The sequence below is a fragment of the Mangrovicoccus algicola genome (assembly GCF_014903745.1).
GTDB lineage: Bacteria > Pseudomonadota > Alphaproteobacteria > Rhodobacterales > Rhodobacteraceae > Mangrovicoccus > Mangrovicoccus algicola.
The window spans coordinates 56,006-113,676 of sequence record NZ_JACVXA010000003.1 but is presented as its reverse complement, the minus strand read 5'-3'; the positions used below and the strand labels follow the sequence as shown (position 1 = coordinate 113,676).

General features: G+C 69.5%; 46 protein-coding genes (2 of these 46 running past the window's edge). 17 read left to right on the top strand and 29 right to left on the bottom strand.

Annotated features, from left to right (window positions below; all coding sequences use genetic code 11):
* On the top strand, positions 1-537 hold the 3' portion of the coding sequence (locus tag ICN82_RS01300; protein WP_193179019.1) for a metallophosphoesterase family protein. The gene continues 264 nt to the left of window position 1, outside the view; the window shows 537 of its 801 coding nt (coding positions 265-801); its start codon lies off the left edge, out of view; the stop codon is at positions 535-537.
* 83 nt (positions 538-620) lie between these two features.
* Here ICN82_RS01300 and ICN82_RS01295 read toward each other — a convergent pair whose 3' ends face one another.
* Complete coding sequence (locus ICN82_RS01295) at positions 621-2,123, bottom strand: CoA-acylating methylmalonate-semialdehyde dehydrogenase (protein ID WP_193179018.1); 1,503 nt, start codon at positions 2,121-2,123, stop codon at positions 621-623.
* A gap of 119 nt (positions 2,124-2,242) precedes the next feature.
* On the opposite strand from ICN82_RS01295, the gene ICN82_RS01290 reads away from it, so the two are divergent.
* Positions 2,243-3,130, top strand: a complete 888-nt coding sequence (locus ICN82_RS01290; protein WP_193179017.1) for a LysR family transcriptional regulator — start codon at positions 2,243-2,245, stop codon at positions 3,128-3,130.
* A 67-nt stretch (positions 3,131-3,197) separates the two neighbouring features.
* Here ICN82_RS01290 and ICN82_RS01285 read toward each other — a convergent pair whose 3' ends face one another.
* From ICN82_RS01285 to iolG, 7 genes are all read right to left on the bottom strand, one after another.
* The gene (locus tag ICN82_RS01285) at positions 3,198-3,977 is read right to left on the bottom strand and encodes a TIM barrel protein (RefSeq protein ID WP_193179016.1); all 780 of its coding nucleotides are present in this window, start codon (positions 3,975-3,977) and stop codon (positions 3,198-3,200) included.
* Between the two features lie 2 nt (positions 3,978-3,979).
* Positions 3,980-4,897, bottom strand: a complete 918-nt coding sequence (gene iolE / locus ICN82_RS01280) for a myo-inosose-2 dehydratase (protein ID WP_193179015.1) — start codon at positions 4,895-4,897, stop codon at positions 3,980-3,982.
* Between the two features lie 12 nt (positions 4,898-4,909).
* A complete protein-coding gene (locus ICN82_RS01275) occupies positions 4,910-6,025 on the bottom strand; it encodes a Gfo/Idh/MocA family protein (protein ID WP_193179014.1) in 1,116 nt (371 codons plus the stop codon).
* A 57-nt stretch (positions 6,026-6,082) separates the two neighbouring features.
* Positions 6,083-6,901: an ATP-binding cassette domain-containing protein gene (locus ICN82_RS01270; protein WP_193179013.1), complete on the bottom strand. Its 819-nt coding sequence runs from the start codon at positions 6,899-6,901 to the stop codon at positions 6,083-6,085.
* Positions 6,901-8,007: an ABC transporter permease gene (locus tag ICN82_RS01265; protein WP_193179012.1), complete on the bottom strand. Its 1,107-nt coding sequence runs from the start codon at positions 8,005-8,007 to the stop codon at positions 6,901-6,903. The genes ICN82_RS01270 and ICN82_RS01265 overlap by 1 nt, the downstream gene beginning before the upstream one ends.
* 58 nt (positions 8,008-8,065) lie before the next feature.
* Positions 8,066-8,989 (bottom strand): sugar ABC transporter substrate-binding protein, encoded by a 924-nt coding sequence (locus ICN82_RS01260; protein ID WP_193179011.1) that lies wholly within the window; start codon positions 8,987-8,989, stop codon positions 8,066-8,068.
* Between the two features lie 132 nt (positions 8,990-9,121).
* Positions 9,122-10,147, bottom strand: a complete 1,026-nt coding sequence (gene iolG / locus ICN82_RS01255; RefSeq protein WP_193179010.1) for an inositol 2-dehydrogenase — start codon at positions 10,145-10,147, stop codon at positions 9,122-9,124.
* A 160-nt stretch (positions 10,148-10,307) separates the two neighbouring features.
* Here iolG and ICN82_RS01250 point away from each other — a divergent pair, with 160 nt between their 5' ends.
* A complete protein-coding gene (locus ICN82_RS01250) occupies positions 10,308-11,312 on the top strand; it encodes a LacI family DNA-binding transcriptional regulator (RefSeq protein ID WP_193179009.1) in 1,005 nt (334 codons plus the stop codon).
* A 6-nt stretch (positions 11,313-11,318) separates the two neighbouring features.
* Here ICN82_RS01250 and ICN82_RS01245 read toward each other — a convergent pair whose 3' ends face one another.
* From ICN82_RS01245 to ICN82_RS01235, 3 genes are read right to left on the bottom strand one after another with little or no spacing between them, the layout of a single operon-like run.
* Positions 11,319-12,833 (bottom strand): PhnE/PtxC family ABC transporter permease, encoded by a 1,515-nt coding sequence (locus tag ICN82_RS01245; RefSeq protein WP_226898196.1) that lies wholly within the window; start codon positions 12,831-12,833, stop codon positions 11,319-11,321.
* Positions 12,802-13,464: an ATP-binding cassette domain-containing protein gene (locus ICN82_RS01240; protein WP_193179008.1), complete on the bottom strand. Its 663-nt coding sequence runs from the start codon at positions 13,462-13,464 to the stop codon at positions 12,802-12,804. Before ICN82_RS01240 ends, ICN82_RS01245 begins: the two co-directional genes overlap by 32 nt.
* Positions 13,461-14,315 carry a putative selenate ABC transporter substrate-binding protein gene (locus ICN82_RS01235; protein ID WP_193179007.1) on the bottom strand — a complete coding sequence of 285 codons (855 nt, stop codon included), beginning with the start codon at positions 14,313-14,315 and terminating at the stop codon, positions 13,461-13,463. Before ICN82_RS01235 ends, ICN82_RS01240 begins: the two co-directional genes overlap by 4 nt.
* Before the next feature lie 157 nt (positions 14,316-14,472).
* Here ICN82_RS01235 and ICN82_RS01230 point away from each other — a divergent pair, with 157 nt between their 5' ends.
* Positions 14,473-15,399, top strand: a complete 927-nt coding sequence (locus ICN82_RS01230) for an alpha/beta fold hydrolase (protein ID WP_193179006.1) — start codon at positions 14,473-14,475, stop codon at positions 15,397-15,399.
* Here the strand turns inward: ICN82_RS01230 and ICN82_RS01225 are convergent.
* The 9 genes from ICN82_RS01225 to glgB all read right to left on the bottom strand — a co-directional run bounded on the left by ICN82_RS01225 (position 15,396) and on the right by glgB (position 29,356).
* Positions 15,396-16,322, bottom strand: a complete 927-nt coding sequence (locus tag ICN82_RS01225; protein WP_193179005.1) for an aminotransferase class IV — start codon at positions 16,320-16,322, stop codon at positions 15,396-15,398. The two genes, ICN82_RS01230 and ICN82_RS01225, sit on opposite strands and share 4 nt — an antisense overlap.
* A 1-nt stretch (position 16,323) precedes the next feature.
* Positions 16,324-17,055: a sulfotransferase-like domain-containing protein gene (locus tag ICN82_RS01220; protein WP_193179004.1), complete on the bottom strand. Its 732-nt coding sequence runs from the start codon at positions 17,053-17,055 to the stop codon at positions 16,324-16,326.
* Positions 17,056-17,182: 127 nt separating this feature from the next.
* Positions 17,183-18,625, bottom strand: a complete 1,443-nt coding sequence (locus ICN82_RS01215; protein WP_193179003.1) for a trehalase family glycosidase — start codon at positions 18,623-18,625, stop codon at positions 17,183-17,185.
* Positions 18,626-18,733: 108 nt separating this feature from the next.
* Positions 18,734-20,818: a glycogen debranching protein GlgX gene (gene glgX / locus ICN82_RS01210; protein WP_193179002.1), complete on the bottom strand. Its 2,085-nt coding sequence runs from the start codon at positions 20,816-20,818 to the stop codon at positions 18,734-18,736.
* 6 nt (positions 20,819-20,824) lie between these two features.
* The gene (locus tag ICN82_RS01205; RefSeq protein ID WP_193179001.1) at positions 20,825-22,045 is read right to left on the bottom strand and encodes a sugar phosphate nucleotidyltransferase; all 1,221 of its coding nucleotides are present in this window, start codon (positions 22,043-22,045) and stop codon (positions 20,825-20,827) included.
* 83 nt (positions 22,046-22,128) lie between these two features.
* Positions 22,129-24,279, bottom strand: a complete 2,151-nt coding sequence (gene glgX, locus ICN82_RS01200; RefSeq protein ID WP_226898209.1) for a glycogen debranching protein GlgX — start codon at positions 24,277-24,279, stop codon at positions 22,129-22,131.
* Between the two features lie 77 nt (positions 24,280-24,356).
* Entirely contained in the window at positions 24,357-25,841 is a 1,485-nt protein-coding gene (glgA, locus tag ICN82_RS01195) for a glycogen synthase GlgA (RefSeq protein ID WP_226898195.1), read from the bottom strand.
* 1 nt (position 25,842) lies between these two features.
* Positions 25,843-27,114: a glucose-1-phosphate adenylyltransferase gene (gene glgC / locus ICN82_RS01190; protein ID WP_193179000.1), complete on the bottom strand. Its 1,272-nt coding sequence runs from the start codon at positions 27,112-27,114 to the stop codon at positions 25,843-25,845.
* 55 nt (positions 27,115-27,169) lie between these two features.
* Positions 27,170-29,356: a 1,4-alpha-glucan branching protein GlgB gene (gene glgB / locus ICN82_RS01185; protein ID WP_407943735.1), complete on the bottom strand. Its 2,187-nt coding sequence runs from the start codon at positions 29,354-29,356 to the stop codon at positions 27,170-27,172.
* Positions 29,357-29,617: 261 nt separating this feature from the next.
* Between glgB and ICN82_RS01180 the strand changes: the two genes are divergently transcribed.
* From ICN82_RS01180 to ICN82_RS01160, 5 genes are all read left to right on the top strand, one after another.
* Positions 29,618-31,237, top strand: a complete 1,620-nt coding sequence (locus tag ICN82_RS01180) for an alpha-amylase family glycosyl hydrolase (protein ID WP_193179054.1) — start codon at positions 29,618-29,620, stop codon at positions 31,235-31,237.
* Between the two features lie 94 nt (positions 31,238-31,331).
* Positions 31,332-33,113: a malto-oligosyltrehalose trehalohydrolase gene (gene treZ / locus ICN82_RS01175; protein WP_226898194.1), complete on the top strand. Its 1,782-nt coding sequence runs from the start codon at positions 31,332-31,334 to the stop codon at positions 33,111-33,113.
* Positions 33,110-35,428, top strand: a complete 2,319-nt coding sequence (gene treY / locus ICN82_RS01170; protein WP_193178998.1) for a malto-oligosyltrehalose synthase — start codon at positions 33,110-33,112, stop codon at positions 35,426-35,428. Before treZ ends, treY begins: the two co-directional genes overlap by 4 nt.
* Before the next feature lie 157 nt (positions 35,429-35,585).
* Positions 35,586-36,791, top strand: a complete 1,206-nt coding sequence (gene metZ, locus ICN82_RS01165) for an O-succinylhomoserine sulfhydrylase (RefSeq protein WP_193178997.1) — start codon at positions 35,586-35,588, stop codon at positions 36,789-36,791.
* Complete coding sequence (locus ICN82_RS01160) at positions 36,788-37,318, top strand: GNAT family N-acetyltransferase (RefSeq protein WP_193178996.1); 531 nt, start codon at positions 36,788-36,790, stop codon at positions 37,316-37,318. The genes metZ and ICN82_RS01160 overlap by 4 nt, the downstream gene beginning before the upstream one ends.
* Here ICN82_RS01160 and ICN82_RS01155 read toward each other — a convergent pair.
* A complete protein-coding gene (locus ICN82_RS01155; RefSeq protein ID WP_193178995.1) occupies positions 37,261-38,031 on the bottom strand; it encodes a sulfotransferase family protein in 771 nt (256 codons plus the stop codon). The genes ICN82_RS01160 and ICN82_RS01155 overlap by 58 nt on opposite strands.
* 196 nt (positions 38,032-38,227) lie before the next feature.
* On the opposite strand from ICN82_RS01155, the gene folE2 reads away from it, so the two are divergent.
* From folE2 to pheT, 3 genes are all read left to right on the top strand, one after another.
* A complete protein-coding gene (gene folE2 / locus ICN82_RS01150) occupies positions 38,228-39,328 on the top strand; it encodes a GTP cyclohydrolase FolE2 (protein WP_193178994.1) in 1,101 nt (366 codons plus the stop codon).
* Positions 39,329-39,445: 117 nt separating this feature from the next.
* The gene (locus ICN82_RS01145; protein ID WP_193178993.1) at positions 39,446-40,891 is read left to right on the top strand and encodes a TrkH family potassium uptake protein; all 1,446 of its coding nucleotides are present in this window, start codon (positions 39,446-39,448) and stop codon (positions 40,889-40,891) included.
* A 68-nt stretch (positions 40,892-40,959) separates the two neighbouring features.
* On the top strand, positions 40,960-43,374 hold the full coding sequence (gene pheT / locus ICN82_RS01140; protein WP_193178992.1) for a phenylalanine--tRNA ligase subunit beta: 2,415 nt from the start codon (positions 40,960-40,962) through the stop codon (positions 43,372-43,374).
* 362 nt (positions 43,375-43,736) lie between these two features.
* On the opposite strand, the gene ICN82_RS01135 is transcribed toward pheT, so the two are convergent.
* The 3 genes from ICN82_RS01135 to ICN82_RS01125 all read right to left on the bottom strand — a co-directional run bounded on the left by ICN82_RS01135 (position 43,737) and on the right by ICN82_RS01125 (position 47,713).
* On the bottom strand, positions 43,737-45,008 hold the full coding sequence (locus ICN82_RS01135; RefSeq protein ID WP_193178991.1) for an aminotransferase class III-fold pyridoxal phosphate-dependent enzyme: 1,272 nt from the start codon (positions 45,006-45,008) through the stop codon (positions 43,737-43,739).
* Between the two features lie 32 nt (positions 45,009-45,040).
* On the bottom strand, positions 45,041-46,258 hold the full coding sequence (locus ICN82_RS01130; RefSeq protein ID WP_193178990.1) for an NAD(P)/FAD-dependent oxidoreductase: 1,218 nt from the start codon (positions 46,256-46,258) through the stop codon (positions 45,041-45,043).
* 240 nt (positions 46,259-46,498) lie between these two features.
* Positions 46,499-47,713, bottom strand: coding sequence for a multidrug effflux MFS transporter (locus ICN82_RS01125; RefSeq protein ID WP_226898193.1), 1,215 nt, complete (start codon positions 47,711-47,713; stop codon positions 46,499-46,501).
* A 113-nt stretch (positions 47,714-47,826) separates the two neighbouring features.
* Between ICN82_RS01125 and ICN82_RS01120 the strand changes: the two genes are divergently transcribed.
* Positions 47,827-48,414: a TetR/AcrR family transcriptional regulator gene (locus ICN82_RS01120; protein WP_193178988.1), complete on the top strand. Its 588-nt coding sequence runs from the start codon at positions 47,827-47,829 to the stop codon at positions 48,412-48,414.
* A gap of 9 nt (positions 48,415-48,423) precedes the next feature.
* Here ICN82_RS01120 and ICN82_RS01115 read toward each other — a convergent pair whose 3' ends face one another.
* From ICN82_RS01115 to ICN82_RS01095, 5 genes are all read right to left on the bottom strand, one after another.
* Complete coding sequence (locus tag ICN82_RS01115; protein WP_193178987.1) at positions 48,424-49,767, bottom strand: MATE family efflux transporter; 1,344 nt, start codon at positions 49,765-49,767, stop codon at positions 48,424-48,426.
* A gap of 4 nt (positions 49,768-49,771) precedes the next feature.
* Positions 49,772-51,052, bottom strand: a complete 1,281-nt coding sequence (locus ICN82_RS01110; RefSeq protein WP_193178986.1) for a TRAP transporter large permease — start codon at positions 51,050-51,052, stop codon at positions 49,772-49,774.
* Positions 51,052-51,579 carry a TRAP transporter small permease gene (locus ICN82_RS01105; protein WP_193178985.1) on the bottom strand — a complete coding sequence of 176 codons (528 nt, stop codon included), beginning with the start codon at positions 51,577-51,579 and terminating at the stop codon, positions 51,052-51,054. The genes ICN82_RS01110 and ICN82_RS01105 overlap by 1 nt, the downstream gene beginning before the upstream one ends.
* A gap of 54 nt (positions 51,580-51,633) precedes the next feature.
* Entirely contained in the window at positions 51,634-52,605 is a 972-nt protein-coding gene (locus tag ICN82_RS01100) for a TRAP transporter substrate-binding protein (RefSeq protein WP_193178984.1), read from the bottom strand.
* A 111-nt stretch (positions 52,606-52,716) separates the two neighbouring features.
* Entirely contained in the window at positions 52,717-53,418 is a 702-nt protein-coding gene (locus tag ICN82_RS01095; protein WP_193178983.1) for a GntR family transcriptional regulator, read from the bottom strand.
* Between the two features lie 147 nt (positions 53,419-53,565).
* Here ICN82_RS01095 and ICN82_RS01090 point away from each other — a divergent pair, with 147 nt between their 5' ends.
* The 4 genes in view from ICN82_RS01090 to ICN82_RS01075 are tightly spaced (at most 29 nt apart) and all read left to right on the top strand, a layout consistent with a single transcriptional unit that may run on beyond the window.
* Positions 53,566-54,750 carry an ABC transporter ATP-binding protein gene (locus ICN82_RS01090; protein ID WP_330998942.1) on the top strand — a complete coding sequence of 395 codons (1,185 nt, stop codon included), beginning with the start codon at positions 53,566-53,568 and terminating at the stop codon, positions 54,748-54,750.
* Positions 54,747-55,742 (top strand): ABC transporter permease, encoded by a 996-nt coding sequence (locus ICN82_RS01085; RefSeq protein WP_193178981.1) that lies wholly within the window; start codon positions 54,747-54,749, stop codon positions 55,740-55,742. The genes ICN82_RS01090 and ICN82_RS01085 overlap by 4 nt, the downstream gene beginning before the upstream one ends.
* A 7-nt stretch (positions 55,743-55,749) precedes the next feature.
* Positions 55,750-56,631 (top strand): carbohydrate ABC transporter permease, encoded by an 882-nt coding sequence (locus ICN82_RS01080; protein ID WP_193178980.1) that lies wholly within the window; start codon positions 55,750-55,752, stop codon positions 56,629-56,631.
* Positions 56,632-56,660: 29 nt separating this feature from the next.
* Positions 56,661-57,671 carry the 5' portion of a type 2 periplasmic-binding domain-containing protein gene (locus tag ICN82_RS01075; RefSeq protein WP_193178979.1) on the top strand. 552 nt of this gene lie beyond the right edge of the window, so only the first 1,011 of its 1,563 coding nucleotides appear in the window; it begins with the start codon at positions 56,661-56,663; the stop codon falls past the right edge of the window.

Below are 57,671 nucleotides of genomic sequence, written 5' to 3'. Positions count from 1 at the left end.
TATCGCCATCATATCTGCGCCGATCTCGAACCCGTCCATGCCGACGAGGAAATGGTCGTGGCCGGGGTCAACACGGTCAACCGCTTCTCCTGGCAGAGGGGGCGGATCGGGCGGGGCCGGCTGGCGCGGCTGTCGGCGCGGATGGAGGAGGCGGGCGACCGGCTGCGCGTCGCCGTGCTGCATCACCCGCTGGAACATGGGCCCGAGACGCCCAAGCGGCTGATGCGCGGGGCCCGCGAGACGCTGGAGCAGCTGTCGGGCTGCGGCGCCGACCTGGTCCTGTCGGGGCATCTTCACATGGCCTCGGCCGAGCCGTTCCGCGCGGTGCCGGGACTTCTGTTCGTCCAGGCGGGCACGGTCCTGTCGACCCGGCTGCGCCATGACGAACCCAACACCTTCAACCAGATCGACCACGAGGCCGGGCGGCTGCGCATCGTCACCTGGGCGGCGGGGCCCCGGGGCTTCGCGCCGGTCGCCGAAAGCATCTGGCAGCGCGGCAATGGCGGCTGGCACCGCGAGGCGGCGGCAGCGGAATGAAAAGGGCGCCATCCGCGGGGGATGGCGCCAGGGGGTCCGCGGGGGGCGGGGGGAGGAGGCCCCGCCCGCGGGGAGGGACCGGATCAGCCCAGCGTCGGCATGGTGAATTCCGCATCCGTGCGCAGCCCGGTCGGCCAGCGCTGGGTCGTGGTCTTGATGCGGGTGTAGAACCGGATGCCTTCCATGCCGTGCATCGCGTGATCGCCGAAGATCGACGCCTTCCAGCCGCCGAAGCTGTGGAAGGCCATCGGCACCGGGATCGGCACGTTGACGCCCACCATGCCCACCTCGATGTCCTGGGCGAAGTTGCGCGCGGTGTCGCCGTCACGGGTGAAGATCGCGGTGCCGTTGGCGAATTCGCACTCCCCGATCAGGTCCACCGCCTCCTGGTAGGAGTTGCGGCGCACCACCGACAGGACCGGTCCGAAGATCTCTTCCTTCCAGACCTTCATGTCGGTCGTGACATCGTCGATCAGCGAGCCGCCCACGTAGAATCCGTTCTCGTAGCCCTGCTTCTGCTGCTTGAAATCGCGCCCGTCGACGACGATCTTCGCGCCTTCGGCCTCGGCGCTGTCGACATAGCCCTTGATCCGCTCCATCGCCGCCTGGGTGACGATCGGGCCCATCTCCGACTCGGCGTCTGCGGCCGGACCGATCTTCAGCGCCTCGATCTTCGGCACCAGCTTGGCGATCAGCGCATCCGCCACCGCATCCGTGACCGGCACCGCGACCGAAATGGCCATGCAGCGTTCGCCCGCCGAGCCGTAGGCCGCCCCCATCAGCGCGTTGACCGCCATGTCCAGGTCGGCATCGGGCATGATCACCGCGTGGTTCTTGGCCCCGCCAAGCGCCTGCACGCGCTTGCCCGCCGCCGTGCCGGTGGCGTGGATGTACCGGGCGATCGGCGTCGAGCCGACGAAGGAGATCGCCTTGACATCGGGATGCTCCAGCAGCGTGTCCACGGCCAGCTTGTCGCCCTGGACCACGTTGAACACGCCGTCGGGCAGTCCGGCCTCGGTCAGCCATTCGGCGATCAGGAGCGAGGCGGAGGGGTCCCGCTCCGAGGGTTTCAGGATGAAGGTGTTGCCGCAGGCCAGCGCGACCGGGAACATCCACATCGGCACCATGGCGGGGAAGTTGAACGGCGTGATCCCCGCCACGACCCCCAGCGACTGGCGGATGTTGTAGCTATCGACGCCCGATCCGACGTTTTCGGAGAAATCGCCCTTCAGGTGGGTCGGCGCGCCGATGGCGAATTCGACGACTTCCAGCCCGCGGGTCACTTCGCCCAGGGCATCGTCATGGGTCTTGCCATGCTCGGCGGAAATGGCGCGGGCCAGGTCGTCGGCGCGGTCCCACAGGATGGTCTTGAACCGGTCCAGCACCCGCGCACGGCGCAGGGCGGGGGTTTTCGACCAGGCAGGCCAGGCGGCCTTGGCGGAGGCCACGGCGGCGTTGACCTCCTCGGCGGAGGCCAGCGCGACGGTGTTTTCCGCCTCGCCGGTCGCGGGGTTGAAGACGGGCTGGCTGCGGCCCGAGGCCGAGGCGATGCGCGCGCCGTCGATGTAATGGGCAATCTCGGTCATGGATGCTCTCCCTGGTCTGCCCTTGTGGCAAGGTTGCGCCAAGGTTTAGCTTTGCAATTCCGCATGGGGAACGGCAAAGATCTGAAAGTAATTATGCAGATATGCATAACGGAGGGGTGATGGACTGGGAAGATGCCCGGATGTTCCTGGCCGTGGCGCGCGAGGGCCAGCTGCTCGGCGCGGCGCGCAGGCTGGGGGTGAACCAGGCGACGCTGTCGCGGCGGCTGACGCAGCTGGAGCGCGCGCTGCAGGTCACGCTGGTGCTGCGCGGGCCGCAGGGCTGCGCGCTGACCGGCGAGGGCCAGGCGCTGATGGCGCGGATCGAGCGGGCCGAGGCGGCGATGCAGGAGGCGGAGGCGCTGTTCCGCGGCCAGGCGGCGCGGCTGTCGGGCACGGTGCGCATCGGCGCGCCGGACGGGTTCGGGCTGCAATTCCTGGCGCCACGGCTGGGGGCGCTGGCGCGGCGTCACCCGGAATTGCGGCTGGAGCTGGTGCCGGTGCCGCGCGCCTTCTCGCTGTCCCAGCGCGAGGCCGATGTGGCGATCCTGGTGGGCCGGCCAGAGCGCGGCCGCGCGGTGGCCTCGCGGCTGACCGATTACACGCTGGGCCTCTATGCCTCGCATCGCTACCTGGCGGCGGCAGGGATGCCCGCGCGGCCCGAGGATCTGCGCCGCCACCGGCTGGTCGGCAATGTCGAGGACCTGGTTTCGGCGCCGGGGCTCGATTACGTGACCGAGTTCTTCGGCGAGACCCGGCCCGGCGTGGCGATCTCCACCGCCTTCGGACAGCTCGGCGCGGTGCGCGGCGGGGCCGGGATCGGGGTGCTGCATGATTTCATCGCCGCGGGCGATCCGGGGCTGGTGCCGGTGCTGCCGCAGATGCGCGCCACCCGCGCCTACTGGCTGGCCTATCATGAAAGCCAGCGCGCCATTCACCGGGTGCAGGCGGTGGCGGAATTCATCCGCGCCGAGGTCTCGGCCGCCGGAGGCTGGCAGCGCGCGGACTGACGGATGCGGCGGGGGAGGGAGGGGGAGGGGGGATCTGCCCGCTCCCGGCTTGTCCGGCGAAATCCGCTCAGAGGGTGAAGGCCGCGCGGAACGCCTCCAGCGCCGCCTCCGGATCGCCCGCGGCAAAGGCCTCCATCCCCACCGGCCCGGCATAGCCCATCTCGTGCAGCGCGCGGGCCACGCCCCGGTAATTGATCTCGCCCGTGCCGGGCTCGCAGCGCCCCGGCACGTCTGCCACCTGCACCTCGCCGATCCAGGGCAGGGCGCGGCGGCAGGTCTCGATCAGGTTCCCCTCGCCGATCTGCACATGGTACAGATCCAGGTTCAGCCTGAGCCGCGGGTGATCCACCGCCGCGACCAGCGCGATCGTGTCCTCCGCCCGTCCGAACGGCACGCCCGGGTGATCCACCGGCAGGTTGAGGTTCTCGAGCGTAAACACCACGCCTTCCTCCTCGGCCATCTCGGCGATCCGGGCCAGCGTGTCGCGCGCCTTCAGCCACATCGCGCCGGTCACGATCTCGCAGGGCACCACCGGCAGCCCGCCCTCGCCCAGCCCGGTGCCATGCAGGTTCAGCCGCTGAACGCCCAGACGCTTGCCCACCTGCGCGGTCTCCCGCGCCGAGCGCAGCAGCTCCGCGGCGCCCTCATCATCGGCCAGCCGTCCGGTCAGGTAGCCGTTCATGATGGTGAATTCGGCGCCCGTCGCCTCCAGTTCCGCCAGGTCGTGATCGGGCCAGTTCCACAGCCCGACGCCGAAGCCCATCTCCTTCAGCCGCGCACAGCGCCACGCGACGGGGCGGTCGCGCCACAGCATCTCGGCGCAGGCGGCAAGCGCAAACCCCGTCATCTTCAGGCCGCCTTGCCGCTCTGGCGGGTCAGGCCGGTCTCGGCGGCGATGCGTTTCAGCGTGTGCAGCCCCAGCGTCTGGTAGAGCAGGGGGTTGCGGATGGCCGGGTCCTGTTCCGCCTCGATCACGATCCAGCCGTCATAGCCGTGATCGGCCAGGATCCGCAGCAGCGGCGCGAAGTCGATCGCGCCCTCCTGGTCGCCCGGCACGGTGAAGGCCCCGGCCAGAACCCCCTGAAGGAAGCTCAGCTCCTCGGCGCGGACCCGCGCGGTGATCTCCGGGCGGATGTTCTTGGCATGGAAATGCGCGACGCGGCCGATATGGCGCGCCAGCACCGCCGCCGGATCGCCGCCGCCGAAGGTGCAGTGCCCGGCATCGAAGAGAAGATGCGTCGCCGGGCCGGTCGCCGCCATGAAGGCGTCGATTTCCTCGGGCGTCTCGACCACGGTGCCCATGTGATGATGATAGGCCAGCGTCACGCCCTCGGAGGCCAGATAGGCGGCGAAGGCCTCGATCCTCGCGCCGAATTCCGCCATCTCCGCCGCGCTCAGCACCGGCTTGTCATTGACCGGCGTCGCGGCATCGCCATGGATCGCGTTCGAGGTCTCGCAGACGATGCAGACGGCGCAGCCATTATGCTTGAGCTTTGCCAGATGCGGCTGGACGGCGGCGATCTCGGCCTCGAGCGGCCGGGTCAGCAGCTCCGTCGAGTACCAGCCCGAGATGAAGGCCAGGCCATGCCCGGCCAGCAGCGCCCGCAGCGCCTCGGGATCCTCGGGCCAGCGATGACCGTTCTCGATCCCGTCGAAGCCGATCAGGTGGCCGGCCTCCTCCAGGATGCGCGCGGTGGGAACGTCCGCGCCGATGCTGTGGTCGTCGTCATTGGCCCAGGCGATGGGATTGGTGCCGAAGCGGATCATGGGAGATGTCCTTCAGGTGAGCGCCACGGGACGGCCCCCGGAGGCGGCCATGGCGTGGATGATGCGTTCGATGGAAAGCCCGGCGGCGAAATCCGGGCCCGGGTTCGGCCCGCCCGCGATGGCGCAGGAGAGGTCGCGCGCCTCGATGACCTTCTGTTCGTTGAAGCCGAAATTATGGCCCGGCGCCGGACAGAAGGCGGCGAAATCGGGCTGTTCGGGACCGGAGAGGAGCCGGGTCAGGCCCGGCGCGCCCCTGCGATGGAGCCACAGCTCGTTCATGTTTTCCTGGTCGAAAAGGATCGTGCCTTCCGAGCCGTGGATTTCCCATTGCAGCCGGCATTTGCGTCCCGGCGCGATGCGCGATGTGGCGAAGCTGCCGGTGGCGCCGGAGGCAAAGCGCAGGATGGCATGGGCGGTGTCGTCGTTTTCCACGGGTTTCACGCCCTCGGGCGACGGACGGGCGGCGATGGGCGTCGCGGTGATCGCCGTCACCTCCGCCACCGGCCCCATCAGCCCGGTCATCTGGCTGACCAGGTGGCAGCCCAGATCGCCGAGCGCGCCCAGCCCGCCGCCCTCGCGCGTCATCCGCCAGGACCAGGGCAGGTCCGGATCGGCGGAGTAATCCTCGTCATAGACCCCGCGGAAGCTGTGCGGCACGCCGATGGCGCCCGAGCTCACCAGCCGCCGCGCCTCCTGATAGGCCGGGGAACGGGTGTAGTTGTAGCCCAGGATCGTCACCTGCGCGGGATGCCGGGCGGCCAGCGCCGCCATGGCCTCGGCATCCGCGAGGCTCAGCGCCATCGGCTTTTCCAGCCAGACATGCTTGCCCGCCTCCAGCGCCGCCTCGGCCATGGGACGGTGCAGGGCGTTCGGCGTGGTGATGGAGACCACGTCCACTGCCGGATCGGCAATGGCCGCCTGCCAGTCGGCCATGCCGCGGGCAAAGCCGAATTGCGCGGCGAAGGCCTCCGCCCGGTCCGCGGGCGTGTCGCAGAGTATCTCCAGCCGCGGATGGGCGCCGCCGAAGACCGTGGCGACATTGCGCCAGGCCATCGCGTGGCACTTGCCCATGAAGCCGGTGCCGATCAGGCAGACCCCCAGCGGGCGGTCGGGCATCGGATAAGCCATCGGGAAACCTCGGGAAAAAGGGCGGCGGGCCGGGGAGAGCGGCCCGCCGGGGGAGGATCAGATCGTGCCTTCCAGCGAGCCTTCGAGCTGCGCCAGCTCCTGCCCGCCGGCCATCAGGTCCTGCAGCGCCTCGGGCGTGATCTCGCCGCGGGTGGCGGTGCCCAGGGTCTTGCCGCGGTTCAGCACGGTGAAGCGGTCGCCCACGGCCAGCGCGTGTCGCACATTGTGGCTGATGAAGACCACGCCGACGCCCTGTTTGCGCACCCGGTCGATGGTGGCCAGCACGTTCGAGGTCTGGCGCACGCCGAGCGCCGAGGTCGGCTCGTCGAGGATCAGCACCTTGGCGCCGAAATAGACCGCCCGCGCGATGGCCACCGTCTGGCGTTCGCCGCCCGAGAGCGTGCCCACCGCCTGGTCGGGGCCGCGCAGGTTGATGCCCATCTTGCGCATCTCCTCCACGCAGATCTCGTTGGCCGCGCCCAGATCCATCCGCGCGAACAGGCCCTTCCCCTTCTTCGGCTCGCGCCCCATGAAGAAGTTGCGGGTGACGCTCATCAGCGGGATCATCGCGAGGTCCTGGAACACCGTGGCGATCCCGGCCTCCATGGCGTCGCGTGGGCTGGCGAAGGACATGGGCCTGCCCTCGAACAGGATCTCGCCCTTGGTCGGCTTGTGCACGCCCGACATGGTCTTGATGAAGGTCGATTTCCCCGCGCCATTGTCGCCCAGAAGGCAGTGGCATTCGCCGGGGCGGATGTCGAAGCTGACCCCGGCCAGCGCGATGACATTGCCGAAATGCTTCTCGATGTTGCGCATCTCGACGATCGGGACGCCGGTGGCGGGATCGCCGTGGTGGAAGGTGGTGTCGGCGGTCATCAGCGTTCCCCCGTCACGCGCTTGCGGATGGCGTTGTTGAACAGCACGGCGATCAAAAGCATCCCGCCGAGGAAGACCTGGAACCAGTCCTGGTCGAAGCTGGTATAGGTCAGCCCGATCGTGACCATGCCGAAGATGATCGCGCCGAAGAAGGCGCCGATGGCCGAGCCGTAGCCGCCGGTCAGCAGGCAGCCGCCGATCACGGCCGTGATGATCGCCTCGAATTCCTTCATGAAGCCGCGGCGCGCATCGGTCGATCCGCTGTCGATCACGGTGATGATGGCGACCAGCGCCGCGGCGCAGGCGGTGGCCATGAAGAGCGCGATCTTGACCTTGTCCACCGGCACGCCGGAATTGGACGCGGCGTTGCGGTCGCCGCCCGCGGCGAAGATCCAGTTGCCGCGCGCCGTGCGCAGCAGCACATAGGTGGCCACCAGCGCGACAAGCACGAACCACAGGATCTCGACCGGGATGCCGGGCACTTTGGGCGTGCCGGAGCGGAATTTCTCGATCAGGCCGATATCGGCGAGCCAGGTGAAGAAGAACCCGAAGGCGTCACCGGAGAAAAGCGGGGTCAGCATGTCGCCCTCGACCGCCTCGCGCACGCCGCGCAGCTGGGTGGAGCCGCCGGTGAACAGCTTCAGCCCCACCAGCGAGGCGCCGCGCAGGATGAAGAGCCCGGCCAGCGTCACGATGAAGGAGGGCAGCCCCGAGCGGATCACGATCAGCCCGTTGACGGCGCCCACGAGCGCGGCAAAGACGAATGTGGCGGGGATGGACAGGATCAGCGGCAGGCCCAGATTCACCGTCAGCACGCCGAAGATCATGCCGGCGAAGGCCACCATCGATCCGATGGACAGGTCGAATTCGCCCCCGATCATCAGCATGGCGGCGGCGATGCCGAGGATGCCCAGCTGGGCTGCGGGGGTCAGGAAGTTCATGATGCCCGACAGCGTGAACATCGAGCTGTCGGCGGTGGCGAGAAAGAAGATCGTGACGAGGATGACGCCGCCGATGGCGCCAAGCTCGGGTCGTTTCATCAGGCGGGCGAGGAACGGCTCGGTCTTGACCCGTTCGTCCATCGCCATGGCTGCATCTGCGGGCATGTCGGTATCCTCTCGATGGGGTCCCGGCGCGGCGCCTGGCGCGCGCCGGGACGGGCGCTCAGCGGATGCCCTGGGCGGAAAGGTCGATGACCTGCGCGGCCATGTCCTGGGTCACCAGGTTGGGGCCCGAGGGCACGTCGCCGCCCGGGATCAGCCCGTATTCGGCATTCATCGCCAGGAAGACGACCGGCAGATAGCCCTGCAGGAACTGCTGCTGGTCGATGGCGAAGGCGGCCTTGCCGTCGGCCACGTCCTGCAGGAAGCCCGCCGAGAGGTCGAAGGAGGCGACCAGCACCTCGCCGGTGAGACCCATCGCCTCGACCGCGGCCACGGCCGGTTCGCCCACCAGCGAGGCGCCCAGGCCCAGGACGGTATCGACATCCTCGTCGCTGTCCAGCGCGGCGCGGACCTTGGCCTGGACCTCGGCGGGATCGTTCATGGTCGGGATCACCTGCACCGGCCCGCCGAAGCCCTCGGCGAAGCCTTCGCAACGTTGGTCCAGCGAGACGTTGCCGACCTCCTGGTTGACGCAGATGCCCTTGGTGCCGCCCATCTCGGCCAGCTTCTGCCCGGCCGCGACGCCCGCATCGTATTCCGACTGGCCGACATGCAGCTTCGCGCCCAGCTCATGGGCGACATCGGCGCCGGAATTCATCGAGATGACCGGGATGCCGGCCTCGACGGCGCGCTTGATCGACGGGCTCAGCGCGTCGGCATCGGGGATCGAGACCACCAGCCCGTCGGGTTCCTGGTTCACGGCGGCATCGATCATCTGGCTCATCTGGACCATGTCGAAGGTCTCGGGCGAGCGGAAATCGACATTGGCGCCGGTCTGTTCGGCGGCCTCCTGGGCGCCGTTCTTGACCACCGACCAGAACGGGTCATTGGCCTGGCCATGGGCGACGACGATGATGTCGGCCGCCAGCGCGGGCATGGCGGCAAGCGTCGCGGCCGTGGCCACGGATGCAAGAAGCGTCTTCATTGGGTTCCTCCCTTATGGACGTCATGGCGGGCCGGGCCCGCCTGATCCGCAGGGCGCGATGCCCTGCGGCCTCGCCGTGCCGCGCCCGCCCCCTCCGGCAGCCGCGTCACGGGATTCTGCGTGCCCGCGGCCTTAGGCGACGGGCTCGGGGCTGACCGCGGCGGGCAGGTCCGGCGCGACCGGGCGACCGCCCTGGCGCGCGGAGTCGGTCGCCGCCTCGGCCAGGGCCAGCGCGGCGATGCCGTCCTGCAGCGTCACGGGCATCGGCGTGCCCTCCAGCGCGGCGGTGACGAAGGCGTCCCATTCGCGCAGATAGGCCGGCATGTAGCGTTCGAGGAAGAAATAGGTGGGCTTGGCGCTGGCCACCCCCGCCGCGGTCGCTCTGGACACGGTATTCTCCAGCATGTTGGCCGCCGAGAGAAGCCCCTGGGATCCCAGCAGCTCGACCCGCTGGTCATAGCCGTAGACGGCGCGGCGGCTGTTCTTGATGACGGCGATCCGGCCGTCGGCATAGCGCAGCGTGACCACCGCGGTATCGACATCGCCGGCCTCGCCGATGGCCGGGTCGACGATCGCGCTGCCCACCGCCTGGACCGAGACCGGCGCCGCGCCCATCAGGAATCCCGCCATGTCGAAATCATGGATCATCATGTCGCGGAACAGCCCGCCGGAGACCTTGATGTAGCTGACGGGCGGCGGCGCGGGATCGAAGGAGGTCACGGAAAGCAGCTCGGCCCGGCCGATCTCGCCGGCCTCCAGCGACGCCTTGAGCGCGCCGAAATTCGGATCGAAGCGGCGGTTGAAGCCGATCATCACCGGCCGTCCGGTCGCCGCCGCCTTCGCCTGGCAGGCCTGCGCGCGGGCGAGGGACAGATCGACGGGTTTCTCGCACAGCACCGCCTTGCCCGCCGCGGTGGCGCGTTCGATCAGGTCGGAATGCGTGTCCGTGGACGTGGCGATCAGCACCGCGTCGATGCCGTCATCGGCGAGGATCTCGTCGGAGGTGGCGGCACGCGCGCCATATCGGGCGGCCAGCGTCTCGGCGGCGGATGTGAAGACATCCGAGACCGCCGCAAGTTCGCTTTTCGCATGTCCGGCAATATTTACCGCGTGCACCTGCCCGATACGGCCGGCGCCGAGCAACCCAACTCTGAGCATTCTATCCTCCCGACTCGCGGCTCCCCGCCGCGTCGATCCAAGTCGTCGCAAATTTTGCACGCGCGTGCAAATGGATTCTGCACGCGCGTGCAAAAATTGGTGCATGGCCCGCAACCGCGCTATAGTGCAGGAAGATGCAGGCGCAGGACGAGGGCAGCAGATGGCAACCGGAGCGAACATCACCGCGGATGACGTGGCGGCCGAGGCGGGCGTGTCGCGCTGGACGGTGACGCGCGCCTTCCGCAAGGATGCCTCCATCTCGGCCAAGAGCCGCGCCAAGGTGATGCAGGCGGCCGAAAGGCTGGGCTATGTGCCCGACCTGCGCGCCGCCAGCCTGGCCTCGGACCGCTCCAACCTGGTGGCGCTTCTGGTCGATGATTTCGCCAACCCGCACAAGCTGGTGATGATGGAACGGCTGACCCGGGTGATGCGGCGCAAGGGCTGGGACACGCTCTTGGTCAACACGCTGGACAAGGCCGATACCGGGCCTGCGCTCTTGAATGCCAGCCAGAGGCGGGTCGATGCGGTGATCCTGATCGGGCTGCAATTCGACGATGACGTCCTGGCCGCCGCCCAGCATGCGCGGCGCTTCTCCAAGCTGATCGTCTTCGCCCGGTCCTCGCAGAAGCCCGACACGATCTCCATCGCCGTGGATGACGTGCAGGCGATGCGCGACATCGCCGCCTATGTCGATGCGCAAGGCTATCGCCGCCCGTTCTTCGTCGCCGGTCCGCGCACCTCCTCGGCGCATCTGCTGCGCAAGGAGACCTTCATCGACTACTGGCAGCAGACCCACGGGCTGCGCCCCGATTGCGTGAATGTCGCCGCCTATGATCCGGCCCTGTCCGGCGCGGTGGTGGAGACGGCGCTGAAGGACCGGGCGCGGGCGGACCTGCCCGATGTGCTGGTCTGCGAGAATGACGCCCTGGCCATCGGCGCGATCGACACGCTGCGCCACCGGCTGGGACTGCGCGTGCCCGGAGACATCGCGGTGACCGGCTTCGACGACATCCCGCAGGCCGACAGCCTGAACTACCAGCTGACCACCTATCGCCAGCCGCTGGACGAGATGGCGGATTACCTGGTCGAGGTTCTGGACAGCCGCGAGGATCGCGACATGAACCGGCTGTTCCGGGGGGCCATCGTGCGCCGCGACAGCGCCTGAGCGCGGCTAGCAGGTATCGGGCTTGATGTCATGGCGCGCGGGGCTGCGCAGCCGGGCGCGGATCGCGCGGGAGAGCGCGTCGACCCCGGCCGTCATCAGCCCGCAGGCGATCAAGAGGACCAGCGCCCGGTCGAGCCGCAGCTGCTGCATCGCCGTGTCCACATAGAAGCCCAGCGTCGCGACGCCCAAGAGCCCCATCACCGCGGTTTCGCGCAGGATGATTTCCCAGCGATAGAGGCACAGCGCCAGGAACGGCCCGAACAGGCGCGGCACCAGTTCCCATCCCCAGAGGGTAAGGCCGCGCGGCGCATCGGCGCGCAGCCCGCGGGTGACGCCGGCCGCCTCGCGCCCGGTCAGATGGGCGATGATCGCGCCGTTATGCAGCGCCAGCGCCAGCACCGCGGGCAGCATCGAGGGACCGAAGACCTGCAGGAACAGGTAGGCCAGCATGTATTCGGGAAAGCTGCGCAGCAGGATCAGCACCAGGTCGGCGCCTGCGCGCCCCGCGCGTCCCGCCACCTCGCGCACCACCAGGCCGAAGGCGAGGAAGGCGATCAGCCCGGTCAGCGCCAGCGCGATCTGCCCCGCGACCAGCGTGGAGGCCAGGCCCGGCAGGATCTCGTCCCCCAGCCTGTCGCCCAGCCAGGGGATCAGCCCGGCCCAGTCGCCGCCCCGGATCGGGGCGGGGGTCATGTCGTTCAGCGCCCGCAGGATCGCCCCCTGTCCCATCGGCGGCACCGGGATCGTGGCCAGCAGCGCGAAGGCGGCGGCGATCCACAGCGGCACGAGCCGCGGCCGCATCCACAGCCGGATGGTGGCGATTAGGATCACGTAGACCATCATCACCGCGCTGACCGCGCCGTAATTGCCGACCTTGAAGAAGGCGTCCAGCTGGAATCCCAGCGTCGGCAGACCGACGAAGCCCAGCACGGCCGAGGCGCGCATCCCGCATTCGAACCGGTAGAGCCAGTAGCTCCACATCGGGCGCAGGGCCAGCGGCGCGCGGGTCCACAGGAACCGGGTCAGCGCATCGGCCCTGGGCCCCAGCCATGCGGCGGGGCGCGGATCGGCTTCCTCGATCTGCTCGGCAAAGACCTTGGCGAAGATGCCCGCATAGGGCAGGGCGATGGCCAGGACGCCCGCCATGGGGCCCAGCCCGATCGCGGCGATCAGGAACAGCGCCCAGAAAAGCTCGTGAACGGAGCGCAGCGCGATGGCCGGAATGCGCACCGCGCGCAGGTGGTAGAAGGGCGCCAGGACCAGCCCGGCCATGCCGCCGATGGTGACGCCCGCCAGCGCGAAGCCTACGGTCAGCGCGGTGGCGCGGAAGATGTCCTCCACCGCGGAGAAATCGGGGCGCAGCAATCCCGCGCCCATCCGCGCCAGCGCGTCCCACGGGTCGACCCCGGCAAGCCCCAGATCCGCGAAGGGCAGGCAGGCCAGCGCGGCCAGGCAGAAGCCCCCCGCGACATGGAGACGGGAGAGCCGCTCAGCCGCCATAGAGCGCCGCGATCGCCGCATTGTCGATCCTGCCGGGCGCGGCATCCAGCACGATGCGCCCGCGCGCCAGCCCGATGATCCGGGTGGCGAAGGCCCGCGCCTGCGCCACGTCATGCAGCGCCACCAGCGCGGTCGGAAACCGCTCGGCGATCCGGTCCAGCACCTGCGCGCCCTGCGTCTCGTCCAGCGCCGAGACCGGCTCATCCGCGATCAGCACCGCGCCGCCGCGCCAGAAGGCCCGCGCCAGCGCGACGCGCTGCTTCTGCCCGCCGGACAGCGTCTCGACCCGTTGCCCGGCCTGCGCGGCGAGCCCCAGCTCATCCAGCACCGCCGCGGCTCCGGCGCGGTCCTGCGCGCGCGGATGGATCAGCGTCCGGAGGTTGTGCATCGCCCCGTGATCGTCGAGCCGCCCCATCAGCGCATTGCGTTCCGCCGAAAGCTGCGGCACCAGCCCGTGTTCCTGCGGCACCAGGGCCACCCGCATTTCCGCCCGCAGCCGGTCATGCATCGCGGCCAGCAATGTCGATTTCCCCGCCCCGGACCGGCCCAGCAGCACCACGCGTTCCCCCGGGGACAGCGTCAGGCTGACCCCGGACAGGACCGCGCGGCCGCCATGGCCCAGCGTCTCGTCCCGGAAGCGGAGCAGGCTCATTCGATCAGGTCGAGCGCCCGGGCGGTGGTCTCGATCGGGCCGTAATCGTCATTGGCCGCCGGGATGAAGCCCTCGCGCGGGAAGCTGGCCAGAAGGTCGGGATCGTCCATCGCGATCAGCGCGGCCTGCACCTTGTCGGCGAAGCCTTCGCCGAACCGGTCATCGACATCGCCGCGGATGGTCCAGTTGTAATCCGGATAGGGCGGGGTCTGCCAGATCACCCTGGCGGTCTCGACCTCGGGCGCGCCCTCGGTGACGGCCTTGTCATAGACGGCGTAGTTCAGCGCGCCGACATCCCAGGCCCCCGAGGCCACGAGCCGCAGCGTCTGCGAATGATCGCCCGAGAAGCCCACGCGCGAGAAGAAGTCTTCCGGCGCCCCGCCGGTCTCTTCGCGGATCCAGTAATCGGGCATCAGCCGGCCCGAGGTGGAGGTCTGCGCGCCGAAGGTGAAGCTGAGCCCCTGCGCGGCCTCGGGGAAGGCGTCGGACGGCTCCAGCCCGGTCGCGGTATTGGCGATGAAATAGGTGATGAAGGTCGGGTCCTCGACCCCCTGCGCGATGGCGCGCGCGCCCGGCGTCATCAGCCGCGCCTGCACGCCGGTCAGCCCGCCGAACCAGGCCAGCTGGATCTGGTCGTTGCGGAAGGCGGTGACCGAGGCGGCATAGGATTTCACCGGCACGAATTCGACATCGACGCCCAGTTCCTGCTCCAGGTACTCGGCGACCTTGGAGAAGCGCGCGACCAGCGCGGTCTCGTCCTCGTCGGGGATGGCCGAGAAATACAGCGTGTCGGCGGAGGCGCCGGTGGCAAGAAGGGCGGCCAGGACGGGCAGGAGGCGGAAGGTGGACATCGGAACTCTCCGGTGAGGGCTGGGGCGGCCCGGGGCCGCGTTGCGCGCCTTCTACGTCCAAGCCGCCATGCCGCACAACCCGGCGCGGCAGGGGAATTGACGCGGCGGCCCCCGGGCGGTCTAGCTGGGCGCGGCAGACGCAAGGAGGGCGGCGCGGATGGACAGGCAGGCAGCGCTGGCAGCGGCGGCGGAGGCCCCGGATTTCTTCCCGGGCTTCGACGCGGCGCTGCATGATCTGGGCGGCGGGGTCCGGGTCTTTGCCCGGCGCAGGGGATCGGGCGCGCCCCTGCTGCTGCTTCACGGCTATCCGCAGACATCGGCGATGTGGCACCGGGTGGCGCCGGTCCTGGCCGAACGCCATGCCGTCATCTGCCCCGACCTGCGCGGCTATGGCCGGTCGTGGAAACCCGAGCCGGGCCCGGGGGTCTATGCCAAGCGGGCGATGGCCTGTGACCTGCTGCGGCTGATGGACCGGCTGGGCCATGAGCGGTTCGTGATCCTCGCCCATGACCGCGGCGCGCGGGTGGCGCACCGGATGGCCGCCGATCATCCCGACCGGGTCGCCGCCTTCGTCGCCCTCGACATCGCGCCGACGCGGGAAATGTACCGCGAGGCGCGCTCGGGCTTCGCGCATGACTACTGGCACTGGTACTGGCTGACCCGGCCCGCGCCCTTCCCCGAAAGGCTGATCGGGGCGGATCCGGATTTCTTCTGGCTGTCCAAGGCGTCCGGCGGCTCGGCGGGGCTGGCGCCCTTCGCGCGGCCCGCGCTGCAGGAATATCTCGACGCGTTCCGCGATCCGGCGGCGATCCGCGCTGCCTGCGAGGATTACCGCGCGGCCGCAGGCGAGGACATCGCGCATGACGATGCCGAGACCGGGAAATGCCGGGTTCCCATGCTGGCGCTCTGGGGCAGCGACGGCGCGATAGAGAAGCATTTCGACTGCCTCGCGCTCTGGCGCGAGCGGGTGAGCGACGTCGCGGGCCGCGCGATCCCCGGCGGGCATTACCTGGCCGAGGAAAACCCGCAGGCGGTGCTGGCGGAGGCCGGGCCGTTCCTGGCCCGGCATGGCGAAGGGCTCTAGCGGGCGGCCTTCTGCGCGGCGACGGTGCGGGCGACGAGGTCCTTGTAGAGGGCGCGGATGCGTTCGGTGACCGGGCGCGCGCCGTCGCCGATCGCGCGGCCGTCGATTTCCGCCACCGGGGTCTGGGCGCCGAATGTGCCGGTCAGGAAGGCCTCGTCGGCCGAATAGGCCTCGTAGAGCGAGAAATTCTTCTCGAAGACGGGGATCCCCGCCTCGCGGCAGACCCTGATGACATTGGCGCGGGTGACGCCGTTCATGCAGTAGTCGCCGGTGGAGGTCCAAACCTCGCCCTTCCTGACGATGAAGAAGTTGCAGGCATTGGTGGTGTTCACGAAGCCATGCGGGTCCAGCATCAGCGCCTCGTCGGCGCCGGCCTCCTCGGCCTGCAGGCAGGCGATGATGCAGTTCAGCTTGGAATGGCTGTTGAATTTCGGGTCCTGGCTATGCGGCAGGCCGCGCACCTGCGGCACCGAGGCCAGGCGCAGCCCCCTGGACAGCGCGGCGGCGGGCACCGAATGCTCGATGATCGCGACGATGGTCGGGCCCCATTTCGACAGGCCCGGATGCTGGAACGGCTTGGCCTTGCGGCCGCGGGTGATCATCAGCCGGCAATGCGCGTCGCCGGTCATGCCGTTCGCGGCCGCGGTCTCGTCGAGGATGGCGCGCAGCTCCTCGCGGGTCTTGCCGATCTCCAGCCGCACCGCCTTGCAGCTGTCGTAAAGCCGGTCCATATGCGCGTCGAAGAAGGCCCATTCGCCGTCATAAAGCCGCATGCCCTCCCACATGCCGTCCCCCAGCATGAAGCCTGAATCGTAGACCGAGACCACGGCCTCGGCCTTGGGCACCAGCTTGCCGTCGACATGGATCAGCAGGCGGTCATTGCGGTCGTCGGCCTCGGCGGTATGGGTGGTGGTGTCTGTCATCTCAGGCCTTCAGGGCAAAGGGTTTCAGCGCCTCGTAATGGGGCAGGGCGGCGTCGCAGACGGATTGCAGATCCGCAGGCAGGCCGGGCAGCGGCCCCTCGGCCCCGGCAAAGCCGGTGGAGCCATGCACCGCGTCGTACCAGTGGCTGGCCCAGACCCCGTCATCGGCATGTCCGCCCGCGGGCCAGCGGATCATTCCGGGATCGCGCGCGATGCCCAGCCGGTCGCAGAGCGCGTCCATCATGCCCGCCGGATCGTCGCGGATGTCATGGGAATCGACGACCACCGGATCCTGGCCCCCGGCGCGGATCGCCGCGAAGATCTCCGCCTGCTGGGCAAAGCCGATATCGGCCAGGTCGGGGTTCTCGCGCTTCTGCGCATAGCTGGCCAGCACGCGCGCCGGGTGGCGGATCAGGAACAGGTGGGTGACGGCGCCGAACCAGCCCCGCGGCATGGCGGGCACCATGTGATGGGTCATGTGCTTCTGGTAGAAGACCGGCCGTCCCGAGGGATGCGGCGCGGCGCAGCGCGCGGCGACCTCTCCGGCATCGCGCGGCCCGGCGGCGATGATCTCCTCGCGCATCGGGTGGTCGAGCCCGGTCGCCTCCAGATAGGCGGCATAGAAGGGTTCGTCCCAGACCGCCGCATCGGTGCGGGCGCCGAAGGCGTACATCATCGCGGTCGACAGGTTGCGCGGGCCGGACCAGGCGGCGATGTTGAGCGGGGCGGACATGGGGGCTCTCCCTCGGCAATCGGATGCGCCACCCTAGGCGCGCCCGGCCTCCGGACGGAAGACCTGCCGTCCGGTGACATGCGCTTTGTCGCAGTTCCGCGATCCGGGGAGGGCGAAACGGCCGCGCTCAGTCCTGCAGCAGGTCGAGATAGACGCCGTTGGTCCAGCCGAACCCGTCCTGCAGCGCATATTCGCCGCCGCCGCCGGGCTGGTTGCGGTCGAGGACGTTGTATTTCTCGACGAATTTTCCGGTCTCGCGGAACACCGCCTCGCAGGTGGCCAGCCAGCGGCGGCGGATTTCCCCGGCCAGCGCGTGATGGCCATAGCGGCGCAGCCCCTGCACCGCCACCCATTGCAGCGGCGCCCAGCCATTGGGACTGTCCCATTGCTGCCCGCTGCGCAGATCGGTGCTCAGCAGCCCGTCCGGCGCCAGCAGGCGCGCCTCCGCCACCGCCGCCGCCGATGCCGCCTGTTCGGGGCTGGCCGCCCCGGTCCAGAGCGGAAACAGCCCGGCCGCGGAGACCACCGGGGTCAGCGCATCCGCGCCGATCAGCCGGTCGTGGAAAAAGCCCGTCTGCGCGTTCCAGAACCTGTCGCGGATCGCGGCGGCCCGCGCCTGCGCCGCGGCGGCATAGCCTTCGGCACGCTCCGGCGCATGCAGGGCCGCCGCCCGGGCCAGCAGGGTCTCGTGCCCCAGAAGCAGCGCGTTGAGGTCGACCGGCCAGATGTCGGTTGTGCGGATCGTGCCCAGGTCGGACGGGTCGGCCAGCCAGCGCGAGGAGAAGTCCCAGCCGCTTTCGCAGGCTGCGCGCAGGTCGCGGTAGAAACCGGGGCGCGCCGCGGCGTGGTCGTGCCATTCCAGGTCGGTGGCATACATCTCGATGCGCGGGCCGTCCGACGCATCCCAGTAGCGCGCCAGCCCCAGATGGTGGCGCGGCGGGCTGGCGAAGAAGGCGTGCTCGGCCTCCAGGGCGGGCAGGTAATGGGCCAGAACGGCCGCTTCCTCGCCGCTGGCGGCCGCATAGTCCTGCACCATCGCCCAGAAGAAGGGCGGTTGCGACCGGGTCAGGTAATAGCTGCGGAACCCGTTGGGCACGAAGCCGAAGCGGCCGATCGCATGGGCGAAATTGTCCAGCATGTCGCGCGCCGCCTGCAGCCGCCCCGAGCGCAGCAGCCCCAGCTGCGTGAAATAGCTGTCCCAGTAATACGCCTCCTGGAACCGGCCGCCGACCACGACATAGGGAAAGGGCATCGGCACGCGGGTCGAGCGGATCGACGGATCGTCGGCAGGACGCATCAGCCAGGGCCACAGCGCCTCCAGGTGGTCGCGGGGGCCATGGGCGGGATCGGTGTGGTAGCCCGGGGCGTCGGCCTCGAGGGGGCGGAAATGCGCCCGGTGGAAGGCCTCCAGATCGACCGGCCCCCGTGCCTTCTGCGCGGCGTAGCTGGCCATGATGTATTCCGCGGGGAACAGCATCTCGGCATCCGAGATCGCCTTGCCGTCCGGCCACAGGCCCGAGAGGTGGAGATCGACGAACAGATCGGACAGGCTCTGGTCGATGAATTCCATCGTGGCTGCGGCTCCCGGCACTGGCAGGGGCCGCGCATCGCGGCCCCCTGGCTGTCAGGCTAGGCGCCCGTGCGCCTGCGTCAACGGGGCCCGGACCGGGCAGGGGGGTCAGGAGGGCGCGACATCTTGGTCCAGCACCAGCACGCTCTGCCAGGGCAGCTCGATCGCCTCCTGCGCCACCGGGCCGGTTTCCAGCGTGCCGCTGCTGTCCCATTCCAGCCGCCAGCGTCCCGCGGGAAGCACGAAGCGCGCGTCATCCCCGGCATTCAGGATCAGCAGCATCCGCGCCGGTTCGCTGGCATGGCGCAGTTCCAGCCCCAGGCAGCGCGCCTGCGGATCCTGCCAGTCGCCCTGGCCCATCGCGCGTCCCTCCGGATGCAGCCAGCGCACCAGCGGGCGTTCCTCCTCGGTCGCCGGGGCCGCCGCGCCGCGCGCGAAGAATTGCGGGGCCAGAAGCCCGATGCGCTCGCGCCGCAGCCGGGTCAGGGTCGCCACCGCCTCCGTGAGGTCCGGGCGCGCGGCCTCCCAGTCGATCCAGCCGGTCTCGTTGTCCTGGGCATAGACATTGTTGTTGCCCCCCTGGCTGTTGCCCAGCTCGTCCCCGCCCAGGATCATCGGCACCCCCTGGCTGAGCATCAGCGTCGAGAGCATCGCCGTCGCCCGCCGCTTGCGCGCCTCGGCGATGCCGGGATCGTCGCAGGGGCCTTCATGGCCGAGATTGTCGCTGATATTGTGGTCGTGGCCGTCGCGGTTCTCCTCGCCATTGGCCTCGTTGTGCTTCTCGCAATAGCTGACCGTATCCCACAGCGTGAACCCGTCATGGGCGGCGATGAAATTGACCGAGGAGGTCGCCGGGCGGCGGGAATGGTCGAATTGCACCGGGCTGCCCAGCAGCCGCTGGGAGATGCGCCCGATCTGCCCGCCGTCGCGCCGCCAGAACCCGCGCGTGTCGTCGCGGAACTTGTCGTTCCATTCGCGGAAGGGCCAGGGAAAGCCGCCGACCTGGTAGCCGCCCGCGCCGATATCCCAGGGCTCGGCGATCAGCTTCACCCGGCTCAGCACCGGGTCCTGGCGGATGGCGGCGAAGAAGGCGCCCTCGCGCTCGAATCCCTGCGGCTCGCGCCCGAGGGTGGAGGCCAGGTCGAAGCGGAATCCATCCACATGCATGACCTGCACCCAGTAGCGCAGACTGTCCATCACCATGCGCAATACCATCGGATGCGCCACGTTCAGCGTATTGCCGCAGCCGGTCGTGTCGAAGCAATGGCGCCGGTCCTCGGCCAGAAGGTAATAGCTGGCATTGTCGATGCCGCGGAAGCTGAGCGTCGGGCCCAGCTCGCTGCCCTCGGCGGTGTGGTTGTAGACGACATCGAGGATCACCTCGATCCCGGCCGAGTGCAGGCGCCGCACCGCGTCCTTGACCTCGCGCACGCTTTCGCCCGCCAGGTAGGACCGGTTCGGGGCGAAGAAGGCCAGCGTGTTGTAGCCCCAGTAATTCGACAGCCCCTTCTCGACCAGGTGGCGGTCCTGGACCATCGCCTGCACCGGCAGCAGCTCGATCGCGGTGACGCCGAGTTTCTGCAGATGCTCGATCACCGGCGGCGATCCCAGCGCGGCGAAGGTTCCGCGGATCTCCTCCGGCACCAGCCTGTGGCGCATGGTCAGCCCCTTCACATGGGCCTCGTAGATCACGGTATCCTGCCAGCGGGTCCACAGCGCGCGGTCGGCATCCCAGTCGAAATCGGGATCGGCCACGACCGCCTTGGGCATGAAGGGGGCGGAATCGCGGGTGTCGATCTCGCGGTCGTCGCCGCCGACCGGATAGCCGAACAGCGCGTCGTCCCATTGCAGGTATCCCCGCATCTCGCGGGCATAGGGATCCAGCAGCAGCTTGGCCGGGTTGAACCGGTGGCCCGCCTCGGGATCATGCGGGCCGTGCACGCGATAGCCATAGGCTTGGCCCGGTCCGATGCCGGGAAGATAGCCGTGCCAGATGCCGCCCTCCATCTGCGGCAGTTCCAGCCGGGCGGTCTCGGCGCGGCCGGAAGCATCGAACAGGCACAGCTCGACCGCCGTGGCGTGGTCCGAGAAGATCGCGAAATTGGTGCCCTCGCCGTCCCAGTCGGCGCCCAGCAGGTCGGGGCGCCCCAGCGAAAGGTCGAAGGCAGGCAGGGCCGCGGGATTGTCGCGCATGCGGGGTCAGGCCTCCATAGCCCGGGGGGCGCGCCGGCCCAGCCAGTCCGCGGCGAGTGCGGGGGTGGCGGGATCGGCGGGTGCGGCGGTTTCGATGCGGGCGGTGCGCGGCAGCTCCTCGGCGCGGCGTGCCAGCATCCCCGCGGTAATCAGCACGGTGCCTTCGGGCGTGACCCGGAACCAGCGCGCATCCTCGTCGCGATCCTCGCCCGCGACCAGGCCCGGGGGCAGGCTGGCGCCGGGGGCGACGATGCAGCGGGTCAGCCGGCAGCTTGTCGGCACGGTCGCGCCGGGCAGGATGACGCTGTCGCGCGATCCGGCCAGCGCATGGCTCCAGGGGGCGGCGGGCGGCGTCATCAGCCCGCGCGGCACGCGCCCGGCGCGCAGGTCCAGCTGGGCCAGGCGATAGGCATCCAGCGATCCGACATCCCGCCAGTAGGCCGGGCGCCCGTCCCGCCCGGCGGGCAGGTCGTGGATCGCCAGCTCGCCCTCGGCCAGCGCCCGCGGCAGCAGGTCATGGCCGAAATCATGCCGGGTTCCGGGGCGGGCCGCCTCCTCGGCCAAGGCCGCGCGCAGCCAGTCCCAGCGGAAGACATAGATCCCCATCGAGGCCAGCGCCCGGCCCGGATCGCCCGGGATCGGGGCGGGGCGGCGCGGCTTCTCGGCGAAGGCGGTGACCCGGCCGACCGCGTCGCTGCGCAGGATCCCGAAGGCCTGCCCCTGGCTGAGCGGCACGCGGGTCGCGGCAACCGTCGCCGCGCATCCGGCGGCGCGATGGCGCATCAGCATCGCCCCCAGATCCATACGGCAGACATGATCGGCGGCCAGAACGACGACATCGCGCGGGGCGGCGGCGTCGATCTCGGCGAGGTTCGCCAGCACCGCATCCGCCGTGCCGCGATAGCCTTCGGGATCGCCGGTGACGCCGGGTCCCTCGCGCAGCCGCAGATCGGCGAAGGCACGTGCCCAGGGGCCCTGCAGATGGGCGCGAAGCGCCTCGGGGCGGTATTGCGTCGCGACCAGCAGACGCTCCAGCCCCGTTTCCGCCACCGAGGACAGGACGTAATCGACGATGCGGCCCGCGCCGAAGGGGACGGCGGGCTTGCAGGTTTCATCCGTCAGCTCGTGAAGCCGCGATCCGCGTCCTCCTGCCAGCAGCACGGTGAAGACCTCGTCGGCGGCAATATCGGTGCCCGCACAGGTCGCGGCACGGGTGGCATCGGCCATCGCTTTCCCCCTTCCCGGGCGGAACCCGGGACCCTCGTCTGATTGTCTGGAAATCTCGGCGCGGTGACCCGTGCCTTGACCCCTCAACCGGTGGCGGGGGGAAAGGTTCCCGGCATCGGCGAATTTTCCCGCGGCTCGGCCGCGGACAGCGCATCGAGCACCAGAACCGCCTCCGCGGGGGCCGTGAGCGACCGCGTGGCTGCGGCCAGGACCCGCGGCGCCTGGGCGGCAGTGGCGCTGTCGAGGATGACCCGCCACAGCGTCCCGGCCGGGGGATCGGGCAGCCGGACCTCCTGCGGGCCGCCGCTGTTGAAGATCGCGAAAAGCACGTCGCCCGACATGGAATAGGCCGGTGTCTCGGAGGCCAGGCGCAGGGACAGGCAGAGGCAGCGGAACTCCGGATCATGCCAGTCGCCGGTTTCGGGCGGCGCCCCGTCGGCACGGCGCCAGTCGAGATCGGGCTTGCCGTCCAGCGCGCGGGCCTGGGCATGCAGGAAAAGTTTCTGCCGCAGGACCGGATGGGCGCGGCGCATCTCGGCGAGACGGCCGACGAAATCCGCCAGCTCCATCTCGGGGCGGTCCCAGTCCACCCAGGCGATGGGATTGTCCTGGGCATAGGCGTTGTTGTTGCCCTGCTGGGAATTGCCGGTCTCGTCGCCCGCCAGCAGCATCGGCGTGCCCTGGCTGAGAAACAGCGTCGCCAGCATCGCGCGCTTGCGCCGGGCGCGGGCCTCGAGGATCGCGGGGTTCGAGGTGGGTCCTTCCGCGCCCATCCCGTCGGAATGGTTGGGCTCGTGCCCGTCGCGGTTCTCCTCGCCATTGGCCCAGTTTGATTTCTTGGAATAGCTGACCACGTCCTGCAGGGTGAACCCGTCATGGCTGGCCAGGAAATTGACCGAGGCCGTCGCCGCGCGGCCGCCATGGTCGAAGCGTTCGGCCGAACCGGTCAGCCGCCGCGCGAGGTCGGAAATCGCCCCGGCATCGCCTTTCCAGAAGCGGCGGACATCGTCGCGGTAGCGGTCGTTGAGTTCCATGAAAGGATGCGGCCAGGCGCCCAGCTGGTAGCCGCCCGGGCCCAGGTCCCAGGGTTCCGCGATCAGCTTGACCTCGCGCAGCACCGGGTCCTGCTTCAGCGCGGCCAGGAACCGTCCCTGCGGATCGAAACCCTGGGGCCCGCGCGCCAGCGCCGTGCCCAGGTCGAAGCGGAACCCGTCGACATGCATCACCTCCACCCAGTAGCGCAGGCTGTCCATGACCATGCGCAGCACCATCGGGTGGCCGGTATTCAGCGTGTTGCCGCAGCCCGTGTCGTCGATGTAGTAGCGCGGGTTCTCGGCAAGGCGGTAATAGGCGCGGTTGTCGAGCCCGCGGAAACTCAGCGTCGGGCCCAGCTGGCTGCCCTCGGCGGTGTGGTTGTAGACCACGTCCAGGATCACCTCGATCCCGGCAGCATGGAAGCGGCGCACCATGGTCTGGAATTCCCAGATCTCGCCGTCGCACAGGTAGCGCGGATCGGGGGCGAAGAAGCCTATCGTCTGGTAGCCCCAGTAATTGACCAGCCCCTTCTCGGTCAGGAACCGGTCGGACATGTGATGCTGCACCGGCATCAGCTGCACGGTGGTCACGCCGATCCGGTCCAGGTGGTCCAGCACCGGCTGGGTGGCGAGGCCCAGGAAGGTGCCGCGCCGCTTGCGGTCGACGCCGGGGTGGCGGGCGGTCATGCCCTTCACATGGGTTTCGTAATTGACCGACAGGTCATGGGGGTGGCGCGGCGGGCGGTCGTCGCCCCAGCTGAAATCGGACTCCGTCACCACGGCCTTGGGCATGGCGAAGGCGCTGTCGCGGCTGTCCATGCCCAGATCCGCCCGCGCCGCCCCGATGCGGTAGCCGAAGAGCGCATCCGACCAGCGGAACCGCCCCGCGACCTTGCGCGCATAGGGATCGAGCAGCAGCTTGGCATGGTTGAAGCGCAGCCCCTCCTCGGGGCGGTAGGGTCCCCTTGCCCGCCAGCCATAGAGCGTGCCCGGCAGAAGCCCCGCGACATAGACATGCCAGATGTCGCCATCGCGTTCGCGCAGCGGGATGCGCGCCAGTTCGCGTCTTCCGTCAGGGGAGAAGATGCACAGCTCGATCGCCTCGGCCTCGGCCGAGAAAACCGCGAAGTTCACGCCCACCCCGTCGAAGCTGGCGCCCAGCGGCTCGGGCCGCCCGGCGGACAGCCCGTGATGGGGCAGCCTCTCGGGGATGTCCTCGCGCGCCCCGGCGCGCGCGGCGGCGGGGGCGAAGACGCGCCCGGATCCCTGCGGCGCGCTCAATCCGCGCCCCCGGTCAGGCCGTGATAGAGCGCGGCATAGGCGGCGGCGGAGCGGTCCCAGCCGAAATCCGCGGCCATGCCATTGGCCTGGATCCGGCGCCAGGCGGCCGGATCCTCGTAGAGATCGCAAAGCTGGCTCAGCGCCAGGCTCAGCCCGCCCGCATCCACCCGCGGCAGCATCACCCCCGTGGCCACCCCCGCCCCGAGCGCGGCGGGGCTTGCGGGGATCACCGTATCCGACAGCCCGCCCGTGGGCGCCACCACCGGCACGGCGCCGTAGCGCAGCGCATAGAGCTGGGTCAGCCCGCAGGGTTCGAAGCGAGAGGGCACCAGAAGCGCATCCGCCCCGGCATAGATGCGATGCGACAGCGCCTCGTCATAGCCCTGCTTCAGCCCGACCTTCCCGGGATGGGCCGCCGCCAGCGCCTCGAAGGCCCGTTCCAGTTCGGCATCGCCCGATCCCAGAACCGCCAGGCGCAGCCCCCGCTCCAGCAGCGGCGCGACGACCCCGGGCACGAGGTCCAGCCCCTTCTGGCGCGTCATGCGGCTGACGATCCCCAGCACCGGACCATGGCCGTCCTCCAGTCCGTATTCCCCGAACAGCAGTGCCCGGTTCGCCGCGCGCCCCTTCTTGGCACGGGCGGAATAGGGCCGGATCGCGGGGTCGCGCGCCGGGTCCCAAGCGGCCTTGTCGATGCCGTTGAGGATCCCCGCCACCGGGTCGGGAAGCGCGGCGATCACCCCTTCGAGCCCCATGCCGAATTCCGGCAGCGCCAGCTCCGCGGCATAGCGCGGCGACACCGTGGTGACGCGGTCGGCCATCACCAGCCCCGCCTTCAGCGCGCCGATCTGCCCGTGGAATTCCAGCGGGCCGCCCGGGTAGAAATCGCGCGGGTCCAGCCGCAGCGGGTGCAGCCGCGACGCCGGAGCCAGCCCCTGAAAGGCGATGTTGTGAATGGTCAGCACCGAGGCCGTGCCCGGCGCATGCATGCGCAGATAGGCCGGGACCAGGCCGCCCTGCCAGTCATGGGCATGCACCAGATCGGGGCGCCAGCCATCGGCCAGCCCGTCGCGGGCGATCAGCGCGGCCGCCAGGCACAGCGCGCCGAACCGTTCGGGATTGTCGGAATGGTCCTGCCCGGTCTCGTCCAGATAGGGGCCGCCGGGCCGGTCATAGAGATGCGGCGCCTCAAGCAGCAGGATCCAGGCCTCGCTGCCCTCCGCGCGCCCCGACAGGATCCGCGCGGGACCGCCGAAGAGATCGTCGATGCGCATGACCTCGGCGGGCCGGGCGATCCGCGCCGCGAGGCCGCGATAGCCCGGCAGCAGCACCGCCATCTGCCATTCCTGCGCCGCCAGGGCGCCGGGCAGGGCGCCGGTGACATCGGCCAGCCCGCCGGATTTGACCAGCGGCACGCATTCCGAGGCAACCGACAGCACCCGCCCCCTGAACTCGCCCATCACATCTTCCATCACTGCCATGTCAGCCATTCTCCGCCAGCCAGCGCGCGATCATCGCGCGGGTGACCAGCGTGACGCCGCCTTCGCTGACGCGGAACCATTTCGCATCTTCCTCCGGGTCCTCGCCGATCACAAGCCCCGCCGGTATCTCGACATGGGTATCGAGGATCACCCGGCTCAGGCTTGCCCGCCGATTGACCACCGAATGGGGCAGGGCGACCACCTGGAACAGCTCCGCATAGCTGTGGGTGCGCACCCCCGAGAAGATCAGCGATTCGCGCACCTCCGTCCCCGAGATGATGCAGTTGCCCGACACCATCGAGGAAATGGCCGAGCCCCGCCGCCCGTCCTCGTCATGGATGAACTTGGCCGGCGGGCTGACCTCGCCATAGGACCAGATCGGCCAGCGCGTGTCGAAGATGTCCAGCTCGGGGGTGAAATCGGTCAGCGCGATATTGGCGGCGTGGAACGCATCCAGCGTGCCGACATCGCGCCAGTAGATCGTCTCGTTCTCGCCCGAGATCACGCAGCTTTCCTCGAAGAGATGCGCCTGGGCATGGCCCTCCGCCACGATGCGCGGGATCAGGTCATGGCCGAAATCGTGGCTCGATCCTTCCCGTCCCTGGTCCTCCAGCAGCAATGCGCGCAGGAACTCCCAGCGGAACACGTAGATCCCCATCGAGGCCAGCGCCTTGTCGGGGGAGCCGGGCATGGCGGGGGGATCGGCGGGCTTTTCCAGGAAGCCGGTGATCCGCCGCGTCGCGTCGATCGCCATCACCCCGAAGGCCCGCGCCTCCAGCCGCGGCACGGTCAGGCAGCCGATGGTGACATCCGCCCCCGAGGCCTCGTGGTCGCGCAGCATCACCTCGTAATCCATCTTGTAGATGTGGTCGCCCGCCAGGATCACCAGGTAGTCGACCTTGTAGCTGTCGATGATCTCGATGTTCTGGGTCACGGCGTCTGCGGTGCCCAGGTACCATTGGCTTTCCGAGACCATCTGCGAGGCCGGCATGATGTCCAGGTATTCGCCGCGTTCCGCGCGGAAGAAGTTCCAGCCGCGCTGCAGGTGGCGGATCAGCGAATGCGACTTGTACTGCGTCGCCACGGCCATCTTGCGGATGCCGGAATTATAGGCGTTGGACAGGGCGAAATCGATGATCCGCATCTTGCCGCCGAAATAGACGGCCGGTTTGGCGCGGGTATCGGTCAGTTCGCGCAGGCGGCTGCCGCGCCCGCCTGCCAGGATGAAGGCCATGGCGCGCGGCGCCAGCCTTGCCCCGGGTATATGCTGCATCTTCTCCGTTCCTCCCTGCTGTGCCGCCGGACCGGATGGACCCGCGGCGGCTGTGTCAGTCCCCGGGTGCCTCCAGGAAGATCGCCGAGAGCGGCGGCAGCACCAGCGCCGCGGAGGCCGGGCGGCCATGGGAGGGGACCGGCTCCGCCGTCACGCCGCCCAGATTGCCGCGCCCGCCGCCGCCATATTCGGCCGCATCGGTGTTGATCGCCTCGCGCCAGCGGCCCGCCGCGGGCAGGCCGATCCGGTAGTTGCGCCGCTCCACCGGGGTGAAATTGACGATCACCGCGATGTCGCGCCCGGTGCCGCGGCCCCGGCGCAGGAACCCCAGCACCGACTGTTCCGCGTCATCCGCCACCAGCCATTCGAACCCTTCCGCCCCCAGGTCGTCGCGATGCAGCGCCGGATGCGCGCGATAGAGCCCGTTGAGATCGCGCACCAGCCGCCGGATGCCCTCATGGGCGGGATCCTGCAGCAGGTGCCAGTCGAGGCTGCGGTCATGGTTCCATTCCCGCCCCTGGGCGAATTCCTGCCCCATGAACAACAGCTTCTTGCCAGGATGCCCCCACATGAAGCCGTAATAGGCGCGCAGGTTGGCGAATTTCTCCGCGCCGTCGCCCGGCATCTTGGCGATCATCGAGCCCTTGCCATGGACCACCTCGTCATGGCTGATCGGCAGGATGAAATTCTCCGAGAAGGCATAGACCAGCCCGAAGGTCAGCTGCCCGTGGTGATGGGTGCGGTGGACGGGATCGCGGCGGATGTAGTCGAGCGTGTCGTTCATCCAGCCCATGTTCCACTTGAAGCCGAATCCCAGCCCGCCATTGTGGACCGCGCGCGACACGCCGGGGAAGGAGGTGCTTTCCTCCGCCACGGTCATCACGCCGGGATGGGCGGCATAGATCTCGCGGTTCATCTCGCGCAGGAAGCCGATCGCCTCGTAATTCTCGCGCCCGCCATGGATGTTGGGCACCCATTCGCCCTCGTTGCGCGAATAGTCGCGATACAGCATCGAGGCGACCGCATCCACGCGCAGCCCGTCCACCCCGAATTGCTCCACCCAGTAGAGCGCGTTGGCGACCAGGTAGTTCCTGACCTCGCGGCGGCCGTAATCGTAAATCAGCGTGTTCCAGTCGCGGTGGAACCCCTCGCGCGGATCGGCATATTGATAGAGCGGCGTGCCGTCGAACCAGCCCAGCCCGTGCGGGTCGGTGGGGAAATGTCCGGGCACCCAGTCGAGGATGACGCCCAGCCCCGCCTCCTGCGCGGCCGACACGAAGGCCGCGAATTCCGCCGGGTCGCCATGCCGGCAGGTCGGCGCGTAGAGCCCGACCGGCTGATAGCCCCAGCTGCCGTCGAAGGGAAATTCGCTGACCGGCATCAGCTCCAGATGGGTGAAGCCCATATCGGCGGCATAGGCGACGAGGTCGCGGGCCAGTTCCGCATAGCTCAGCCGCCGGTCGCCCTCCTCCGGCACGCGCCGCCAGGATCCCAGATGCACCTCGTATATGCTGACCGGCGCATCGACCTTCTGGGCCGCGGCGCGCGCCGCACGCCTTTCCGCCGCCGGGGCCGGGGGCAGGGCCCGCACGACCGAGGCGGTGGCCGGCGGGTGCTCCGCGCCGAAGCCCATCGGATCGGCCTTCTGCGGCAGGCGCGTGCCGTCCGGGCCCAGGATGTCGTATTTGTAGACCGCCCCCGCCGCGACGCCGGGCAGGAACAATTCCCACACCCCGGTCGCGCCGCGGGCCCGCATCGGATGGCGGGCGGCGTCCCAGTGGTTGAAGCCGCCGATCACCGAGACGCGCCGCGCATTCGGCGCCCAGACCGCGAACGCCGTGCCCTCCAGCCCCTCATGGGTCATCGGATGCGCGCCGAGCCGGTCCCAGAGGCGCAGATGCCGTCCCTCGGAAATCAGGTGCTCGTCGAGCGGGCCCAGCACGGGGGGCAGCCGGTAGGGGTCTTCCCAGTCCCACAGATGGCCGTACCCCTCCGCGCGCAGCCGGTAATCGTGCCGCTGCGCCACCGACCGGGGCACCCCGTCCAGCTGGAACACCCCGCCGCCCAGCGGCGCCATCGGGACAGGCGCGCCGCCGTCGGGCGGCAGGCACCACAATTTCTCGGCGCCGGGATCGAAGGCGCGCAAGACGGTGCCGTGCAGGCCCAGGATGTCGAAGGGCGCGCCGTGGCGTGCCTCGCGCAGGGCCTGCAGCTCCGCCGCCTCCGGGACCGGTGCCGCCACGGCCGCCGCGCCGTCCTTGGTGAGCTTCGCCTTGCCGCCTGTCGCCACAGTCGTGATCTCCGTTCCTGACCCGGGCCAATGCGCGAACCGAAGGCCCGGTTCCCGCACAGAAAATCCGCAGGCCGCACCGCGCGCGGCCCGCCTGCGGCCAGTCTCCCCGGCTGCGTGCATTTGGCAATTGAAATCGCGCGCCGCCGCGCCATCGTCGTCGAACAGGACTGGTGCCGCCACGGGGCGGGCACAGCGGCAAGGAGCGATGCGATGACCGGCGGCAAGGCAGGAACCCAGTGGTGGCGCAGCGCCGTGCTCTACCAGGTCTATCCCCGCAGTTTCCAGGATGACGACGGCGACGGGATGGGCGATCTCAAGGGCATCACCCGGCGGCTGGAGCATGTCGCCGGGCTGGGCTGCGACGGGATCTGGCTGTCGCCCTTCTTCCGGTCGCCCATGGCCGACATGGGCTATGACGTCTCCGACTACACGGATGTCGATCCGCTTTTCGGCACGCTGGCGGATTTCGACGGGCTGATCGCCCGGGCAAACACGCTGGGGCTGAAGATCATCATCGACCAGGTGCTGAACCACACTTCCGACCGCCATGCCTGGTTCCGCGAGAGCCGGTCCTCGCGGACGAACCCGAAGGCGGACTGGTACATCTGGGCCGAGCCGCGCGAGGACGGATCGCCGCCCAACAACTGGCCTTCGGTCTTCGGCGGCCCGGCCTGGACCTGGGACGGCGAGCGCCAGCAATACTACATGCACAGCTTCCTGTCCCAGCAGCCCGACCTGAACTATCGCAACCCCGAGGTGGTGGATGCGGTGATGGACACGATGCGGTTCTGGCTGGATCGCGGGGTTTCGGGGTTCCGGGTGGATGCCTGCAACCACATGACCAAGGATGACCGGCTGCGCGACAACCCGCCCAAGGCCTTCCCGGCGGGCGAGCGCAAGCCCTTCAACCATTACGACTGGCAGCTGCAGGTCTATTCCAAGAGCCGCCCCGAGAACCTGGACCTGCTGCGCAGGATGCGGGCGGTGGCGGAGGAATATGACGACATCATGCTGGTCGGCGAGGTCGGCGACGTGGATCGCGCGATCGAGCTGATGGGGGAATACACCTCCGGCGAGGACAAGCTGCACATGGCCTATTCCTTCGACATGCTGGGGCCCAAATACACGCCCGAGCATTTCCGCAAGGTGATCCAGGGCTTCCGCGACGGCGCGCCCGAGGGCTGGCCGCTGTGGTCGATGTCCAATCACGACGTGGTGCGCCATGTCACGCGATGGGCCGGCCGGGATGCGGGGGAGGATGCGCTGGCGCGGCAGGCGATTTCGCTGCTGACCTCCTTCGAGGGAGCGATCTGCCTCTGGCAGGGCGAGGAGCTGGGCCAGACCCAGACCGACCTGGACTACGAGGAACTGACCGATCCGATGGGATTGCGGTTCTGGCCCGCCGACAAGGGGCGCGACGGCTGCCGCACGCCGATGGTCTGGGAAGCCGCCGCGCCCCATGGCGGATTTTCCGCCGTCGCGCCCTGGCTGCCGGTCAAGCCGCCGCAGGCGGCGCGCGCCGTCGATGCGCAGGCGGGGCAGGGCGGCTCGATGCTCGAGGCCTACCGGACCGCGATCGCCCATCGCAAGGCGACCCCGGCGCTGCATTCGGGCCCGATGCACATCCTGGCCGCCGAGGATCCCCTGTTCCGTTTCACCCGCGGCACCGGGGCGGAGCGTCTGGATTGCATCTACAACCTGGACCGCGGCACCATTACCGTGCCCTGTCCCGATCCCTGCGCGATCAGCGGCCCGGCCCAGGCGGCGACGCTCTCGGGCGACATGCTGACGCTGGGGCCCAACGGATGGGCGCATCTGCGCAAGATTTGAGCCGGGCGGGAACTTCGGCGCCGCGCCGGGGTTTCCGCAGGAAGATTGACCGGCAGGGCCAGGGGCCCGGTGCCGCCTGACAGGATCGCCGCCCATGACCCAGATGCCCGACCCCGTCCCGCAAGCCGCGCCCCTCCGGTCCTGGGGGGTGCATCCCGCGGGGGCGGGGCGCTGGCAGGCCGCGCTCTGGGCACCGGGGCGATCCACCTGCGATATCGTGGTCGCCGGGCGGCGGCACCGGATGGATGCCGGGGGCGACGGGGTCTTCCGCGCCGAGTTCGAGGCGGAGGACGGCGCGGAATACGGGTTCGACCTGGGGGAGGGGCTGCGGCCGGACCCGGCGGCGCGGGCCCAGGCGGGCGATGTTCACGGGCCCTCGCGGCTGGTCGCGGACCGGTTCGACTGGCCCGCATCCGAGGCGGAATGGCAGGGGCGGCCCTGGTCCGAGGCGGTGATCCTCGAGATCCATGTCGGGCTGTTCACGCCCGAGGGCACGTTCCGCGCCGCCATTGCCCGGCTGCCGGGGCTGGCCGCCATGGGCGTCACGGCGATCGAGATCATGCCCGTGGCGCAATTCTCGGGCGGGCGCGGCTGGGGGTATGACGGGGTGCTGCCCTTCGCCCCGCACAACGCCTATGGCACGCCCGGGGATCTCAAGGCGCTGGTGGCCGCCGCCCATGCCGAGGGCATCGCCGTCATCCTCGACGTGGTCTACAACCATTTCGGCCCGGACGGCGCCTATCTGCACGAGATCGCCCCGGAGTTCTTCGACCCCGGCCGCGCGACCCCCTGGGGGGCCGGGATCGACTATTCCCGCCCGGCCGTGCGCGAATTCTTCCTGTCCAATGTGGCGATGTGGATCGGGGAGTACCGCTTCGACGGGCTGCGGATCGATGCCGCCCACCAGATCCGCGACGCGGGGCGCCCCGCGATGCTGGAGGAGATCGCCCGCACCGCCCGGGCCGCCGGGGCCGGGCGCGCGATCTGGCTCGTGCTGGAGGATGAACGCAACCTGGCCGGGCCGGTGGCGCCCGGGGCGGGGCTGTACGATGCGCAGTGGAACGACGATTTCCACCATGCGCTGCACTGCCTGCTGACGGGGGAGGACGAATCCTACTACGCGCCCTTCGCCGTCGATCCCATGGCCGACCTGGTGCGGGCGCTCGGCGAGGGGCAGGTCGACCAGGGCCAGCCCCGTCCGCCCATGACCGAGCCGCGCGGGGAACCCTCGGGGCACCTGCCGCCGCTGTGCTTCGTCAATTCCTGCCAGACCCATGACCAGGTCGGCAACCGCGCCCGCGGCGAAAGGCTGATCGCGCTGGCCGGCGAGGCGGCGGCCCGGACCTGCCATGCGCTGCTGCTGCTGTCGCCCTTCGTGCCGATGCTGTTCATGGGCGAGGAGGCCGGAGAGGAGGCGCCCTTCTGCTTCTTCGCCGATTTCCCCGAGCCCATGGCCGAAGCGACGCGGAAGGGACGGCAGAAGGAATTCGAGCGCTTCGCCGGGTTCCGCGGCCAGGTGCCCGACCCGATTTCGCCCGCCACTTTCGAGATGTCGCGCCCCTATCGCGGCGATCCGGGGCGCATCGCGGACTGGAACGCCCTGACCGCGCGGCTGCTGGCCTATCGCGCTTCGCGCATCGTGCCGCTGCTGGCCGAGGCGGGTCCGGTGGCGCAGGCGGCGCGTATCACCCCGCTGGGCCCGCGCGCGCTGGAGGCGCAATGGCGCTTTCCCGGCGGCTGCCTGGCGATCCGCCTGTCGCTGGGCGGGGCGCCCGCCGGGATCGGGGCGGATGGATGGGACATGGAATTCGGCGATATCGCCCGCGACGCCTTCGCGCTTGCGGTGCGGGTCACCCAGGGGGAGGAGCAGCCATGACACAGCACGATCCGGTGGAGGGGCCCGCGCGGCCCTGTGCGCCGCCCTGCCTGAACGCCGCGACGGCGACCTACCGGCTGCAGCTGCGCGGCGGGCTGGATTTCGCCGCGGCCGAGGGGTGGCTGGACTATCTGGCGGATCTGGGGATCAGCCACCTGTACCTGTCGCCGGTCTTCACCGCCGTGCCCGGATCGAGCCACGGATATGATGTCACCCGTCCCGACGAAATCGACCCGGCGCTCGGCGGCCGGGCGGGATTCGAGCGGCTGGCGCGCCACGCCCATGCCCTGGGCATCGGGCTGATCCTCGACATCGTGCCCAACCATACCGCGCTGAGCCTCCACAATCCCTGGCTGCGCGACGTGCTGCGCCATGGCGCGGCCAGCCGCTATGCCGGGCATTTCGACATCGACCGGGCCGCCGGGCCGCTGCGGCTGTGCTGGCTCTCGGCGCCGCTGCCGGTGGTGCTGGAAACCGAGGATGCGCATCTGGCCGAAGAGCCGGACGGCCCGGTGCTGCGCGTCGCGGGGCTGTCGGTGCCGTTGCACCCGGCCAGCCTGCGCGGCATGCGTCCGGGCCCCCTGGCCCTGGCCGAGGCGCTGGCGCTGCACGAGGCGCAGTCCTGGCGGCTGACCCCCTGGCAGACCGAACGCGATTCCATCACCCACCGGCGGTTCTTCAACGTGACCTCGCTGATCGGCATGCGGGTGGAGGATCCGCAGGTCTTCGCCGACATGCACGGCCTGATCTTCGATCTGTGCGATGCCGGGCTGGTCCAGGGGCTGCGCATCGACCATGTGGACGGGCTGGCCGATCCGCAGGGCTATCTGGACGCGCTGCATGCCCGGCTGCCCGGCACGCCCCTGTGGGTGGAGAAGATCCTGTCCGGCGACGAGGCGCTGGATATCGGCTGGCCCGTCTGCGGGACCACGGGATACGAGGCGGGGCGCGCCATCGCCGCCGTCCTCTCCGATCCGCTGGGGGTGGCGCGGCTACAGGCGGGCTGGGCGGCGCGCACCGGGCGCGAGGGCCGGTTCCACGACGTGCTGATGGCGGCCAAGCCCGAGGTGCTGGTCAACGAGCTGGCCGCCGAACTGCACCACCTCGTCGCCCTGGCGGGGCGGGCCGTGGCGGAGGACGGACGCATCGGCGCGGGACCGGAGGCGCTGCGCGAGGCGCTGGCGGCGCTGCTGTGCCGGATGCCGCGCTACCGGACCTATTTTTCCGACCGCGAGCCGCGCGACGAGGACCGCGCCCTGTGGCGGCGGGTTTCGGCAGAGGCGGCGGCGGCGCTGCGGGACGGCACGGTGGTCCGGGTGCTGGCGCGGCTGATCGAGACGGGACGGGGCCCGGCGGCCGCGGCGCTGCGCGTGCGGTTCCAGCAGGTCTCGGGTGCGCTGATCGCCAAGTCGCTGGAGGATACCGCGGGCTTCCGCCATGTGCCCTACCTGGCGGCCAACGAGGTCGGCGCCGAACCCGACGAGCCGGTCCTGTCGCCGGAGGGCTTCGCCGCCTTCTGCCGCACCCATGCGCATCTGTGGCCCGCAGGGCTGGTCCTGACCTCCTCGCATGACACCAAGCGCAGCGAGGATGCGCGGATGCGGCTTGTCGCGGCGGGCCATCTGCCCGAGGCCTTCCTGGCGCTCGAGGCGGCGGTGGCCGCGCGCCCCGATGCCGGGGATATCCCGCGCCCGGTGCTGTGGTACCTGGCGAAAAGCGCGGTGGCGGCCTGGGATCCGGCGGATCCCGAGCTGGGCGAGAGGCTGGCGGCGCATATGGAGAAGGCCATGCGCGAGGCCAAGGAATTCAGTTTCTGGACCCGCCCCGTGCCCGAGGCGGAGGCGCCGGTCACGGCGCTGGCCCGGGCGCTGGCGGCTTCCTGGCAAGCCGCCCCGCCCGCGGAGCTGCTGGCGCTGGCGCGGCGCGGTGCGGCGCTTTCGCTGTGCCAGCTGGCGCTGAAGCTGACCATGCCCGGCATCCCCGATCTCTATCGCGGCACGGAGGCCGGGCGCTGCGAGCTGACCGATCCCGACAACCGCCGCCCCGTCGATCCGCAGGCCCTGGCCGGGCTGGCGCGGCAAGACGGTCCCGAGGCCGCCAAGGCGCGGCTGGCCCGGCGGATGCTGGCGCTGCGCGGCCGGTTCCCGGCGCTGTTCTCGGCCGCCGAGTTCCGCGCCCGCCACGAAGGGGAGGGGCTGCTGGTGGAACGCGAGGACGGCGAGGGCCGCCTGCTGCGGGTGACGCTGGATCCCTCCGCGGATCCCGGACGCGCGGTCCTGGTCGAGATATCGCCGCCGGGCGGCGCGCCATCTTGAAACCCGCGGGGATATTCCCTAGTCAGCCTCAGCCGGGAAGCGGGGCCGGATCCGGTCCGCGCCGCGTGCCGTCCCGGCAGGCCCCGCCCTGCCCGCATGCTCCGGGCGGCCGAGCCGCCGAGCCCGAAGGCCCCGGGCAGCCAAGAGGAGACACGCGATGGCCGACGATCAGAGACAATCCGGCAAGGCCGGCTGGCAGCCGCGCACCAAGCTGGTCCATGGCGGCACGCGCCGCAGCCAGTGGGGCGAGGTCAGCGAGTCGATCTTCCTGACCCAGGGCTTCGTCTACGACACGGCCGAGCAGGCCGAGGCGCGGTTCAAGCAGGTCGGCCCCGACGAGTTCATCTATGCCCGCTACGGCAACCCCACCGTGGCCATGTTCGAGGAGCGCGCGGCGCTTCTGGAAGGGGCGGAGGATGCCTTTGCCTGCGCCTCCGGCATGGCGGCCGTGTCCGGCGCGCTGACATCGATGCTGCAGGCGGGCGACCACATCGTGTCGGCCAAGGCGCTGTTCGGCTCCTGCCTCTACGTGGTGGAGACCATCCTGGCACGCTACGGGGTGGAGGTCACTTTCGTCGACGGCACCGATCTGGACGCCTGGCGCAGGGCGGTGCGCCCCGACACCAAGGCGGTCTTCCTCGAGGCGATCTCCAACCCGACGCTGGAGGTCGCGGACCTGCGCGCCATCTCGGCGATCGCGCATGAAAACGGCGCGCTGGTGCTGGTCGACAACGTCTTCGCCACGCCGGTCTTCCAGCGGTCGCTGGAGCTGGGCGCCGATGTCGTGATCTATTCCGCGACCAAGCACATGGACGGGCAGGGCCGGGTGCTGGGCGGCATCGTGCTGGGCACGAAGGAGTTCATCCGCGGCACGCTGGAACCCTACATGAAGCATACCGGCGGCTCGATGTCGCCCTTCAATGCCTGGGTTCTGCTCAAGGGGCTGGAGACGATGGCGCTGCGCTGCGACGCGCAGGCGGATGCCGCCGAGGCGCTGGCCCTGGCGCTGGAGGGGCATCCCAAGCTGGAGAAGGTGATCTTTCCGGGGCTCGCCTCCCATCCCCAGCACGCCCTGGCGAAATCGCAGATGAGCCGGCCGGGCACCATGCTGGCCATCGAGATCCGGGGCGGTCAGGAGGCGGCCTTCCGGGTGCTGAACGCGCTGGAGGTCTTCGTCATCTCCAACAACCTGGGCGATGCGAAATCCATCGTCACCCATCCTGCCACCACCACCCATTCGCGGCTGCCCGACGCGCAGAAGGCCGAGCTGGGCATCACCCCCGGCCTGGTGCGGATCTCCTGCGGGCTTGAGGATCCGGCGGATCTGGCGGCGGATCTGATGGCGGCGCTGGAACGGGCGTGACCGCGACCCTGCGCCGGGGCGGGGCAGGCGATGCCGATGCCCTGGCGCGGGTCTTCCGGGCCTGCGTGCTGCGTGGCGCGCGGGAGGCCTATTCGCCCGCGCAGCGCCTGGCCTGGGCCGGTCCCGCCCCCGATCCCGGCCGCTGGCGGGCCAAGCTGGCCGATACCGATATCCGCATCATCGAGGACCGCGGGCAGGCGGTCGCCTTCGCCGGGCTGAAGGATGCCTGTTTCGACCTGCTCTTCGTGCATCCCGACCATGGCGGCCGGGGCCATGCGCGCCGCCTCCATGACCGGCTGGTCGCCGAGGCGCGCGCCGCGGGGACGCGGATGCTGACCGCCCATGCCAGCCATGTCTCGCGCCCGGTCTTCGCGCATCTGGGCTGGCAGGCGGGGGCGGCGGCCGAGGCGGCGCGGGGCGGAGTGATGCTGGGCTTCACCGTGATGACGCTGCGGCTGGAGCTTCCGGTTCAGGGCGTGCAGGGGCGGACCGGCGGCTCCAGCGCGCGGCCCGGATCCTCGCAATAGCCGAGCGCGGCGAAATCCGCCGCGTAGATCCGCGCCGCCAGGGCGATCTCCCGCGGGCCGAAATGGGCGGCAAGCTTCTGCGCCGCGCCGGTGGCATGGCGCCGTCCGACGGTTTCGTAGCTGTCGCCGCCCGTCTCGCCGTAATAGCGCCGCCGCATTGCGGCGAAATCCGCGGCGAAGGTTTCGAAGGCGCCGAGGAAGTCGTAGTCCACCCGCCCGGTCATCAGCAGCTCCGATTGCGCCGCGAAATGGATGTCGCGCCGGGGCGGCGGCACCTCCTCCAGCGCCTCGAGGAAAGTGGCCAGGGAAATCCGCGCATCGGTGGCAAAGCCCAGCCGCGGCAGGTGGCGGGCGCGTTCCCAGTCATTGGTGACGATCTTGTCGAGATAGCCCGACAGCAGCCGCGCATAGGGGTTGCGCGTGAAGGAGAACCTCCGCCAGCGCCCCGACAGCACCGCGCGCCGGGTCGCGGGCGGCAGCGCCGAGAGCCGCGGCAGCGGCGAGGCGGCGCGGTCATGCACGTCGCGCGCGGTGCCGGGACCGGGGGGCGGGGCGGCGCGATCCTGCAGGAAGGCCTTGATGGCGGTGCAGCCGACCTTGGGCGTCTCGATATATGCGATGCGTCGCGCGGGGTCGGGATTGACCAGGTAATCCAGCCGCGCGGGGGCCGTGCCCAGCCGCGCGGCGATCTGCGCCAGCGCCTGTCCCGCCATGTGCCGCACCCCCGTCACCCTGCACCCGAACGCGGCCAGTCTGGGCCAGGACGGCGGCAGGAACAAGGCCGGCGGGGCCGCCGCCGCCGCTGCGTTCAGGATGCAACATGCCGCGAGGTCAGCAGTCTTCTCTGGACAACTGTTTCCCCCCGGCCCACATAAGGGCCCTGAGCCTTACCAGCGGAGACCGGAGGTCATGAATATCCACGCGCCCAGCCCCGAAACCGATCCGACGCGCGAAGACGCCGCCAAGGCGCTGGCGGTGCTGCGCCGCTGGGCCGGAGAGGCCAGCCTTGCCGAGATCGAGCGGCTGGACCCGGCGGTGATGCGTCTGGTCCTGGGGCCGGCGAACAGCTATCCCGACCTGTCGCGCGAATTTCCGGAGGCCCTTCTGGTCGACGAAGCCTATCGCGCGACCCTGCCGGACCTGCAGAACGGGCCTGCCAGCCTGATCCGCGGGGCGGCGGCGCGCATCCAGCATGTGGGGATCTCGAATTTCCGCCTGCCGATCCGGTTCCGCACGCGCGATTCCGGCGAGATGCTTCTGGAAACCTCGGTGACCGGCACGGTCAGCCTGGAGGCGGACAAGAAGGGCATCAACATGTCGCGGATCATGCGCAGCTTCTACAAGCGCGCCGAAGAGGCCTTCTCGATCGAGGTGATCGAGGCGGTGCTGGACAGCTACAAGGCCGATCTCGACAGTTTCGACGCGCGCATCCAGATGCGGCTGAGCTTCCCGATGCAGATGCAGAGCCTGCGCTCGGGCCTGTCGGGCTGGCAGTATTACGACATCGCCCTGGAAGTGGCCGAGCAGGACGGGGTGCGGCAGAAGATCGTCCATCTCGACTATGTCTATTCCTCCACCTGCCCCTGTTCGCTGGAACTCAGCGAACATGCACGGCGCGAGCGCGGGCAGCTGGCCACGCCGCATTCGCAGCGCTCGGTGGCGCGGATCTCGGTGGTGCTGGACGATGACGCGGGCGTTCTGTGGTTCGAGGACCTGATCGAGCTGTGCCGGCTGGCGGTGCCGACCGAGACGCAGGTGATGGTCAAGCGCGAGGACGAACAGGCCTTCGCCGAGCTGAACGCGGCCAACCCGATCTTCGTCGAGGATGCCGCGCGCTGCTTTGCCGAGCGCCTGCTGGCCGAGCCCAGGATCGGCGATTTCCGCGTCGTGGCCAGCCACCAGGAAAGCCTGCACAGCCATGATGCCGTCTCGGTGCTGACCGAGGGCTCGACCTTTGCCCAGCCGTCGCTGGAGCCGCGGCTTTTCGGGTCGCTGATCCATGGCGGCTGAGCCGGACGCCGCGGCGGGGCGGCCCTGCTGAGCGGGGCTGCCGCGCCGGGGCCACAGCCGGGGCGCGACGGCGCCGCGATGCTTGACAGGGCGCGGGGCGCGGGCCATCGCAGGCACATGATTGATATGCGCCCCGTCGCCTATGTGATCGGCCTGCTCGTCGCCGTGCTGGGCGCGACCATGTCCGTGCCGCTTGCCGTGGACCTGGCCTATGGCAACGGCCACTGGCCCGCCTTCCTGCTCAGCGGCGTTCTGGCCGGGCTGGTCGGCGGGCTGACCGCGCTGAGCTGCGCCTCCAGGGCGGGGGCCGGGCTGACGCTGCAGCAGACCTTCCTTCTGACGACGCTGGTCTGGGTGGCGCTGCCTGCGGCGGGATCGCTGCCCTTCATCTTCGGGGCGACGGATGCGCGGGTGGTCGATGCCTTCTTCGAGGCGATGTCGGGCATGACCACCACCGGATCGACGGTCTTCACCGGGCTCGACCACCTGCCCAAGGGGCTGCTCCTGTGGCGCGGGATGCTGCAATGGTTCGGCGGCATCGGGATCATCGTCGTGGCCATGGTGTTCCTGCCGGAACTGAAGATCGGCGGCATGCAGATCTTCCGCTCCGAGGCCTTCGAGACGATGGGAAAGATCCTGCCGCGCGCCGCCGAGATCGCCGCGCGCATCTCCTTCATGTATGTCGCGCTGACCGTGGGCTGCGCGATCACCTTCTTCGCGCTCGGCATGTCGGGCTTCGACGCGATCGTGCACGCGATGACCACGATCTCGACCGGCGGCTTCGCCAATTACGATGCCTCCTTCGGCCAGTTCAACGCCCCCGAGACCTATGCCTGCGGGGTCTACATGCTGCTGGCGGCGCTGCCGTTCGTGCGTTTCGTGCAGCTGGTCCACCAGGGGCCGCAGCCGATGTTCCGCGACAGCCAGGTCCGCGCCTTCCTGGGCACCTTCGCGGTGGTGACGCTGGTGCTGTTCCTCTATGTCGAGCATATCGGCATGGGCGGCGAGGAAGGGTTCCGCGAGGCGTTCTTCAACACCTCCTCGATCATGACCGGGACGGGATACGCCAATACCGACTACATGAAATGGGGGCCCTTCGCGGTCGGCTTCTTCTTCTTCGCCGGGCTGATCGGGGGCTGCGCGGGCTCGACCGCCTGCTCGATCAAGATCTTCCGCTACCAGATCCTGTTCGCCGCCATCATCACGCAGATCAAGCGCATCCACTCGCCCTCGGGGATCTTCGTCACCCGCTTCGAGGGGCGGCCGGTGGATGACGACACGCTGGCCTCGGTGATGGCCTTCTTCGTGATGTTCATCCTGTCCATCGGCGTGCTGTCGGTGGCGCTGACGCTGACGGGGCTGGATTTCATCACCGCGCTGTCCTCTGCGGCGACGGCGCTGGCCAATGTCGGCCCCGGCCTCGGCGACCAGGTGGGGCCCGCGGGGAATTTTGCCGGGCTCAACGACCTGGCCAAGTGGATGCTGGCGCTGGGGATGCTGGTGGGGCGGCTGGAGGTGATGGTGGTCTTCACCATCCTGACCTTCCAGTTCTGGCGCGCCTGAGCCCGCGGCCACTTCCCTTTCCGGTCCGGGACGGCTAGGAGGCGGGCCAAGACCGTGAGGGGAAAACCATGAAGTTCACTCTGTCCTGGCTCAAGGAACATCTCGACACCGCGGCATCTCTGGACGAGATCGCCTATGCCCTGACCGATCTGGGCCTCGAGGTCGAGGAGATCTCGAATCCGGCGGAGAAGCTCGCGGGGTTTGCCCTGGGCAAGGTCGTTGCGGCCGAGAAGCATCCCGATGCCGACAAGCTGCGCGTCTGCCAGGTGGAGACGGCCGGAGGGCCGACCCAGATCGTCTGCGGCGCGCCCAATGCGCGCGAGGGCATCACCGTCGTCGTGGCCAGCCCCGGCACCTATGTCCCGGGCATCGACATCACCATCCAGAAGGGCGTGATCCGCGGCCAGGAAAGCTTCGGCATGATGTGCTCGATGCGCGAGCTGGAACTGGGCGAGGACCATGACGGCATCATCGAGCTGCCCTCCGGCGAGGTCGGCCAGAGCTTCCCCGACTGGCTGGCGGCGCATGACCCCGCCAAGGTCGACCCGGTGATCGAGATCGCCATCACCCCGAACCGTCCCGATGCGCTCGGCGTGCGCGGCATCGCCCGCGACCTGGCCGCGCGCGGCCTGGGCACGCTGAAGACCGCCGCCCCGCGGCCGGTCGAGGCAGCGTTCCCCTGTCCGGTCAGCGTTTCCATCGACGCCGACACGGCCGGGCAGGCGCCGGTCTTCTACGGGCGGATGATCCGCGGCGTGAAGAACGGGCCGTCTCCCGAATGGCTGCAGCAGCGGCTGAAGGCGATCGGGCTGCGGCCGATCAGCTTTCTCGTCGACGTGACCAATTACTTCACCTTCGATGCCTGCCGCCCGCTTCATGTCTTCGATGCGGACAAGATCACCGGCGCGTCGCTGCGCGTGCACAGGGCCGAGGGCGGCGAGACGCTGACCGGGCTCGACGAGAAGACCTACACCTTCCAGCCGGGCATGACCGTGATTTCCGATGCCGAGGGGCCCGAGAGCATCGGCGGCGTGATGGGCGGGCTGCGCACCGGCTGCACCGGAGAGACCGTCAATGTCTTCGTCGAGGCCGCCTATTTCGACCCGGTCCGCACCGCGCTGACCGGCCGCGCGCTGAAGATCAATTCCGACGCGCGCTACCGGTTCGAGCGCGGCATCGACCCGCTCTGGACGCCCTCCGGGCTGGACGAGGCGACGGCCATGATCCTGGAGATCGCGGGCGGCGAGGCCTCCGAGGTCGTCATGGCCGGCGCGCTTCCGGATGTCGCGCGCAGCTACAAGCTCGATGTCGCGCGCGTGCAGAGCCTCGTCGGCATGGAGATCGCGCCCGAGACCCAGCGTGCGACGCTGACCGCGCTCGGCTTCGCGCTCGACGCCGATGACATGGCCGCCGTGCCGTCCTGGCGTCCGGACATCCTGGGCGAGGCGGACCTGGTCGAGGAAGTCGCGCGGGTGGCCTCGCTGACCAAGCTCCAGGGCCGCCCGATGGCGCGGGCCCGGGCGGGGGTGCCGAAACCGATCCTGACCCCGCAGCAGCGGCGCGAGCAGGCGGCGCGGCGGATGCTGGCCTCGCTGGGCTACAACGAATGCGTCACCTACAGTTTCGTGGACGGCAAGTCGGCCGAGCGCTTCGGCGGCGGCGACGCCGCCCGTGCGCTGGAGAACCCGATCTCCGCCGATCTCGGCCACATGCGCCCCGACCTTCTGCCCGGCCTGCTGATGGCCGCGGCGCGCAACCAGGCGCGCGGTTTCGCCGACCTGGCGCTGTTCGAGGTCGGCCCGGCCTTCTCGGGCGGAGAACCCGAGGAGCAGTCCACCCATGTGACCGGCCTGCTGGTCGGCCAGTCGGGGCCGCGTGACCCGCATGGCGCGCGCCGCGCGCTGGACGTCTATGACGCCAAGGCGGACATGGAGGCGGTGCTCTCGGCCATCGGCGCGCCCGAGAAGGCGCAGATCTTCCGCGACACGCCCGACTGGTTCCATCCGGGCCGCTCGGGCCGCGTCGGCCTGGGTCCGAAGAAGACCATCGCGCTGTTCGGCGAGCTGCATCCGCGCGTGCTGGAGCAGTTCGGCCTCAAGGGACCGGCACTGGCCTTCACCGTGCTGCCTGCCGAGGTGCCGCTGCCGAAGAAATCGGTGACGACGCGTCCGGCGCTGGTGCTGAACGATCTGCAGGCCGTCGATCGCGATTTCGCCTTCGTCGTCGATGCCTCCGTCGAGGCGGCGAGCCTAGTCAATGCCGCTGCAGGGGCGGACAAGGCGCTGATCCAGTCGGTGCGGGTCTTCGACGAGTTCACCGGCGCGAAGGCCGAGGCCCAGATGGGCGAGGGCAGGAAGTCCCTGGCCCTGACCGTGCGCCTGCAGCCCGTCGACCGGACCCTCACCGAAAAGGACATCGAGGCGGTCAGCGACAAGATCGTCGAGAAGGTCGCGAAGGCCACCGGCGCCGTGCTGCGCGGCTGAGCGCGCACCCGGGCGGCCTTCGGGCCGGCCCGGGGGCCGGAGCGATCACCAGGCGGGGGCCGGAACGACCGTCACCTGCGGGCCCAACCTGACCCGGCCGGTGCGGAACCGGCATGTTCCCCGATGATCGGCACCGCCATGCCGGTGCCGCGCCGGCAGCGGCACGGTGCCCGGAATTGCGGCCATCGCGGCAATGGCAGGCCGGATGAAGGCGCGGCCCGCCCGTGCCCTCGCAGCCCCGGGACGGGAAGGCCCTGCAGCGCGAAGAGCCCGGGCCCCGATCCCGGCGGCGGACCGGCCTGCGCCCGGCCCGCCGGAGGGCAGGCCCTGCCGGTCGTGGACGGATGGCGCCGCGCGCCGCGTCAGGCCGCCACCAGCGGCATGCAATCCTCGACCGCCGCGAGGAAGCCGTCAGTCTCTGCCACGCCCACGGGGAAGGACAGGGCGATCAGCCCGCGCGCGGCGAAGTACTGGCCCCGCTCCATCATCCGCAGATGCAGCAGCCTGAGCCGCAGCCGCGCCTCCTCCTGCGGACCGGTGGCATGAATGTTCATGATCGAGCCCATGCCCGTGACCCGGAACAGCCCGCCGCGGGCCTCGAAACAGGCATTGAGATCAGCGCGGAACGCCTCGCCCTGAAGGTACAGCGCGTCCAGCGCCTCCCGGGTCAGCAACGCGTCGCAGGCGGTGACGCCGGCCGCCATTGCCAGGCGGTTGTTGTTGAAGGTTCCGGCATGGGGCAGCGCGCCGGGCCGGGCCGGGTCGAACTGTTCCATGATGTCGCGGCGCCCGCCGAACGCGCCGAAGGCAAGCCCCCCGCCGAAGATCTTGCCCAGGACGGTCATGTCGGGGGAGAGGCCCAGGCGCGCCTGCGCCCCGCCCAGCGACATGCGCGCGGTCTGCACCTCGTCGAAGATCAGCACGGCGCCATGCATGTCGCACAGCTCGCGCAGCGCCGCCAGGAAGGCGGGAGAGGCGGTGTTGCATCCGCCGGCCCCCTGCATCGGCTCGACCAGAACCGCGGCGATCTCGGATCCGCGGGCGGCGAATTCGGCCTCGGCGGCGCGGGCATCGTCGAAGGGCAGGACGGCGAAGTCGAAGGGCACGTTGACCGGCGCATGGCCCGCCGCGAAGCTCAGCACCCCGCCGTGATAGCCGCCGGAAAAGACCACGATCCGCGACCGTCCCGTGACCCGCCGCGCCGCCGTCAGGGCCATCAGGTTGGCCTCTGTCCCGGAATTGGCGAAGCGCACCAGGTCCATCGACGGAAAGCGCGAGACCAGCCGCCGGGCCAGCCGGGTCTCGTAGGGCGTGTGCGAGGACAGGCCGATGCCGTCGGCATGGGCCTCGGCGATGGCACGGGCCAGAAGCGGCTCCGTATGGCCGAAGATGCCGGCGGTGAACTCGCCCAGGAAATCGACATAGCCATTGCCGTCGACATCGACGATCCGGCAGCCGGCCCCCGAGGCGATGGAAAGCGGATAGGGCGCGGTCCACAGGGAGCTGCGGGTATTGCCGCCGGGCATCACCGCGCGGGCGGCCTCCAGGGCGGCCAGGCTTTGCGGCGTCCTTTCGCGATAGGCGCCGATGGCGAAGGCGAGGGCGTCGTCGATGCCGGGGCCGGTCCATGGCATGGGGCGGGTCCTTTCGGGGCAGGGGCTGCGGCTCAGAGCCGTCCAGCGGGAATCAGTGGCTCGTAGCCGGCCTTTCCGTCCTCTGCCAGTGCTGCAAGGATTTCCGCGGTCGTGGGTCCAAGGGTAAGTCCTTGATGTCCATGGCCGAAATTGAACCACAGGCCATGGTGACGCGGGGCGGGCCCGACCAGGGGCAGCATGTCGGGAAGGCAGGGGCGCGTGCCCGACCATTGCCCTTCCTCGATGCGCCGGCCCAGCGGCAGGATCCCTGCCAGGCTGCGGCGGCCATGCTCCAGCTGGCGCAGATCGGCGCGGGGCGCCCCCGCCACCAGCGCCGCCCCGGTGGTGATCCGCAGCCCCTGGCGCATCTGGGCCGCGACCACCCCGGCACCCGCGTCCAGGAAGGGGCGCCGCAGCGGCACCGGCATGCGGAAATGCCCGTGGCAGCCCGCCTTTCGCACCATCGCGATCCGGTAGCCCAGCCTGCGCAGCAGCTGCGGCGACCACGGGCCGAGCGCCACCACCGCCTGTTCCGCCGTGACCCCGCCGGCCTGCCAGCCCGTCGCCGTCTGCGCCAGATCCGCGGCATCGCCCCGGGCAATGCGGCCGCCGCGGGTTTCGAAAAGCCGGGCATAGGCGGCGGTCAGCGCCCCGGGGTCGCGGCAGCTCCAGCTGTCCAGCCAGTGGATCACCCCGGCCGGATCGGCCGTCAGCGCCGGTTCCTCGCGGCGCCAGGCGGCCCCGTCGAGGCTGCGATGGCGCAGCCCCCAGCGGGCGCTCAGCCGCGCGGCGCCGGCCTCGGCCGCGGCAAAGGCCGCCGGGTCGCGGTAAAGCTCCGCGAACCCGTCGCGGGCGATCAGGTCCTCCGCCCCGGCGGCGGCGATCAGGGGCGCGTGATCGCGGGTGGCCCGGCCGGTCAGCCGCGCATAGGTCCGGGAGATCTCCCGGTGCCGCGCGGGCAGCGAATTGCGGGCATAGCGCAGCAGCGCCGGAGCCGAGCGCGCCACTGCCCCCGCCGTCCAGGTCACGTCATTGGTGCGCCCCAGCAGGATGCCGCCCAGGCTGCGCGCATCCAGGGGCAGGGCATAGGGCTCTGCCGCCTCGGCCTGCAGGATGCCCGCATTCCCGAAGGATGTTTCCCGTCCCGGGCTGCGCCGGTCCAGCAGCGTCACCGCGTGGCCGCGCGCCTGCAGCGCCAGCGCGGTGCTGACGCCGACCATGCCGGCGCCGAGAACGACGAACTCTGTCATGGGGCCTCCGCGGCGGCAGGACGGGGCGCGCTAGGCGGACCGGCCCGGGCGGCGCGCCGCCGCCGGGCGCAGAGCGTGCCTCCTTGCGGCACGCGTCGATGGCGGGCGGGCAGGTGCTGCGCGCTGGGATGCCATGGGTGTTCCTCCTGCTGCGGGCCGGGACCGGGATTGCCGTCCTGTCATCGCCCCATGGAACCCAAGCCTGCCGGGAAAGGCAAGACCGCCGCGCGCGCTGACGGCTCAGCTGCCGGCGTCTGCGGCGCCGGGGCGCAGCCGGGGCGCCTGCCGTGACAGCAGCATGGCCGCCGCCGCCGGCAGCAGCAGCCCCAGGCCCATCGGCAGCGCGCTGTGCGTGCCGCCGAGCGCCACCCCGGCCGAGACCGAGAAGGCCAGGGCGAACTGGATGCCCCCCAGCAGGGCCGATCCCGTCCCGGCGCCGCCGCGCGTCTCGGACATGGCCAGCGCCATCGCGTTGGCGCTCAGCAGGCCGATCATGCCGACCGCGATCCATAGCGGCAGGACCAGAACCCAGATGGTCTGCGTGCCCGAGACCAGGACCACTGCCGCCGCCGCGGCCAGATAGACCGGCAGCCCCAGGGCGAGGATCCGGCCGGGCGCGTGACGGGCCAGCAGCCGGGTATTCAGATGGCCGAACAGCACCAGCGCCCCGGCGATCCCCGCGAAAACCAGTCCGTACCGGACCGGGCCCAGCCCGAAGATCCCCTGGAACACGCCCGAGGAGCCGGTGATGAAGGCGAACATGCCGCCCTGGACCAGCCCGGCGATCAGGGCCGGGGTCCGGAAGCCCGGCTGCCGCAGGAGCCGCCTCGCCGCGGCAACTCCCTGCCGGAAGGGGGCGGCGGCGCGCGCGCCCCGCGGCAGGGTCTCGGGGATCAGCCACAGGCTCAGCCCCAGCGCCAGCAGGCTGATCGCGGTCATCGTCACGAAGATCGACCGCCAGCCGAAGGCCTGCAGCAGGAGGCTTCCCAGGGTGGGGGAAACGATCGGCCCGATGGTCAGCAGCATCACCAGAACGGTCATGACGCGGGCGGCGCGGCGGCCGTCGTAGAGGTCGGTGACGATCGCGCGGCTCACCACCATTCCGGCGCTGGCCCCGATGGCCTGAACGAGGCGCAGCGCGTTGAAGACGGCAATGTCTTCCACCCGCACCAGCAGCGCCGACGTGACGGCGAAGACCAGCGTGCCCGCCAGGAGCGGACCCCTGCGGCCATGGCCGTCGATGAGCGGGCCGAGGATCAGCTGTCCCAGGCAGAGCCCGAGGAAGAACAGCGACAGCGACAGTTCCGCCGCCCCGTGGCTGGCCTGCATCGCCGCCGCCAGGTCGCCCATCGCGGCCAGGTACATATCGGTCGCCAGCGGCGGAAAGACCGAAAGAAGGCCCAGCACGGCGGTGAGGGCCGCGGCATGGCGGGGGGAGAGCGGGGCTGAGGTCAAGCGCGGGGTCTTTCGCGGGAGGATCGTGGATGTTTCGCCCATCTGCGAAGGGCGGTAAGACTGGTTTCGGAACAATTAGTGGACCACAGTCCAATAATCAAGCGGAGGGCGGAATGGGCGGAAGCGAGGCAAGGAGACCCAAGGCCGGGCGCCCCCCGGACCGGCAGGCTGGCCGGGCGGTGCGGCAGGCTGCTTTGCAGCTGATGCGCGAGAAGGGGTATGCCGGGGTCAGCATCGCCGCCATCGCGGCGCGCGCCGGCGTGGCCCGGCAGACGCTCTATAATCGCTGGCCGACCAAGGCGGATCTGGTGCTGGACGCGGTGTTCGAGGAAACCGGCCGCAATGCGCCGGCCCTTCCCGGCGGGGCGCCGCCGGAGGGTCAAGCGGGGCTGGAGGCGTTCCTTCTGCAGGTCCTCGGGCATCTGCAGCAGGACGGCGATCCGCTGCGCGCCCTGATCGCCGCCGCCCAGCATGACCCGGTCTTCCGCGATGCGCTGCGCGCGCGCTTCGTCCTGCCGCGCGAGAGGATCGTCACCGATCTGCTGATCCGGGCGCAGGCGCGCGGCGAGATCGCCGCGCATCGCGATCCGGGGCTCCTGTCGCAACTGGTCCACGGTATCTTCTGGTACCGCCTCTTGAACGGGCAGGAGCTGGATGCCGCGCTGGCGCGGGAGATCGCGGCCGAGATATTCGGCCGCTGAGCGCCGGGTTCAGCGCCGTGCCGCGCGATCCGCGGTTGCGGTCGCGTACCAGTCGCGCCCCAGCAGCCCGGCATGGAAGGGGAGGAATTTCAGCACCTCCTCCAGCAGCATGATGGCCACGACCCAGGAGACGGGCGCCTTCAGCCACAGCACGGCGGCGGCGCTGGCGGGGACCTTGAACAGCCATTGCGACCACAGGAAGATATGCATGACATAGATGGTCCGCCCCGCCGCGCGCAGCGTGTTGCCGCAGATCGCGTTGAGGTTCTTGGGCCAGGGCAGCAGCAGCAGGAAGGGCAGGAAGGAGGCCAGCGCCGCATAGGTCGCCGGTTGCAGCGTGGGGTAAAACCGGCGCGAGGCCAGGATCACCGTGCCGTAGAAGACCGAGACCGCAAGGCTGGCCAGCATCGCCCCCCAGGCGGCGCGGCGCAGGAGCGCGTGGATCTCCGCGCGCGGGATGCGCCGGGCCAGGCGCTGTGCCACCAGGATGCCGGTTGCCTGCGCCCAGGCCATGCCCAGCGTGCCCACGACATTGATCCAGGGCATGATGATGGTCAGCGCCGCGAAGGAGCTGGTATCGTAGCGCGCATAGATCAGCATGCAGACGCTGCTGGAGGCATGGGCGCTGAAGAAGGTCGCCGCGACGGGCAGGGAGAAGGCCAGGTGCGGCCGCAATTCGCCGCGCAGCACCGCCAGATCGGCCCGCCCCAGCCGGTATCCCGCCCGCCGGGTCAGCGCCCAGAGATAGCCGCCGCGCAGCACCGCCGCCAGCGCGGTGCCGATCGCCGCCCCCGCCAGTCCCAGTTCGGGCAGACCCGCCACGCCGTAGATCAGCAGCCAGGAGACCAGGACATTCACCGGCAGGGTCAGGGCATAGCTGAGAAAGGGCGCGCGGGTCAGGCCGCGCCCGTTGAAGAAGGCGGACAGGCTCTGCCCCGCGGCCTCGGCAAGGATCACCAGCGAGAAGATCGCGAGGTAGCGTCCTGCCTCTGCCCGGATCGCCGCGCCCTGCCCGGAGGCCTCCAGCACCGGCCCGGCCAGAAGCGCCAGAAGCGCCAGCCCGAGAAGGGCGACCGCGCCATTGACCGCCAGCCCGGTGACCAGGTTGGCCTGCATCCGCTCGCGGCGTCCCGTGCCCCAGGCCTGCGCCACGAGGATCTGCGCCGCGTTGGAAAAGGCCATCAGCGCGCCCAGAAGAAGGCTGGCCACCGCGGCGGCCAGCCCCATCGCCGCCAGCGCCGCCTCGCCCAGCCCGGCGACCAGCCAGGCATCCAGCACCACCGTGCCGTGCAGCATCAGCATCCGCAGGCACATCGGCCAGGACATGCCCAGCAGGGCGCGCCAGTCGTTCAACGCGTTACTCCATCACGGATGGCAGCCACAGCGACACGGCCGGCACGTAGGTGACCAGCACGAGCGCCGCGAAAAGCGCCAGGTAGAAGGGCCAGATCGATTTCATGGCCTGTTCTATCCTGATCTTTCCGACGGCGCATCCCACGAAAAGGCAGGTTCCCACCGGCGGCGTGCACAGGCCGATGCCCAGGTTGATCAGCAGCATGATGCCGAACTGCACCGGGTCCATTCCCAGCCCCTTGGCGATGGGCAGGAAGATCGGCGTGCAGATCAGGATCAGCGCCGCCATGTCCATGATCATCCCCAGCACCAGCAGGATCACGTTGATCATCAGCAGGATGATGACGGGATTCTCCGAGACGGTGACCAGCAGGTCCGACAGCCGCGCGGGCACCTGGTAGAGCGCCAGCAGGTAGGCGAAGGAACTGGCGAAGGCGATCAGCACCATCACCATGGCGGTGGTGCGCACGGCCCCGGCCAGCGCCATGCAGAAGCTGCGCCAGCTGAGGCTGCGATAGTAGAAGATGCTCAGCACCAGCGCGTAGATCGCCCCGAAGGCGCCGGATTCGGTCACGGTGAAGACGCCCGACAGCGTGCCGCCGACGATGATCACCGCCGTCATGAAGCCCGGGATCGCGTCCAGCGCCGTGCGCCCCACCGTGGCCCAGCCGGGGAAGGGTTCGGCCGGGTAGTCGTGGCGCACCGACAGGATCCAGGCGGCGATGGCCAGGCAGATGCACATCAGCATGCCGGGGATCACCCCGGCCAGGAACAGGCCCGAGACCGAGATCCCGCCGCCGGCCGCCACCGCGAAGATGATCATGTTGTGGCTGGGGGGAATGACGATCCCCGCGATCGAGGAGGTGACGGTGACGTTCACCGCGAAATCCGGGCGATAGCCGCGCTCCTTCATCACCGGAACCAGCAGCGAGCCGAGCGCCGAGATATCGGCCACGGCCGAGCCCGAGATGCCGCCGAAGAGCATGGAGGAGAAGATGTTGACCATGGCCAGGCCGCCGCGCAGATGCCCCACCAGCGCCGAGGCCATGGCGACGATCCGCTTGGCGATGCCGCCATGGAGCATGATCTCGCCGGCGAAGATGAAGAACGGGATCGCCAGGAGCGAGAAGACCGAGATCCCCGAAGTGGCGCGCTGGAAGGTCATGATCGGCGGAAAGCCGTCATACCAGAAGGCCCCGGCCGCGGCGATGCCCATGGCGAAGGCGACAGGCATGCCGACCAGCACGCAAAGCGCGAAGACGCCCAGAAGAAGTGCGAGACCCATCAGATGTCCTCCGGCGCGCGGGGCGCCCAGTTGCGGAAATGGACGATGCGCAGCAGCGCGCGGGTTCCGGCAAAGACCGCCATAAGCGCGCCCAGCGAGGTGATGGCGCCGGTGCGGACGCTCTCGGGCAGGTTCAGCATGGGCAGAAGCGTGTCCCAGCCGAAGGCCATCAGGCTTGCCCCCGCGGCCAGCATCGCGATGCCGAATCCCGCGAGCGCCAGGTCGACGGCGATGATGACGAGTTTCTGCGCCCGGGCGGGCAGCAGGTCGCGGAACAGCGTGACGCCGATATGGCTGTCATCGCGCACGCCCGCGGCGGCGCCGAGAAAGGCGATGTAGCAGATCAGCAGAAGCGCCAGCTGTTCCACCCAGGTGGGGGTGGCGTTCAGCACGTATCTGCCGAAGACGAGCCAGCCGAAGCTGGCGATCAGCACCGCGAGCGCCGCCGAGGCGAGCACGAGGCACAGCAACTGGAGGAGATCGAGGGCGCGCTCGATGCTCCGGACATAGGCCGGGGGATGGGGCATGGATATGGCTTCCGGGCAAGGCGGGCGGGGCAGGCGCCCCGCCCGGCAGTCTGCTTATTCGGGGCTGCGCATCAGTGCGACGATATCCGCCAGATCCGGGTTCGCCGCCAGGAAGGCGTCATAGACCGGGGTCATCGCCTCCTGGAAGGGGGCCTTGTCGGCGATCTCGTTGATCTCGGTGCCGCCCGCCTTCACCGTCTCGAGGCTCTGCGCCTCGCGCTCGGCCCAGAGTTCGCGCTGATAGGTGGCGCTGGCCTGCCCGGCGCTCAGGACGATCTCCTGCTGCTCGGGGGTCAGTTTCTCCCAGGTCTTCAGGCTCATGCACAGGCATTCGGGAATGATCAGGTGCTCGGTCAGCGAGAAGTACTTCGCCACCTCGTAGTGATTGGTGGATTCGTAGGAGGGCGGGTTGTTCTCCGCCCCGTCGACGACCCCGGTCTTGATCGACTGGTAGACCTCGCCGAAGGCCATGGGGGTGGCATTGCCGTCCATCGCCTCGACCATCTGCACGAAGAGGTCGTTGGACATCACGCGGACCTTCATCCCCTCGACATCGGCGGGGGCGGTGATCGGGCGCTCGGAATTGTAGAAGGACCGCGCCCCGGCCGTGTACCAGCCCAGCGGCATGATCCCCTTGGCCTTCATGCCCTCGCCGATGGCCGCGCCGACCTCGCCGTCCATCAGCCGGTACATGTCCGGCACGGAGGCGAAGATGAAGGGCAGCGACACGACATTGGTCTCGGGCACGGCCTGACCCATCGGGCCGAGGCTGAATTCGCCGAAATCGATGGCGCCCAGGCGCATCTGCTCGATCGCGTCGGGCTGGTCGCCCAGCACCCCGTTATGGAAAACCTTGCCGGAAATCTCGCCGCCGGTCTTTTCGCTGACCTCTTCGAGGAAGGATTCCATCGCGATGGAGACCGGGTAATCCTCGACATGGATGTTCCAGCCGCGCAGATCCAGTGCCTGCGCGCCGGTGGCCAGGCCGATCACGGCCGCGGTGGTTGCCCCAAGGACATGTTTCATGCTGTTCCTCCCTGCATGTGTCGGCGCGCATCTCCCGTCGCGCGCCGGAATGGACCATGCAGGAATGAAAACTAGGATACAAGTGAAATTCCGGATCGTTTTTCCGATGGGTCAGGACGGCGGGTCGAGATCCTCGAAGAAGGCCGCGCTCTGGACGAGGATCGCGGCGATGGTGTCGTCGAGGCGGCCGAGATGCGCCATTCCGGCAGTCACGGCACGTTCCGCATCCCCGGCCTTCACCGCGGTGGCGATGGCTTCATGGTCGGCGACCAGCTGCGGCATGCGATCCTCCTTGGACAGGCCCAGGATGCACAGGCGGTCGACCTTTTCCTTTTCGCTGCGGATGACGTCGAAGGCATAGGGGACCTTGCCGATTTCGCAGATGGTCTTGTGAAAATCGTAATCGAGCCCGGCAAACCCCGCGAAGTCCTTCTCTGCGAGGGCCTTGCGCTGAAGCGCGATGCAGGCATCCAGCTGGAATCCCCCGGCCGCATCGCACATTGCCGCGGCCTGGCGCAGCGCGGCCGCCTCTACCGCCGCCCGGACGAACCGGCTTTTCTCGATCGCGCGGATGGAGAACTTGCGGACCTCGGTGGCCTTCTTGGCCCGCACCAGGATCAGGTCCATCGTCTCCAGGCGGCGGAAGGCGTCGCGCACGGGCTGGCGCGAGACGCCGAATCGCATCGCGATATCCGTTTCCGAAATGCGCGTCCCCGGCAGCAGCCGCAGCGACGTGATCTCCCGATAGAGGTAATCCGCGATCTCGTCGACGGTTACCCGTTTGTCGGCGGGCAGAGCAGCAGTCTTGGCCATGCGATCTCCATTGCGTGCGTTGCATATATATAAGCGGACGCCGCAAGGCCAGCGGGGTCTGCGGGGCGCGGCATTGGGCCCACCCGTATTCGTCTAGGATAAAAACTAGGATACAAGTCTTGACGATCGGTGAAAACCCGGCCACCAATGCCCCGAGGACCAGCCGTCCGCACTGCGGGCGGCCTTTTTGGGAGGAATGCGATGTCCGGTGTCCGTCTGGATGGAATCGTAAAAGCTTATGGTGCAGTGCAAGTTGTCCACGGGATCGAACTGGACGTGCAGGAGGGCGAGTTCGTCGTGCTTGTGGGGCCTTCGGGCTGCGGCAAGTCGACGACGCTGAGGATGATCGCGGGGCTGGAGGAAATCTCCGGCGGCACGCTGACCATCGACGGTCGCAAGATGAACCGCGTCGCGCCCAAGGATCGCGACGTGGCGATGGTGTTCCAGAACTACGCGCTCTACCCGCATCTGAACGTGGCGGAGAACATCGCCTTCGGCCTGCGGATCCGCAAGGAGAAGAAGGAGCTCATCAAGAGTTCCGTCGACGAGGTCGGCGGCATCCTGGGGCTGACCGACTACCTGGAGCGCCGTCCGGCCGACCTCTCCGGCGGCCAGCGCCAGCGCGTCGCCATGGGGCGCGCCATCGTGCGCAGGCCCAAGGTCTTCCTCTTCGACGAACCGCTGTCGAACCTCGATGCCAAGCTGCGCACGCAGATGCGCGCCGAGATCAAGCGCCTGCACAACCGGCTGGGCGCGACCTCGATCTACGTCACCCATGACCAGGTGGAGGCGATGACCCTCGCCGACCGGATCGTGGTGATGCATGACGGCCGGATCGAGCAGGTCGGCACCCCGATGGAGCTGTTCCTGAACCCGGTCAACACCTTCGTCGCGGGCTTTCTCGGCTCGCCGCCGATGAACATGCAGCGCGCCACCGTCGTGGCGGGCGAGGGCGGGCCGATCGCGGAATTCAAGGGCCAGAGCCTGCCGCTTCCGGCTCTGGAGGCGCTGCGCCCGGGGCAGGAGATCGTGATCGGCATCCGTCCCGAATATGCCGAGCTGCGCACCGCGCCGGAACCGGGCACCATGCAGGTCGATGTCGACCTGGTGGAGACCCTGGGCTCCGAGGCGCTGATCCACTGCATGCTGGGCGACGATCCCTTCGTCATCCGCGCCGAGACGATCGGCCAGCCGCTGAAGGTCGGCAGCCGGGTCAGCTTTGCCGTGCGTCCCGACCTGCTGCGCCTCTTCGATGCCCGCAGCGGCCGCGCGCTGCCGGGCCAGCGGGCAGGCGAGGCGCTGAGCTTCGGCGCGGAGGCGGCCGCGCAATGACCCATGTCCCCGAGATACAGGGCAATCGCACCGAGGAACTGGTGATCGAGGCCCGCGAGGCGCAGCGCGAGCGCGCCCCCAGCCGGGTCGCGCGGGTGGGCGACCACCTCAAACGCGAATGGCAGCTTTACGTCATGCTGATCCCGACGGTGATCTGGCTGCTCGTCTTCCTCTACAAGCCGATGTACGGGCTGCAGATCGCCTTCAAGGACTACTCCATCTTCCGGGGCATTTCCGGCAGCCCCTGGATCGGGCTGGAGCATTTCCAGACCCTGTTCAACAACGACCAGTTCCTGCGGGCGCTGAAGAACACGGTGATCATGAGCGCCTACGGGCTGCTCTTCGGGTTCCCGGTGCCGATCCTGCTGGCGGTGATGTTCAACGAGATCCTCAGCCCCTGGTACCGCAAGACCGCCCAGACCATCGTCTATCTGCCGCATTTCATCAGCTCGGTGATCATCGCGGGGATCGTCATCACGGCCTTCTCGCCCTCGGCGGGGATCGTGAACACCTTCCTGGGATGGTTCGGGGTCGATCCGATCTACTTCCTGACCAAGCCCGAATGGTTCCGCCCGATCTTCATCGGCACCGGCATCTGGCAGGAGGCGGGGTTCCAGTCGATCGTCTATCTGGCCGCCATCGCGGGGATTTCGCCGACGCTCTACGAAAGCGCGGTGGTCGACGGGGCCAGCCGCTGGCAGATGATCTGGAAGATCACCATTCCCAGCATCCTGCCGACGATCATCATCATGCTGATCATCCGCATCGGCAACATTCTCGAGATCAGCTTCGAGATGATCATCCTGCTGTACCAGCCGGCGACCTATGCGACGGGCGACGTGGTCAACACCTTCATCTACCGGCAGGGCATCCAGGGCGGTCAGTACGACCTTGCCGCCGCGGCCGGCCTGTTCAACGCGGTGATGGCCTTCGTGCTCGTGATCTCCGCCAACACCCTGTCCAAGCGCTTCTCGCGCACCTCGCTCTGGTGACCGCGCCATGAACAAGCTTCATCTCTATTCCCGCGGCGACCGTCTGTTCGTCATCGTCAACATGGTGCTGATCGGGCTGTTCACGCTCTCGACGCTGTATCCGTTCATCTACATCACGTCGCTGTCCTTCAGCTCCGGCTTCGAGGCACGGGCCGGGAATGTCATCCTGACCCCGGTGGGCTTCACCATCGAGGCCTACAAGCGCGTGCTGAGCGAACCGATGTTCTGGATCAGCTACAAGAACACGTTCATCTACACGATCTTCGGCACGATCACCTCGCTGATCTTCATCATCCCCGGCGCCTATGCGCTGTCCAAGCCGCAGCTGTACGGGCGGCGGTTCTGGAACCTGATGGTGGCCTTCACCATGTGGTTCAATGCCGGGCTGATCCCGTTCTTCCTGAACATGCGGGACCTGGGGCTGCTGGACAGCTATTTCGGCATCATCATCGGCTTCGCGGTCAACGGCTTCAACATCATCCTGCTGCGCAACTTCTTCGAGGCGATCCCGAAAAGCTTCGAGGAGGCCGCGCGGATGGACGGGGCCAACGAGTTCCAGGTGCTGTGGAAGGTCTTCGTGCCGCTGTCGAAACCCGCCATCGCGACTGTCGCGCTGTTCTGCATCGTGTCGCGCTGGAACGGCTTCTTCTGGGCGATGGTGCTGCTTCAGGATACCGAGAAGGTCCCGCTGCAGGTCTATCTGCGCCAGACCATCGCCGATCTGACGGATAACGAGGAATTCGCCTCCTCGCTGATGACCTCGGCCTACAGCTTCGAGACGGTCAGCGCGGCGATCATCGTCTGCTCGATCATCCCGATCCTGCTGATCTACCCGTTCATGATGAAATACTTCACCAAGGGAATCCTCATGGGAGGGGTGAAGGAATGATCCACGCACGCATACCGGGAGGAAAACACATGCGTATCCGGACCAGCCTTGCCGCGGCGCTCGCCTGCACGGCCCTGACATCGCCGACACTGGCCGATGACGGATTTCCGATCGTCGACGAGCCGCTGGAACTGACCATCCACATGCACTGGCCGCGCGCCCAGGGCTACGGGGTCGGCGGCGATACCAGCAAGATCTACCCGGTGGAGGAAGTCGCCCGCGAGAAGACCGGCATCTGGCTGATCGACGCCACGGCCGGGAAGAACACCAAGGACAATAACGAGGCGATGAACCTGCTCCTGGCGCAGGGCAAGCTGCCCGATATCGTCGGCGGCAACCGCATCCAGCAGCCGGTGAACCAGTACGGCCCCGAAGGCGCCTTCCAGCCGCTGGACGATCTGATCGAGGAACACGCGCCGCATATCAAGGCCTTCTTCGACGAGCGCCCGGAGCTGCGGCAAGCGATCTCGGCCCATGACGGCAAGATGTACTACATCCCCTACCTGCCCGACGGCAAATACGGCCGCGCCTGGTACATCCGCCGCGACTGGCTGGACAAGCTGGGGCTGGAGACGCCGGACAATGTCGACGAGCTCTACGAGGTGCTCAAGGCCTTCCGCGACCAGGATCCCAACGGCAACGGCCAGAAGGACGAAGTGCCCTATTTCGCCCGCGACTGGGAAGAGGTGCTGCGCCTGCTGACCCTGTGGGATGCGCGCTCGTCGGGATCCGACACCTATCACGACTTCTACGTCGATGACGGCGAGGTGGTGCATCCCTATGCGGTGGAGGCCTATCGCGACGGCATCGCCAATATCGCGAAATGGTATGCCGAGGGCCTGATCGATCCCGAGATCTTCACCCGCGGCTCCTCCTCGCGCGAATACCTGCTGGGCGAGAACCTGGGCGGGGTGACCCATGACTGGTTCGCCTCGACCTCGGGCTACAACCAGGCGCTGGCCGACAAGATCCCGGGCTTCGACTTCTCGCCCTTCCTGCCGCCGGAATCCGCGGGCGGGGTGCGCATGGAGGAACATCGC

Bases quoted from the DNA above. Each gene is read 5' to 3' on its own strand.
- ICN82_RS01295 (WP_193179018.1), bottom strand. From the start codon at position 2,123: ATGACCGAGATTGCCCATTACATCGACGGCGCGCGCATCGCCTCGGCC.
- ICN82_RS01290 (WP_193179017.1), top strand. From the start codon at position 2,243: ATGGACTGGGAAGATGCCCGGATGTTCCTGGCCGTGGCGCGCGAGGGC.
- ICN82_RS01285 (WP_193179016.1), bottom strand. From the start codon at position 3,977: ATGACGGGGTTTGCGCTTGCCGCCTGCGCCGAGATGCTGTGGCGCGAC.
- iolE (WP_193179015.1), bottom strand. From the start codon at position 4,897: ATGATCCGCTTCGGCACCAATCCCATCGCCTGGGCCAATGACGACGAC.
- ICN82_RS01275 (WP_193179014.1), bottom strand. From the start codon at position 6,025: ATGGCTTATCCGATGCCCGACCGCCCGCTGGGGGTCTGCCTGATCGGC.
- ICN82_RS01270 (WP_193179013.1), bottom strand. From the start codon at position 6,901: ATGACCGCCGACACCACCTTCCACCACGGCGATCCCGCCACCGGCGTC.
- ICN82_RS01265 (WP_193179012.1), bottom strand. From the start codon at position 8,007: ATGCCCGCAGATGCAGCCATGGCGATGGACGAACGGGTCAAGACCGAG.
- ICN82_RS01260 (WP_193179011.1), bottom strand. From the start codon at position 8,989: ATGAAGACGCTTCTTGCATCCGTGGCCACGGCCGCGACGCTTGCCGCC.
- iolG (WP_193179010.1), bottom strand. From the start codon at position 10,147: ATGCTCAGAGTTGGGTTGCTCGGCGCCGGCCGTATCGGGCAGGTGCAC.
- ICN82_RS01250 (WP_193179009.1), top strand. From the start codon at position 10,308: ATGGCAACCGGAGCGAACATCACCGCGGATGACGTGGCGGCCGAGGCG.
- ICN82_RS01245 (WP_226898196.1), bottom strand. From the start codon at position 12,833: ATGCGGCGATCGCGGCGCTCTATGGCGGCTGAGCGGCTCTCCCGTCTC.
- ICN82_RS01240 (WP_193179008.1), bottom strand. From the start codon at position 13,464: ATGAGCCTGCTCCGCTTCCGGGACGAGACGCTGGGCCATGGCGGCCGC.
- ICN82_RS01235 (WP_193179007.1), bottom strand. From the start codon at position 14,315: ATGTCCACCTTCCGCCTCCTGCCCGTCCTGGCCGCCCTTCTTGCCACC.
- ICN82_RS01230 (WP_193179006.1), top strand. From the start codon at position 14,473: ATGGACAGGCAGGCAGCGCTGGCAGCGGCGGCGGAGGCCCCGGATTTC.
- ICN82_RS01225 (WP_193179005.1), bottom strand. From the start codon at position 16,322: ATGACAGACACCACCACCCATACCGCCGAGGCCGACGACCGCAATGAC.
- ICN82_RS01220 (WP_193179004.1), bottom strand. From the start codon at position 17,055: ATGTCCGCCCCGCTCAACATCGCCGCCTGGTCCGGCCCGCGCAACCTG.
- ICN82_RS01215 (WP_193179003.1), bottom strand. From the start codon at position 18,625: ATGGAATTCATCGACCAGAGCCTGTCCGATCTGTTCGTCGATCTCCAC.
- glgX (WP_193179002.1), bottom strand. From the start codon at position 20,818: ATGCGCGACAATCCCGCGGCCCTGCCTGCCTTCGACCTTTCGCTGGGG.
- ICN82_RS01205 (WP_193179001.1), bottom strand. From the start codon at position 22,045: ATGGCCGATGCCACCCGTGCCGCGACCTGTGCGGGCACCGATATTGCC.
- glgA (WP_226898195.1), bottom strand. From the start codon at position 25,841: ATGGCAGTGATGGAAGATGTGATGGGCGAGTTCAGGGGGCGGGTGCTG.
- glgC (WP_193179000.1), bottom strand. From the start codon at position 27,114: ATGCAGCATATACCCGGGGCAAGGCTGGCGCCGCGCGCCATGGCCTTC.
- ICN82_RS01180 (WP_193179054.1), top strand. From the start codon at position 29,618: ATGACCGGCGGCAAGGCAGGAACCCAGTGGTGGCGCAGCGCCGTGCTC.
- treZ (WP_226898194.1), top strand. From the start codon at position 31,332: ATGACCCAGATGCCCGACCCCGTCCCGCAAGCCGCGCCCCTCCGGTCC.
- treY (WP_193178998.1), top strand. From the start codon at position 33,110: ATGACACAGCACGATCCGGTGGAGGGGCCCGCGCGGCCCTGTGCGCCG.
- metZ (WP_193178997.1), top strand. From the start codon at position 35,586: ATGGCCGACGATCAGAGACAATCCGGCAAGGCCGGCTGGCAGCCGCGC.
- ICN82_RS01155 (WP_193178995.1), bottom strand. From the start codon at position 38,031: ATGGCGGGACAGGCGCTGGCGCAGATCGCCGCGCGGCTGGGCACGGCC.
- folE2 (WP_193178994.1), top strand. From the start codon at position 38,228: ATGAATATCCACGCGCCCAGCCCCGAAACCGATCCGACGCGCGAAGAC.
- ICN82_RS01145 (WP_193178993.1), top strand. From the start codon at position 39,446: ATGATTGATATGCGCCCCGTCGCCTATGTGATCGGCCTGCTCGTCGCC.
- pheT (WP_193178992.1), top strand. From the start codon at position 40,960: ATGAAGTTCACTCTGTCCTGGCTCAAGGAACATCTCGACACCGCGGCA.
- ICN82_RS01135 (WP_193178991.1), bottom strand. From the start codon at position 45,008: ATGCCATGGACCGGCCCCGGCATCGACGACGCCCTCGCCTTCGCCATC.
- ICN82_RS01130 (WP_193178990.1), bottom strand. From the start codon at position 46,258: ATGACAGAGTTCGTCGTTCTCGGCGCCGGCATGGTCGGCGTCAGCACC.
- ICN82_RS01120 (WP_193178988.1), top strand. From the start codon at position 47,827: ATGGGCGGAAGCGAGGCAAGGAGACCCAAGGCCGGGCGCCCCCCGGAC.
- ICN82_RS01110 (WP_193178986.1), bottom strand. From the start codon at position 51,052: ATGGGTCTCGCACTTCTTCTGGGCGTCTTCGCGCTTTGCGTGCTGGTC.
- ICN82_RS01105 (WP_193178985.1), bottom strand. From the start codon at position 51,579: ATGCCCCATCCCCCGGCCTATGTCCGGAGCATCGAGCGCGCCCTCGAT.
- ICN82_RS01100 (WP_193178984.1), bottom strand. From the start codon at position 52,605: ATGAAACATGTCCTTGGGGCAACCACCGCGGCCGTGATCGGCCTGGCC.
- ICN82_RS01095 (WP_193178983.1), bottom strand. From the start codon at position 53,418: ATGGCCAAGACTGCTGCTCTGCCCGCCGACAAACGGGTAACCGTCGAC.
- ICN82_RS01090 (WP_330998942.1), top strand. From the start codon at position 53,566: ATGCCCCGAGGACCAGCCGTCCGCACTGCGGGCGGCCTTTTTGGGAGG.
- ICN82_RS01085 (WP_193178981.1), top strand. From the start codon at position 54,747: ATGACCCATGTCCCCGAGATACAGGGCAATCGCACCGAGGAACTGGTG.
- ICN82_RS01080 (WP_193178980.1), top strand. From the start codon at position 55,750: ATGAACAAGCTTCATCTCTATTCCCGCGGCGACCGTCTGTTCGTCATC.